A 57,671-nucleotide genomic window follows, 5' to 3' on the forward strand; every position below is an offset into this window, starting at 1 on the left:
CCTGGCGCTCGACGGTGCGCATGAGGTCACCGCCAAGGCGATCTTCGACGGCCTCGTACTGCACCTTCGCGTCGGCCTGGAGTTCACGCTTGAGGAAGTTGGTGTTCAGCGCGCCCACACCGCCAGCCTCATCGACAATCTCATCGATCGTGACGGATACCGGGTACACCGTCCGTAGGTCCTTCCACAGCGCCTCGAGGTCCCAGTCATCGGGGTTGCCAACCTGGGTGGCGGACTCCACATACTCGCCCGTCACGTTGTCGACGAATTCGAGCATCTGGTCCCGGAAGTCCTCGCCGTCGAGCACTCGGCGGCGCTCTGCGAAGATGACAGTGCGCTGTTCACTCATCACATCGTCATACTTGAGGACGTTCTTGCGTGCCTCGTGGTTACGCCCCTCGATCTGCGCCTGCGCACTACGCACGCCGCGCGTCAGCACCTTCGACTCGATCGGCATGTCGTCGGGAAGCGCACTCGAGTTCATTACCTGAGCGGCAAGGCCCGACTGGAACATGCGCATCAGGTCATCGTCGAGCGAGAGGTAGAAACGCGACTCGCCAGGGTCACCCTGGCGGCCCGCGCGTCCACGCAGCTGGTTGTCAATGCGGCGCGACTCGTGGCGTTCGGTTCCCAGCACATAGAGCCCGCCGGCGGCGAGGACCTCGTCATGCTCGGCCTCAACCGCGTGCTGCTCACGCTCGAAAACCTCGTTCCACACCCGCTCGTACTCTTCCGGGTTCTCTGCGGCGTCGATTCCACGCTTGTGCATCTCTGCCACCGCACGGAACTCCGGGTTGCCACCAAGCATGATGTCGGTACCGCGGCCAGCCATATTGGTTGCCACGGTCACAGCGCCCTTGCGTCCCGCCTCGGCGACCACGGAGGCTTCGCTCTCATGCTGCTTGGCGTTGAGAACATTGTGCTGGATGCCGCGCTGACGCAGCACTTTGGACAGTACCTCTGACTTCTCGACGGACACGGTACCCACGAGGACCGGCTGCCCGTTTTGGTTGCGCTCGACGATGTCATCAATCAGCGCATTGAACTTGGCGTCCTGGCTCTTGTAGAGGAGGTCTGCCTGGTCAATGCGCACCATGGGCTTGTTGGTGGGAATGGGGATAACTCCCAGGCCGTAGGTCGCGCTGAGCTCAGCGGCTTCGGTCTGGGCGGTACCCGTCATGCCGGACAACTTGTTGTACTGGCGGAAGTAATTCTGCAGCGTGATCGAGGCGTAGGTCTGATTCTCCGCCTTAATCTCGACGCCCTCTTTGGCCTCGATTGCTTGGTGGAGACCCTCGGAGTAGCGCCGGCCTTTGAGGAGACGGCCGGTGTGCTCGTCAACGATGTCGACCTCGCCGCCCTGCACCACGTAGTCCTTGTCGAGCTTGAAGAGCTCCTTGGCCTTGATCGCGTTATTGAGGTAACCAATCAGCGGCGTGTTCTCTGGCGAGTAGAGGTTCGCCACACCCAGCGCCTGTTCGATCTTGTCAATGCCGGGCTCGAGGATTCCGACGGTGCGCTTGGCCTCTTCCACCTCGTAGTCCTCGTCGAGCTTCATAGAACCCACGAGCCGCGCAAACTCGGTGTACCACTTGCCGTTGTCGCCCTGCGCGGGGCCCGAGATGATCAGCGGCGTCCGCGCTTCATCGATCAGGATCGAGTCGACCTCATCGACGATCGCGTAGTGGTAGCCACGGTGCACGAGCTGCGAGGGGTCCATCACCATGTTGTCGCGCAGGTGGTCGAAGCCGAACTCGTTGTTGGTGCCGTAGGTGATGTCACACGCGTACTGCACCTTGCGCTCGGGAGGGGTTTGGCCGGAGACGATGACACCGGTCTCCATGCCGAGGAAGCGGAACACCCGACCCATCAGCTCAGACTGGTACTGAGCGAGATAGTCGTTCACCGTCACCACGTGCACGCCCTTGCCATCTAGCGCGTTGAGATATGCGGGAAGGGTGGCGACTAGAGTCTTGCCCTCACCGGTCTTCATCTCGGCAATGTTTCCGTTGTGGAGCGCGGCGCCGCCCATGATCTGCACGTCGAAGTGACGCATACCGAGCGTGCGTCGCGAGGCCTCACGCACCGCTGCGAAAGCCTCAGGAAGCAGGGAATCAAGGCTCTCGCCTTCTGCCCGGCGTTCCTTGAAGGACTCAGTGAGGTCCTTTAACTCGTCGTCGGTCATCTGCTCGTAAATGGGCTCGAGCGAGTTGGTCTGCGTCACGGCTTTTTCCAAGCGACGCAGTTCGCGTCCCTCGCCGATGCGGATGATGCGATCTAAAACAGCCACGAATACTCCAGTCAGGGCGTACGGTTCCGTCAACCATCGTAGGCGCTTCTACAGGTTTCAAGGTGTCGTCTCGCTCACGGCGTACGCGTTGCCGCCTATGCCGGCCAGATAGACCGCCGGCGCACACGAAAGGGCGCATCTCCCCCGCGGGGAAGATGCGCCCTTGTCGTTACAGGAGGAACTGTCGTTAGGCGCTCTCGCGCTGGCCATCCTCGACTTTGTCACGCTCAATGGACGTGGGCTCTGCGACCGTGGATTCAAGGTGAATCACGCCGTACGTCCAGCCTCGTCGACGGTAGACCGCTGACGCGAGTCCGGACTCAATGTCGTGGAACAGGAAGAAGTCGTGTCCCACTAGCTCCATCTGGTCGATCGCGTCGGCAACCGACATCGGGGCGCCTTCATGGGTTTTTGATCGAATCACGATGGGCGTGCCATCGATCGGCACCTCGCGAGTGTTGCCCTCGGGAGCACCTTCCCATGACTCCACGCTGGCCACCTGCTCGTCGGCCTTCGGCTCCTTTGCCGGCATATCAAGTGTCGCTTCGATGTCCGCGATGGGCACGGCGTGCAGCGGCGGCGTGTTGTTGTGACGGTGCGCCTTGCGCTCGTGTTGCCTGCGTAGTCGCTCGGTCAATCGCGCAACCGCGGCGTCGAGCGCTACCAGGCGATCGTCGGCGGCGGCCTCGACGCGAACCACCCCGTGGTCGTAGAGAGTGATCTCTATTCGCTCGCGATCAGATGACAGCCGTGGGTTCCGCTCGTGCACCACGTGGACCTCGGCCCTCGTCGCCTTGGGGGCGAGAGTGTCTACCTTGTCCAACTTATCGAGAATCTTCTGGCGTACGTCTTCAGAAACCTTGGTGTGACGTCCAACAATCGCGATGTCCATGTTCGGGTACTCCTTCGTCGATATGAGCGGCTAGCGCTCAGGGCATGATGTCAGCGGCGCGTTCAGCGCCTGCTCAATCACCCCCTCTACCATCGAAGGTGTCCGACAATTCGTCGGCCTCTGACTCCCACCCTAACCCCACCGAGGGACTCTTGCCTCGCATTGGCGCCGTGGCGAGAGTGAGTCCCGCACACACCACTGCTCCGGCAGCCTCGAGTCTGTCTCGAGCCGCCGCCAGCGTCGCGCCCGTGGTCATCACGTCATCGACCAGCACCACCGCTCTGGTGCCATCTACCGGGCGGCTCAGTCGCATGGACTGCTGCGCGCCCCGCCACCGTTCACGGGCCGACAGACCCCGCGACTCCGCCCTCCGCATCGTCAAGGCGGGCACCGCCACCGCATCGGATCCTGCGGCGCGCCACCGCTGTGCGCAAGCAGTCGCGAGCATGGCGGGCAGATCCACTCCCCGTCGTCGCGTAGATGACCGTCGCGCAGGCAATGCGATCACTGCGATTCTTTTGGCCGTGGTGATCTCAGCGGCGACGCTGCCGGCTGCGCGCGCCATCGCCTCCTTGAAGAACGAGTCCAGGTCGCGCCGCTGAGAGTCCTTCCACGCCTCAATCATCAACTGCGGAGAGCCCTCCAGTTCCGCGATCGACCAGACCGCGATCGGCACCTCCCCTAGTCGATGCAGCCGCGGCGCATTCTCCTCACTGCGATACGGGTCCTCCCACCATGGCGCCTCGCATTCGTCGCACCACCGCACGTCGTCGCGGCCGCACCCGGGGCAGCACACCGGCACGATGAGGCGGGCCAGTTCCCGGGCGCCGGTCATTGCGACACTCGATGCGTTGGCGAGGAGGCGGCTCATGCTCCCACTGTGTCAGGCTGACATCGATGGCTGCCCGTCCGCACCGCTAGCCGCTGGGTGTCTGAGATGCCCCAGGGCCTGTGCACCACGGCTGGTGCGTCGGCCCAGTCTGACCGTCAGCCCGCGTACTCAAGATCCGTGACCTCGATCAGGATTTCTTCCCAGCCTGTTCCGACGCGGGTGCGCACCGAACCGTCCTCTCCCACCGTGGTGAGTGAGCTCTCTCCCTGGCGCGCCGTAACTGATTTGGCGCCCACGGTGGCGGACTCGAGTACGGTCTCGCCACCAACCGTGGCAATCCAGAGCGATGAGGGCACTTCCTCCTGCGCCTCACCCAGAATCGCAAAGCTCAGGTCATTGATCCATTGCGCGTCGACGGCGGTCGTGACATCCACTCCAACAGACAGCGGCGAACCGAGCGTCAGGGGCACGCCTCCCTCGGTCCTCACTACGGCGGCGACCTCCGCGAGTTGCTGGCCGCCTTCGCGCGACAGCACCACCACCCGCGTACCGTCGCGGGACACCGCGACCGCCTGCACGGTGCGGCCCTCGAGCCACCTCGCGTCAATGTCCGCCTGGTCTCCGCTGGGGCGCACCGCGACAAGCTGCCCCTGGTTCGCGTTTTCTGCAGTCCACACCCAGCCCTGGCGGTCGTACGACGGCCCAACGAGACGGTTACCGCTGTAAAGCGTCGTATAGTCCATCGCGTTCTCGGGGGGCGCCAGTTCGGGCGTCATCGGTTCCAGGCTCTCGACGCCACCTCGGAGTGCAGGCGATGCTGCCAGGACAGAGTTGTTCACGAGGAAGGCCGCCATGGCGCCCCCAAATGAGCGAGCCACATGGCTCGCATTGGCGGGCAGGGACCCTTCAGAGTCCGGCGCCACCCACATCTGAGTGCCGTCCCACGTTCCTAGGCGGGCGGCCACGATCACCGCCGCATCATTGTCTGGAATCGGAGCGGGGCTGAGCTCGACGCTGCCGTCCCCTCCGAGCGCGACACCACCGGCCGTGACGGTGACGGCAACGACGCCGGGCAACGTGGTGAGAGTTCGCGTCAATTGCTCCTGGGCAAGCGCGCGCTGGCCAGGGGTGCCCGCGGACTCGGTATTGAGCTGCACGGCGGCGATTCCATCCGTCACTACTACGGAGTCGAGCTCAAGCGCGGCACCCGCGGGAAAACCAGTCTTGACCGCACTCGCGAGCCATGGAGACGGCCCGGCAATCAGTTCCCGCGTCGCCCACGTTGGCCCATTGTTCTGGGGCAGCCAACGCAAGTCAGGCACGATGGTGGTCGAATCCATCGACGCGAAGGCGAGCGGTACCGGCAAGAAGAGGTGGTCAAAGTTGGCCTGCGCAATGACGGCGCCGTTGTCGAGTTCCGAGATTCGGTATTCGCCATAGGTGTTCTGAACTACTTGGAAGGTGATCGGCTCACGCGTGCCGTCGGTGGACTCGACCAGCACTCCCGCGCTGTCAACCTCGGCGGCAACAGGAACCGAGTATTGAATGGCGTTGGTGGCCTCGTCCCAGTCGGGAGTCAACGCGCCGGAGTCAAAAACCAGCACTCGCGTGGAGGGATCCCACTCGTTGCTTGCCTCCGGCGTGAGGTATTCGCGGGCCACGGAAAAATTCGAGGCGAAGCCCGCGGCCGATGCGGTGAGGAACCCGCTGACGATGGCGATCGGGCTGTCGCCCACCTGGGGCCCCTCGGCGAACGGCAAGACCGGGTTGGTATCCGGCACCTGGCCGTCGCCCTCTTCGACGGGTCCCGCATCGGGAATGGAAACGCAGCCCGCGAGCGCCAGCGTCGCCGCGGCGATTGCTGCCGCCAGGCGTCCCCAGGTGCGGCGCGGACCAAACCGGCGCGCGTCCTCAGTGGTGCGAGCGGTCATGGTTTTACCCCCTCGGCGAAATCAGTGGACAGCGGCACTCGCTCCCCCACTGTCCCAAACTCTGCCTCACGCAAGACGAGCGGCATCACGGGTTGCTGGCCGAGCCCACGTGAAGTGCGCGGCAACATCAGCCTAAAACTAGCGCCGTTGCCGGGCGAACCCCAGGCCTCGAGTTTGCCGTCGTGCAAGGTGGCGTCTTCGCGTGCGATGGAGAGCCCCAGACCGGTGCCACCCATGGTTCGCGCCCGCGCGGCATCGGCTCGCCAGAATCGATCGAAGACGCGTTCAGCTTGCTGAGGCGTGAGGCCAACGCCGTAGTCACGCACGACCAGCCCGACGCCACGCTTGCCCGCCACGACCGCTACGTCGATGGGCTTTCGCTCAGCGTGCTCGACGGCGTTGGACAGCAGGTTACGCACAATTCGGCTGACGCGAGGGCGATCCATCGAGGCCATGTGCGTCCCCGGCGACATCCATAGCCGAATCTTGACGCCATGGTCCTTGATCGCCGGCAGGATGGCCTCAATCTCCTCGCGGACTACGTCGCCAAGGTCGATGCGGTCAAACTCGAGCCTGGCAGCACCAGCGTCGATTCGCGAAATCTCCAGGAGGTCCGCGAGAAGGGTCTCGAAGCGGTCGAGCTGATTGTTAAGCAGCTCCGCGGACCGCGAGACGTCGGGCGGGAACGTGTCCCGTGCGTCGTACAGGATGTCCGATGCCATGCGGACGGTCGTGAGTGGTGTCCGCAGTTCGTGGGAGACGTCGGACACGAACCTACGCTGCAGGCGCGACAACCCCTCCATGCGGGTGATCTGGCGTTGAAGTGACTCCGCCATCTCGTTGAAGGTACGCGCGAGCGTCGCCATCTCATCGTTTCCCCGTACCGGCATGCGTTCACTGAGCCGCCCGTCCGCAAGCCGGGATGCCACACGGGCCGCCGCGCGCACCGGCCGCACCGCCTGCAGAGTCACCATAAACGCCATGAACACCACCAATGCGACCAGCGCACCTGCACCAAACGCCAGCACCTGCTGAATCAGGCTCAGTGTCTCTTGCTCGTCCTCAAGCGAGTAGACAAAATAGAGCTCGTACTCGCCTGCAGACCGGATCTCGAGCGACGAACCCACCACCACGCCAGGGACCTCGGTGCCGGGGATCTCAACGAATTGCCACGGCTGAGCAGAGCCTGCCTCGACAGCCTCGCGCATCTCGGGACTCACGACGGTAGGCGAACTCGAGGTCAGGGTATTCAGAACCAGGTTTGAACTGTTGCCCGGATCCGGCAGCAGCACTAGCCCACGGCCGTCGCCTCCGAGCACCTGGAGCGCATCGATGGTGTCGTACACCAGAAGTTGCAGTTCTCCCGGTGTCTCCGCAGTGGCGGCATTCATCTGCGCCTGCGCGGCGGTGGAGTCCCGTGCACTCTCGGCAAGAATCCGCTCCACGCGAGTGTCGACAAGTCCGTCGCGAATCTGACTTGTCAGGTATGCACCAAGCAGTGCCACTGCGCCCAAGCCCACCACGAGCGTGGTAACCACAAGCCGGAGCATCATTGACCGGCTCCACCTGCGCCACACCCTGCGGGGAGGTCCGACGATGGTCGCCCGGACCGCGCGCGCGGTGACCTTCATGGCGCGCAGCCAATCAAGAGGTGGGGCCGCCGGCCTTGTATCCCACTCCGCGGATGGTCAGCACGATCTTAGGGTTTTCCGGGTCGAGCTCGACCTTGGCGCGCAGCCGCTGAATGTGGACGTTGACGAGGCGCGTATCCGCGGCGTGGCGGTAGCCCCAGACGTCCTCGAGCAGCACCTCACGCGTGAATACCTGGCCCGGCGAACGCGCGAGGGTGACTAACACGTCGAACTCGAGCGGCGTCAGCGGGATCATCTCGCCGTCACGCGTCACGCGGTGACCGGTCACGTCGATTTCGAGGTCGCCAACCCGCACGATTCCTGGCGCCGCGTTGTCATTGCGGCGCAAGCGCGCACGCACGCGGGCTATCAACTCACGCGGCTTGAATGGCTTGGGAACGTAGTCATCGGCACCTGACTCAAGACCAAGGACCACGTCCACTGTGTCGGACTTCGCGGTGAGCATGATGATGGGCACACCCGACTCGGCCCGAATTTCGCGGCAGATGTCGATTCCGCTCTTGCCCGGCAGCATGAGGTCGAGCAGGACCACATCGGGTTCTTCGGCGCGAAAGATCCCAAGCGCCCGGTCACCGTGGTCACAAAATACCGTGTCGAAACCGTCGGCTCGCAGCACAATGCCGATCATTTCCGCGACTGCAGGGTCATCGTCGACCACTAAGATTCGAGACGTCATACAGCCATTATGCCGTCAGAATCGCGGCAGTCCACAGCCACCTGCGTGTTTGTCCCGGCGCCATGGCAAGATAGTCGACGTCAGGGAGGACGTACGAGTGGACGAAGACAACAAATCTGAACCCGAGGCATCAGGCGCACCCTCGTGGCACCAGAATGCTCCCCAGTGGGCGCCGCCAACGGTAGAAGCGCCCTCCACCACGCACGCAAAGGCGCCAGATCCGACGCCTTCAGTTGCTCCGCCGATGCCGGGGCAGCCTTCCCAGTACGCGGCGCCGCAGCAGGGGGCACCGTCGCAGGCTTACGGCCAGTATGGCGTCGCCACCGCGCCCGCCCCGCTGCCGACTTTCCGCTCGTGGCAGCCAGGAATCGTCGCGCTACGACCCCTGTCGTTCGGGGACTTCTTGTCCGCGCCGTTCAAGGCCATGCGATTCAATCGCAGCGTGGTGCTCGGCGGCCCGCTGCTATTCACGCTGCTAGCCACCGCGTTATCGGTTACCGCTTTGTGGCTACTGTTCAACGATCCTCAACTGGGCCTCACAAGCGTCACTAGCGTCGGCACTAGCATTCAGGCCTCGACGGTCATTGTCGGACTCCTCGCGATGGTTTCCACGTTGCTCGCCAGCGTTCTGTCGAGCGCCATTGTCGCGCCGGGCGTGGCGCGCGCCGTCCTGGGCGAGCGCATCACGCTTCGTACCGCATGGGATCAGGTGCGCGCTAAGTTCGGGCACATCCTGCTGCTCTACGTCGTCACCACAGTGGCGCTCGGCGTCGTGATAGTGCTCGCCGCCATCCCCCTATTTTATGGAATTGGCTCTAATGAGGCCGTGTGGATGGTGCTCGGCATTGTCCTCGTGCTGGTGATTCTGGGCCCCGCCACCTTCGTTGTCGCGATGATCATGGGCCTCGCGCAACCCATCATCGTGCTCGAGCAGATTGGCGCGTTCGCTGCGCTGGGGCGAGCGTGGCGCCTCGTCAAGGGCCGGTTCTGGTGGTCGGTTCTCATCGTGTTTGTCTCGAGCACGCTGATCTATATTGCTACTGCAATGCTGCAAGGCGGTGGACAGATGTTCGCCATGCTGGGCTTAGCAGTCGCACCAGAGGGTAGCGCCATCCAGTTGATCGTTTTCTTTGTAATCTATGGACTCGCCATTGTCGTCGCACTCGTGGTGACCTACGCGTACATGGGATCGCTATTCACGTTGCTCTACACGGACATGCGCATGCGCCACGAGGGCTTCGACCTCGACCTCGCGCGCGCTGCCGAGGCGCGGAGCCGACGCTAAGTGGTCTGGGCCTCTATCCCGGTGGATCCGGATGCCGATACTGCGCGCGAATGGGCGATCAACGAGCTCGCGAAGAGTGAATACACCCGAGCAGGCTCGAACTGGCTCGAGGCCTTCTGGCAATGGCTCATGGACCTTTTCGAGGGCGTTGGTCGCGTGGGAGGGAATATTGGCTCTCTCGGGGTACCCGGAATGCTCCTCTTCGTGGTGCTCGGAATCGCCCTAGTAGCGGTAGTCGTGTGGATCGTGGTGGGCCCGTTGCGTCGATCGCGTCGATCACGCTCGGATGCCGAAGTCTTTGGGGGTGACGAGCGTGACTCGTCAGCACTCGCGAGCGCCGCGGACGAGGCAGCCGCTGCGGGAGACTGGACCACAGCCCTGGTCCACCTCTACCGAGCGATGGTGCGCCATCTGGACGAACGCGGCAGCATCGACATTTACGCAGGCATGACCGCGCACGAGGCCGCCGTCCTGGCCAGCCGCGCCCTCCCCCGGGTCGCGGACGGGATCGCTACAGATGCCGACGCATTCGACGATGCACGCTACGGCAGGCGGGCCACCACCGAGGACGATTTCCGGCATGCCGTGAGCACCTTCGCGGCGATTCGTTCCGCGGCTAAGCGACGGGTGGTCAGCACATGAGCATCGACGCTGGACAGCGTGACTATGTGAGTGCCACGGCGGGCCCCACCATCACCGCCCGCGCCCGCCGTTCACCTCTGCTGTTTGTGGGCCTTGCGATCTTCGCAATCATCATCACCATCCTTGTCACCCAGTCGCGTCCCGCCGACAACCAGGATTTGTCGATCGACAACACCGCTCCGAACGGAGCACACGCGGTCGCTCAGATACTCCGTGATCAGGGCGTGGGCGTACGCCAGGTCAACCTGCTCAGCGACGCGCGCATCGAGGATCCGAAGCACACCACGCTCGTCATCGTCGCGAGCTCGACCTTCCTCTCCAGTGCTCAATCGGACTCAATCGCGGGTTACCCAGGTGACATCGTGTACTTGGGGCTCACCCCAGATGCGCTCGAGGCCGCTGGCCCCGACCTCTACTACGAATATGCCGAACCGGGAGCGACCGTCGTCGCTCAATGCGCGGACCCGGACGCCGTCGCGGCGGAGGAAACCAGAACCGGCGAGGACTCCATCTCCATAGGCGGATTGGCCCCTCATGATGCCGAATTGTGCTTCCCCGATGCCGAGGGCGGATATGCCTACGCACGGGTAGAGACCGACCTCGGTGCACGCATCTTCCTCGCCAATCCCCACATCGCGACCAACGACAAGCTCGACGAACTCGGCAATGCAGCGCTCACGTTGCGCGCCATGGGGCGCCACGAGTCCGTAACCTGGTACGTGGGTAGTTACGCGGATACGACCACTCTGACCTGGGGCGATGATGGGTTGGCTCCCGACAAGATCACGACAAACCCAAATTTCCTCCCGCCGGGCACCGCAGACGCGCTCTTCGCGCTCGGCCTCGCGGCGCTCATCGCGGCCTTCTGGCGAGCGCGACGGTTTGGGCCGTTGGTCACGGAGCCGCTGCCCGTCGTAGTGCGATCCTCAGAGGCGACGCGCGGCCGTGCCCGCCTGTATCGCCGAGCAAGGGCCACCGGCCGATCCACAGCCGCGATTCGTGGGCTCGTCGCGCTCAGAATCGGCCAACGATTAGGGGTACCCCGCGCAGCGGGTAAGGCCGGACTGCTCGAGGCGATCACGCGCACCACCGGGCGCAACAGCGGCGACGTGGACGCACTTCTCTACGGTCCACCGCCCGCAAATGAGACTGCCATGATGCAACTAGTTGAAAGACTCGACCAACTCGAAAGTGAGGTTCACCAACCGTGAGCGACAACCCCCAGGACACCCCCGGCACCCACGAGGAGCCATCCAACCCTGAGCCCGTTAGCGCCGAGCCATTCACCCCACACTCGCCGTCAACCGACGCGCCCGTGCACGACCCGGTGACCACTGCCGCTCCCATGCTCACGCCGACCACAGCACCGGCTCCCGAGCCCGTCGTCTCCGAAGCGCGCGAGGCACTTGCTCGTCTACGCACCGAAGTAGGGAAGTCGGTCGTCGGCCAAGATCAGGTTGTGACGGGGCTCGTCATCGCCCTGCTATGCAAGGGCCACGTGTTGATGGAGGGGGTACCCGGCGTCGCGAAGACGCTGTTGGTACGGACTCTCTCACACACCCTGGGAATGGACTTCAAGCGGGTTCAGTTCACGCCCGACCTCATGCCAGGCGACGTCACCGGGTCGCTGGTCTACGACGCCCGCACGGCGGCCTTCTCGTTCCGCGAGGGCCCGGTCTTTACCAACTTGCTGCTCGCCGACGAAATCAACCGCACTCCCCCCAAAACTCAGTCCGCACTGCTCGAAGCCATGGAGGACCGTCAGGTGACGGTCGATGGCGAGTCGCGGCCGCTGCCGGACCCATTCCTGGTCATTGCGACGCAGAATCCCGTCGAGTACGAAGGCACCTACCCGCTTCCCGAAGCTCAACTGGACCGCTTCATGCTCAAGCTCACGGTTCCCATGCCGGACCGCGACGCCGAACGTGCCGTGGTCGCTCGCCACGCGGCAGGCTTCAACCCACGGGACCTAGTCGCCGCCGGGGTCCAGAAGGTAGCCTCCATCGAGAACCTCGACCAGGGACGTGCTGAGGTGGCCAAAGTCAGCATCTCAGACGACGTCGTGAGCTACATCGTCGACATCTGCCGGGCTACCCGCGAGGCACCCTCGGTATCGCTAGGAGTGTCGCCTCGTGGCGCCACCGCCCTCATGGCAACGGCCCGCGCGTGGGCATGGATGCGTGGCCGCGACTTCGTCTCCCCGGACGACGTGAAGGCACTCGCCGGGTGGACACTCAGCCACCGCATGCAGATGCGGGCGGAGGCGGAACTCGAAGGAGTCACCACCTCCGCAGTCCTCGCCTCGGTGCTCGCGTCCGTCCCGGTCCCACGCTAAGGACTCGTATGTACATCACGGGGTGGACGGTGCTACTCGCGGCGCTCGGTGCCGTGCCCGCCATCATCACCCAGGACCGTGGAGTGACCTGGCTGTGGATGATTGCCGTGGTCGCGCTAGCGGTCATCGATGCCGGCCTGGCTCCTAAGCCATCGACACTTGGCGTACGGCGGACCGTTCCCGGCTCGGTGCGACTCACGGAGTCAACCTCGGGATCTGTCACCGTGGTCAACAACGGTCAGCGTCGCGTCCGGGGCGCCGTGCGCGATGCCTGGCAACCTTCCGCGGGTGCGAGCAACACTCGGCATCGGCTGAACTTGGCCAGCGGTGTTCGAGCGACATTCGATACCCACTTTCGTCCTACCCGACGCGGCGACAGGCACGCAGACCGCATCACGTTGCGATTGCAGGGGCCGTTGCGACTTGGCGGGCGTCAGCAGTCAGTCGTCGTGAGCGACACATTGCGCGTGCTCCCCGAATTCGCCTCCCGGCGACACCTGCCCTCGCGTCTGCAGCGCCTTCGTGAGATTGACGGTCAGAGTGCAGTTCAGTTGAAGGGCGCTGGATCAGAGTTCGATTCGCTACGTGAATACGTCATTGGTGACGACGTGCGCTCAATCGACTGGCGCGCCACCGCCCGCCGAGCCGATGTAGTGGTGCGCACGTACCGTCCCGAGCGCGACCGGCGCGTGTTCATTGCCCTCGACACTTCGCGCCTGTCAGCAGCGCGTGTGGGAGACGCGCCCCGCCTCGATGCGTCGATTGAGGCGACGCTTCTCCTGACCGCGCTGGCAACCCGCGCCGGGGACCGTGTTCAGGTCACCGCGTACGACCGAGTCGAGCGCGCTCGTGCCCTCGGCACCACGGGCGCCGGCGTCATGCCGCAGTTGGCCTCCGCGCTGGCTGGGGTTGAGCCGGAACTGCTGGAGCCCGACTGGCCTGGAGTCGTGCGACTGGTTCAGAGCCGCCTGTCTCAGCGCTCATTAGTCGTGCTGCTCACCACCATCGACACCTCTACCGCGGACAGCGGCCTACTGGAAGCGGTGGCTGCGCTCTCGCAGTCGCACGTGGTGATGGTGGCCTCCGTCAACGATCCCGAGGTGGAGCAGATGCTCAAGGGACGCGAAGACTCGCACGAGCTCTATGCCGCCGGCGCTGCAGCTCGGGGCGCTCTCGAGCGAGACACCGTCTCTACCCGACTACGCCAGCTCACTGCGGAGGTCGTGACGGCCTCTCCCGACGATCTAGCGCCCGCTGTCGCGGATCGCTACCTCGCACTCAAGGCCGCGGGCCGGCTCTAGTCAGTCGCCACCGCATCTGTCACGGGCAGTGTGGTGCCAACTTCGTCACATGTCCCGGCCATTGCCGGCCACGGCATCGGCCGCGGGTGTGCTTGTCGCTACCCGGCCACCGCTACGGTGTCGACCGCGAAGTCTCCCTCGGTGTCTCCCGTCATGCCGTGTTGGGTCGCGATCCGGCCGATCACGAAGATGTAGAGCCAGAATGCGACGAAGGCGACGGCACCGATGGCAATCTTCACTCCCCAAGGCAACGTTGATCCGGTGATGTATCCCTCGATGAGGCCGGAGACGAACAGCGTCACCGCGAGGCCGATGGCGACCGCGAAGGCCGTGCGACCCTCCTCGGCCAGCGCCTGACCGCGCGTGCGCGCACCCGGAGACAGCATCACCCAAAACAGCCGCAGACCAGTTCCCGCCGCAACAAAGACCGCGCTGAGTTCCAGTAACCCGTGCGGGATGATCAACTGGAAGAACACGTCGAGGCGGCCCGCCTCGGTCATCACCGCGGCCGCAACTCCAAGTTGGAGCACCGTGTTGTACATGAGGATCAGCGGATATATGCCGGTTAACCCGAACGCGATGCACTGGAACGCGAGGAAGCCGTTGTTGGTCCAGACGGTCGCGGCAAAGGACGTCGAGTCGTAGTCCGTGTAATAGCTCGCGAACTCGTGGTCGGCAATTTGCGCGCGATCCGCGGCAGTGCCAATGAGGGCGAGAGAGTCGGGATGCGTCACCGTCCACCAGGCGCTGAGCGCACCTAGCAGCACCACGGCCGCTGAGACGGCCACCCCCCACCAGCGCACGCGGTACATCGCCGCAGCGACACCGTAGGTGGCGAAGCGGCGCAACTCGTGGGTAGACACCTGGTGTGCGCCCGTGAGCCACACCCGCGCGCTGGCGAGCGTCATCGACAGCCGCGACACCAGCGAAGGCTCGGGTGCCGCCGAGCGAATCGCGGAGAGGTCACCGGCAGTCGACTGATACAGGCGAGTCAGCTCGTCTGCCTCGGCGCCGGTAAGACGCCGCGCGCCCGCGAGTTCCTTTAGCCGGTTCCACCGCGGCTCACGCACAGCCTGGAACGAATCAATGTCCACCCCGCTACGATGCCATATCAGGAGCGAAAAAGGGGGCAGTCGTGACAATCATCGAAGATGAGTTGCTCATTGGCGAAGGAGTAGTGCTGGACGCAGGCGCCGCTCCCGTCACAATGCGCATGCTTTCCGGAGCGATTGATGTCCTCACCTACGGCATCGGGTTTCTGGTCTCTATGGGTTTCATCCTGCGCGCATCGAGCCAGTTGAACGATGCCGCCGTACGTGCGATCGGGATCGGTTGGCTGGTCATCGTGCTCGTTTTGCTACCGGCTGGCGTCGAAACGCTCACACGGGGTAAGTCACTGGGGCGCCTGGCCGCGGGGCTGCGCATAGTCCGGGACGATGGCGGCCCCATCTCCTTCCGCTTTGCCCTTGCCCGGTCCACCGCGGCGCTGCTGGAGGAGTACCTCACGCTGGGCCTGATTGCGGTCACCACCTCGATGTTCAGCCGCCGCGGCAAGCGCATGGGCGACTACCTTGCTGGGACTTATGCGATGCGCACGCGCGGAGGCAGGAGTGCGTTACCGCCGCTGTCGATGCCTTACGGACTCGAAGGCTGGGCGACCACCGCGGACTTCCGCCGGCTTCCCGATGGCCTCGCGCTGACCTCACGCATGTTCTTAGCGCGGGCCACCAGCATGCACCAGTTGTCACGCCTACGCCTTGGACAACAGATCGCGAACCAGTTGAACGAATACGTCGCCCCTGGTCCGCCGCCGGGAACCCACCCCGAGACGTTTATCGCAGGCGTGCTGGTCGCGCGTCGCGACCGCGAGTACGGAATCGAGATGAACCGTACCCGCCGTCGCGACGCGGACTCCGCTCTGGTGCGGTCACTTCCCTTTGGTATCCCCGACGTCGAAAACTAGCGACCGCTAGTAGCGGTAGTGATCCGCCTTGAACGGTCCGCTGGCATCGATGCCTAGGTAGTCAGCCTGGTCCGTGGTCATTTCCGTCAGGCGCACACCAAGAGCGTCAAGGTGCAGGCGTGCGACCTTCTCATCAAGCACCTTGGGCAGACGGTGTACGCCAAGCGGGTACTCGGCGAGGTTAGTCCACAGTTCAATCTGTGCCATTACCTGATTGGTGAACGAGGCGCTCATCACAAAGCTAGGGTGGCCCGTCGCGTTGCCGAGGTTCAGCAGGCGGCCCTCGGACAGCACGATGATGCTGTGGCCGTCAGGGAACACCCATTCGTCGACCTGCGGCTTGATGGGGGTGTGCTTGGCGCCGGAGCGTCCCAGCCCCGCCATGTCGATCTCGTTGTCAAAGTGGCCGACGTTGCCCACGATGGCCTTGTCCTTCATCGCCGCCATGTGCTCGACGCGGACGATGTCCTTGTTGCCCGTGGTGGTGATGAAGAAGTCGGCGCGTGCCACGTAGTCCTCGAGGAGCGCGACCTCGTAGCCGTCCATCGCCGCCTGCAGCGCGCAGATAGGATCGACTTCACTGACGATCACGCGGGCGCCCTGGCCTCGAAGCGCCTCGGCGGCACCCTTGCCCACGTCGCCGTACCCGCACACGAACGCGACCTTGCCGCCCATGAGGACGTCAGTCGCGCGATTGATGCCGTCGGGCAACGAGTGACGGATGCCGTACTTGTTGTCGAACTTGGACTTGGTGACGGAGTCGTTGACGTTAATGACGGGGAACAGCAACTCGCTGCGCACGGCCATCTGCTCCATGCGGTGCACGCCTGTGGTGGTCTCCTCGGAGACGCCAACGATGCCTGCCGCCATGCGGGTAAAGCGGGTGGGGTCTGTCGCCAGGGAGCGACGGATGACCGCGCGCATGCCCTCGACCTCGGCGTTGTAGGCCGGGTCCTCCTCCTCGAGCGGAGCGGGAACCACCCCCGCCTGCTCTGCCTTGGCTCCCTCGTGCACGAGTAACGTGGCGTCTCCACCATCGTCGAGGATGATCGTGGGGCCGTCGTGCCCGTCCCATGTGAGGATCTGATCGGTGTACTCCCAGTACTCGCGGATGGTCTCGCCCTTAATGGCGAAGACCGGCACTCCGTCAGGTGACGCATAGGTGCCCTTGCCGACCACGATTGCCGCCGCGGCATCGTCCTGGGTGGAGAAGATATTGCACGAGGCCCAGCGCACGTCGGCGCCCAGTTCAGTCAGCGTCTCGATCAGCACCGCGGTTTGGGTGGTCATGTGCAGCGAGCCCGCGATACGCGCGCCAGCAAGCGGCTGGGCCGCCCCGAACTCCTCGCGCAAGGACATCAGTCCCGGCATCTCCTGCTCGGCCAGGCGGATCTGGTGGCGACCGGCTTCCGCTAGCGCGAGGTCCGCGATGACGTAGTCGTTGGGGGTGGTTGAGTCGGTTGCGCTCACGAGTACTAGTGCTCCTTAGTGGTTGCAGAATCAGTGGCGGTGCGCGCGGCCCCGCCGTCGTCTGTCAGCTCGCCGGCCGTAGTGGCGTGACGAAGATCTGGCTCAATGAAAATGAGTCGCGCGGCGGGTACCTCAGCACGGATGCGGCGCTCGGCATCGTCGACGTGCGCGGCAATGTGCTCGATGGTCGCGCCGGGACGCACACCCACCTTGCACGCCACCAGGACGTCATCAGGGCCCAGGTGCATGGTGCGTAGGTGAATGATGTCGCCAAGTTCAGATTCCGCGAAGGCGGCTCGAATACGGGCATCATCCTCCTCGGTCACAGACTCGCCCATCAACATGGACTTGGTCTCCCGTGCGAGCACGATGGCGATGATGACGAGCAGCAGTCCGATCATCGCGGTTCCCGCGGCGTCCCACAAGCCGTTGCCGGTGATCAGCGTCATCGAGACACCAAAGAGCGCGAAGAACAGGCCCAGCAGAGCACCAAAGTCCTCGAGCAAGATCACGGGCAGTTCGGGCGAGCGCGACTTGCGGATGAAGGCGAGCCAGCCAAGTTTGCCGCGCACCTTGTTGGACTCGTGGACTGCGGTGCGAAAAGAGTAGCCCTCGAGGCAGATCGCCATGACAAGCACCGCGATGGGAACCCATAGCCAGGACTCGATCGGCTCGGGATGCTGGAACTTGTGCCACGCCTCGTACAGCGCGAATAGGCCACCGAGCGAGAACAGCACGACCGCGACGAGGAAGGCGTAGTAGTACCGGTTGCGGGCGTAGCCGAAGGGGTGCTCGGCATCGGCTTCCTTGCGTGCCTGCTTGCCGCCCACCAGCAGCAGAATCTGATTGCCCGAGTCTGCGACGGAGTGGATTGCCTCGGCGAGCATCGACGATGCGCCGGTCAGGCCGAAGGCGACGAACTTGGTGACGCCGATGCCGAGGTTGGCGCTTAGCGCAGCGACAATCGCTTTGGTCGAGCCGTCAGTAGACATCTACTCACCCCTGATAGTTGAGAGGACCGCGTCCCGCACACTCACCATGGTGGCCTCCGTGCCCGCCTCCACATTCAAGCGCAGCAAAGGCTCCGTGTTGGAGGCGCGTACGTTGAACCACCACTGAAGGTCGGCAGCAGCTGTGTCGTCCCAGTGGGTGACAGTCAGCCCGTCGAACTCGTCAATCTCGGTGGTCGCGTCAACGTGGTTGGCGTGAACCCGCGCAAGCGCTTCGGATACCGAATCCACGCGTGAGTTGATCTCCCCCGATGCCGAGTAGGGCGTGTAGTCCGACAGCAGCTCGCTGAGAGTCCCGTCCTGCTCGCCAAGCGCCGCGAGCACGTGCATGGCCGCCAGCATGCCGGTGTCGGCGTAGAAGAAGTCACGGAAGTAGAAGTGCGCACTGTGCTCGCCACCAAAGACGGCGTTGTGCTGCGCCATGTCGGCTTTGACGTTGCTGTGCCCCACCTTGGCACGCACAGTGGTCGCGCCGGCCTCGCGCAACTGCTCGCTCGTCGCGCGCGAAGAGATGAGGTTGTGAATGACAGTGGGCTGCTCGCCGTGACCGAGCTCGCGCTTGGCCTCACGCAGCCCCACCAGCGTCGTAATCGCCGATGCTGGGACGACGGCACCATTCTGATCGATTGCAAAGCAGCGGTCCGCGTCCCCGTCGAAGGCGAGGCCGATGTCCGCACCGTGTGCGATGACGGCGGCCTGCAGATCCACCAGGTTCTTGGCGTCCAACGGGTTCGCCTCGTGATTGGGGAATGTGCCGTCGAGCTCGAAGTACAGCGGGATGATGTCGATCGGCAACTCTGCCAGTCCGGCCGCAGTGCCGAGCACTGCGGGAACGGTGTAACCCCCCATCGCATTCGCAGCGTCCACGACCACCTTGAGCGGGCGAATTCCGCTGAGGTCAACGAGTTTGCGCAGAAAGGCAGAGTATTCCGGGAGCATGTCGCGCACCGTCGTTACACCGCGGTGCTCCGCGACGGGGATTGCCTCACCCAAGTACTTGCTCGCGAGCGCACGGACGTCGCCGAGTCCGGTGCTTTCTCCCACCGCGCGGGCGAGGGCACGGCACATCTTCATGCCGTTGTAAGCGGCGGGATTGTGGCTGGCAGTGATCATCACGCCTGGCATATTTAGCACACCCGATGCGTGGTACAGGCCATCGGTCGAGCACATGCCGATGTCGACAGTGTCGATGCCACGGTCGTGCAGGCCCGCCCTCACTGCGGCTGCGAGGCCCGGGCTCGAGTCGCGCATGTCGTGACCCACGGCCACCTGAGGTGCCCCATCCGGCGCCACCACGGCATCGGCGAAAGCAGCGCCTATGGCGCGTGCCACCTCGTCGGTGAGCGACTCACCCACGATTCCCCGTACGTCATACGACTTGATGAGACCGGAGAGGTCGGGATACTGGGCGGCGTCGGCGTTGTCAGTCACGGCACCAGGGTACTAGGCAGGACGCCGGGCGGCGCCCGAGGCTAGATACTGCCGCCCACCACACGCAGGTGACCGCGACGCGGCTCTGATGCGACGGGGGCTGGGGGCTGAACCGCCTCCTGGCGCGGGCGACCGGCCTCGCGTACGGCGTTGGCCAAGGCTTCAAGGTCGTCCTCGGACGGGCCGTTGTCGACGTACTCCTGCTGAATGTGGACGACGTCCCAGCCACGCGGCGCAGTGAATCGTTCCGCATGGTCGACGCACAGGTCATAGCTGTGGGGCTCGGCGCTCGCGGCAAGTTGTCCGACCACCACAGTGGAGTCCACGTAAACATAGGTCAGCGTCGCTGCGGCTGAGTGCGCGCACGCTGAACGCGAACACTGACGAGTAGATCTCACGTGACGAGACGTTACCCGCACGACGGCGGTGCGCGCGCCTGCCACGCCGAGCCGCGCGATAGCCTCACCATATGGGTCGACGAGACAGGCACGGACGCGGATTGCGCGCGCCACTTCTGCCAGTCAACGCGCCGGGCTACCGATCCCCCAGTGACGCATTCGATGGCTACGTCCTAGACGTTGCGGAAGACCTCGAGCGGCGCTGGGGTCAGCGTTGGGGTCGGGTCGAGTTCGGCACCGAAAGTGTCCCCCCTTCGCATTCCACCCCTTGGGAGAACGGAGTGCCGCTGGGCCGCCTGTTCCCGTCGGACGCGGGTCAGCCAGCACGCATCGTGGTGTATCGCAGACCGCTAGAGCAGCGAGCGGACTCCGCAGATCTGCCGTTCCTGGTGCGGGACGTGCTGGTGGAGAATGTGGCCCACCTCTTGGGCCGCAGACCCGACGAGATCGACTCGCGTTACGGGACCGGCACGTAGCCATCGACGCGGACGGCCACGTCTAGGTCAGCGACTTCGCTGTCCGAGGGCGCCACCGCTGTCACGAAGCCGTCGTCAGTGCTCACTACCTGCACCCACTCCACCCCTGCCCCTACCGTCAGAACGTCGCCGGCACTTGCGTCGACCGACACTCGCTGCACGGTGCGCGCAGGAATGTCCTGTGTAGCGACAACCTCACCGTCCTGATTGGTCACGCGCAGGCTGATTTCTTCTCTGGCGTACACAGAGAGCTCCGGTGAGTCCGTCACCGCCACAAGGCTGTGCGGAGCATCGGACGCGCTCTGGCCGGCGACCCACATGGTGTCGAACGCGATCGAGCCGTCACGACCGGTCTGTGACTCGCGCGGGAGTCGGCTCACTCCTGCCGCCACCACGGGAGCATCCGAGCGCACCTCGACCGCACCCGCGCTCAGTTTGGGCACTTGGATGACCGTCACGACTCCGGGCTCCAAGTTGAGTTCGCTAGCGCCGGGCCATTCGCTGGTGCCGTCGTCAGTAACGAGCGCGAGAGACACGTTGGCACCCTCGGGTGCAAGCAGGGAGACCGAGGCGCTAGCCCCCTCGACGCTGGGGTCGGACGGACCAACAGCAGGGATGACGATGCTGGTGCCGGGGTCGGCGGCGCGCGTCACCCAGTCGGTCCCCGCGGGTTCGAATCCATCCAGGCGCGAATCCTGAACATTCGCCACGATTCCGGTGCCGTTGGACACCACATGCAGGGTGAGGGCTGGATTCTCCGGAATGGTGCCCTCGAGCAGAACTGACCGCTGGGACTCGGGACCCACCACGATCACCATCGGCTCCTCTTCTTGGCCGATGGGGCCATAGGAGACTACCTCGACCTCGACGGGCGCCTCGGCAGGGTTCGTCAACACCAGCCGCGCGCTTGCGCCGAGCGTGGTAGCGCCGCCCACGAGCCATTGATCCATGCTGGGGCGCACGCAGGTGACGGCCGCGAGGCCCGCGATGTCGCCGCCGCCCACGCGTTCAATCGACGCCGCAACTGGGCCATCGGACGCAAATCCGGAGTCGACCTTGGTATTGGATCCCGAGGTGAACGTCTCAAACTGCACGTCGTCGGAACCGGAATCAAGATCGGCGTCGCCCGAGCTGATGTCCCCCACCGGGATTTCCAAGTGTCCGGGGCACGCGACGGCCTGCTGGAGCGGGGCGATCGCCAGGTGGTCAACTGTCGCCGGTGCGGGCTCGTGGATCGGCAGTTGGTCCGCGACGACCACGGCACCCGCCAGCGCCCCCGCTGCGAGTAGGCCGGTCAGAATCTTGACGATCATCAGCGCACCGCCCTGTACCTGCGGTCATTCAACGGAATCGAGCCAAGCAGTGACCAGGCCACCACAATCGCGGCCGCCCACCACCATCGGGAGTAGTCCCCGTCGTCGTAGTCGAGGTCGATGGTGCCCGCATCAGCCTCGACGGCGAACGCGAGTCTGCCGTAATCGTCCGCGACCTGTGCGAGTGACACCCCGTCGAGCGACGCCTGCCAACGCGGATCTGCGGGGACCGCCACAACCACGCGGCCCCCCTGAGCGTTGGTGATGTCTCCGTGGCTGAGGGTGCCGTAAGTGTCGAGCATCTGCACGTCACCATCAGCGGGCTCAAACCACGCGCGCGAGACGGGCACATCGGATCCCGGCCGAGCCACCGCGTACGAGGTGCCGCGCGTGCTGACTCCCATGAGCTGCAGGTCGGTGATTTGGGCCAGGGCACCCTCAAGTCGGGGCGAGTCCGGAGCCACCGTGATCACTCCAATGCCCCACGCGGCCAGCTCCACGTCCGCGCCGGCACCGCCGCCCACGAGTGTCGCGACAGCATCACTCAAAGACTGGGGCGAGGCGAGAGGCTCGCCACCGGCCGCCAGCACCTCACCTGTTGACGATCGGGCCGGCCTGCCGGTGAGCCACACGGAGCCATCATCCGTGAGCACCGAGTAGGACACGACCGAGTCAGCGTTCATCGAGAGCGTCAGTACCCGAGGTTGCGCCGTCGCCGTTTGCTGAAGGCCCGCGACAAGCGGCAACACGTCCGCCCTCGCGGCGGATACCTCCGGCTGGGGTGCCTGGCTCGGCCAGGATGACACGCCCACCTGGCCGACGAGGACCAGTCCGGCCACCGCGAGAGCGACGGCCGATGCTGTGCGTCGTAGGGCGCGTGACTTCCCCTTTCCTGCACGCCAGGCGCCGTGCGAGGCGGCCGCTGCCGCCATCAGGAGCCCAATCAGCGCGAGTGATGACCCCGCTCCAGCCCAGCCGTTAGCGTCGGCCTGACCCGCACCATCGGCGAGCGTCACCACCGAGCGTTGTGCGGCAGCCGCAACCACGAGGCCAACAGCCGCGACCAAGAAGCCCAGCCTCACGGCGAGCGTAGCTCGGCGTGACACTAACGCGACCAACGCCGCTGCGACGACGATCGCGCCCAGGACCATGGCTACCGACCGGTCTCCGCTGTCATCAAGTCCGGGCACGTCGGTATAGAAGCCGGTGAATCCAAGGAGTAGCTCCCAGGGGCGAGTCAGGGGGGAAACGAGGCTCGGCCCGGGCTCGCGCGCCAGCACGTGCCACGCCGCCCCGTTGAACGGCCCTGCCTGCCACGCAGCAATGATCGCGGGACCTGACGCGACGAGGGCTGGAAAGGGCATCGCCCACACGCGCCAGCGGTTCCGTCCGGCAAAAGCTCCCGTTACCAAAACCAACAGGGTGAGTGGCACCAAAAGCACTGGGGTGGCCACGGCAATGACTGCCATCATCACTGCGGCACCCACTCCCGCGCTCGCTGAGCCGCGGCGGCGCTTGGGGAATTCCTCGCTATCCCCCACCAGCTCGCCACGATGCCAGCCGACCGCCCGTACTACCGCGAACACGAACCATGGCAGTGCCAGATGGGTGATCACCGCGCCGATGCGTCCGTCGCCGATTGCTTGTAGGTAGAACGGCCACACGCCGTACGCGAGTGCCACCAGCACTCGTACTGTCGCGGAGCGCGTGGCTGCACCGGCCGCGAACCAAGCAGATGCTGTGGCCAGCGCCACTGCGAAGCACAGCAGAAGGCCGATCCAGAGGCGCGTGCCACCGGGCATCGCGCCAAGGGGCGTCAGGAGCGCGGCGAATGTTCCGTCGAGCGTGGGCGCACCAAAGCCCTGGTCACTCCAGCCACTAAACGTGCGCTGCCAAAGGTCATGCCAGCCGAACTCCGTGACACCCAACGCGCGTGAGCTGAGTTGGCTGCCGGCCACGACGGACGGAATCCAGGTTCCGAACAGCACGACCGAGGCTACGATTCCCAGCGCCATCACCGCGAACAGGCCCCTGAGGCGCCGCCGCCGGGCGGCATCGAGGTCGGCGCGGACGATGTCCGTGGGGGTGGCCGCCGCCCGGGCACGCTCGTACGCACCCATCTCTCGTGCCCGGAGGGTCGCAAAGATCGCGAGTGGGCTCGCGAGGAGTGGGCGGACCACCGACCGCTTGACGCGGGACGTCGACTGCGAGGTACGCCTCGCAGCGACGAGCTGCGGGGTGCGGCCAAGAAGCCGCCATGGCACCGAGATCTCTGCGCCGACCATTCGGGGTTGATTCTGCGCAATGCGCACTGCCGCCCGGCCCAGTGAGGAGACGAACATCCACAGGACCAGCAGTGGCACCACCCACCAGCGCGCCCAGACGCACGCGTGGAACCACTCGCTCGTGCGGCGGTTGGAGTAACTGGCGTGGTGCCCGCGGGTGGACCCGGTGCGCCGTCCGTACAGCGACTCCTGCGAATGGCGGATCTTCGCGGTCGGCACGATGACGACGTCGTAACCGGCCATCCACGCACGCCTGCAGTACTGCGCGCTCTCGCCAAAACCATTGAAGCCCGCGTCAAGGCCGCCAAACTCGGCCCACACGTCGCGCCTCACCAGCGCACCCGCGAGGCTCACTGCGAGCACGTCGTCACGGGCGTCGTACTGCCCCTGATTGATGTCGTCGTTCTCCACCATCGTGACCCGGCGCCCACCAAAGCGAGAGACGGAGGTTCCCAGATTGACCAGCTTAGAAGTGTCGTCCCAGCGCACGTGCGCGCCGCCCACCACGGCCGCCTGGCGACGCTTGCGGGCCGTCGCGGACAGTGCGCTCAACGCACCGGGCAATGGGGCCGTGTCGTCGTGCAGCAACCAGAGGTATTCACGCGAGTGCGAAGGGAACGCGGCGAGGACTCCGTCAATCGCGGCAGAGTAGGTTGTCGCGTCTGATTCGATAACGTCGACGGAGAGTTCAGTGGGAATGAGCGGTGCAATCGCTCCACCCACTAGGACCACGTGGACAATGTCGGGACGGACCTCTTGCTTCGCCAGCGAGGCAAGCACCGCGGGCAACTGCCCTGCACGGCCGTCAGTCACGACGATCGCGCGCACAATCAGGCGCGCTGAATTCATCGCACGCTCCCGCAGACGGGCAGGCTAGACGGCGCGGCGCTTGAGCTTACGCCGCTCGCGCTCTGACAACCCGCCCCAGATTCCAAAGCGCTCGTCATTGGCCAACGCGTAATCGAGGCACTCGCCCCGCACGTCACAGGACGTGCAGACCTTCTTTGCCTCACGCGTCGATCCACCCTTTTCAGGAAAGAACGCCTCGGGGTCGGTTTGGGCGCACAGCGCGCGCTCTTGCCAAGCAAGCGGACCGTCATCGTCTGATCCGCCAAAGATGTCCACCACCGACGCCAATGTCGAGGCGGGCTTGCCTGCGTCCGAGGGCACTGAACCTTCGTAGATATTCCACATGAGGTTGTCCTCCGTTCGCTGCGGGAAGGAATCCCGCATGTAGGAATTACACCGTTGTAATCCCCGTGAGTCAAGTCGAAACTAACGCACTCCACGGATGAAACCCAGCCCCCACGCCACGTGCATGGTCATCAGCACTCCAGGCATGAGCGCTACGGACCTCGGCCCCGCCTGTGACCATAGCGCCACCGCAGCAACTATCACTCCTGCTAGGTACGCGATAGGCGAGGCGAAACCGAGCATCAACCACCACGTCCCGGTCGCTAGTCCGACCGCCCCAAGCGCAATCCCTGCGACGAGTGCGGCCACCACAATTGGTGGTGCAAGATATCTTGCCGATGCCGTCTGCGGGTGGGATTCAACGACCTCGCGGCGCCAGGCTCCCGAGTGGAAGAATTGACGCGCCAACGCGCGCCAGGTGGACCGCGGGTGATACGGCACCTGCATGTCGGGTACGTAGTAGACCTCGTAACCCGCCTCCCTCAATCTGAAGTTCAGTTCCCAGTCCTGAGCGCGTCGGAAGTGTTCGTCGTAGCCGCCAACCGCCGCGAGCGCGTCACGGCGAAAGGAGCCGAGGAAGACGGACTCGGTCGCACCCTCGCGTCCACCTACGCGGTGCCCCGCGCTGCCAAGCCCAAACCGTGAGCCCATGGCGACTGCGATGGCATGAGCGAGCGGCGCATCGGCTTGTGGCACCATGCGCCCCCCGACGTTGCCCGCGCCCGTGTCGGCGAGTGCGTTGACGGCGAGGGTGATGTATCCGGCCGGTAGTACGGTGTGGCCGTCGATGCGCACCACCACGTCGTCTGCGCAAATGGCGAGTGCCAGATTCAGTCCGGCTGGGGTAAAGCCGGTTGGGTTTTCGACCACGCGCACGTTCGGGTGCAGGTCGGCAAGACCCGCAGCCATAGCCGCGGTATTGTCCGTCGACGGCCCCACCGCGATCACCAAGTTCACGCCAGGCTCGAAGCCGTTGTTCAACACCGAATCGACCGCTGCGGCGAGGTGAGCCTCCTCATTGAGCACCGTCATAACGACGCTTACTGGGGCATCACGTTGGACTGGGGCGAGGGTGGGCACCGAAAGAGCGTAACCCAGACGCATGCGAGCGCCAGAGACGCCCTGCAACGCGCGCACTCTGCCTACCCTGCTCCGGCGAGTCGCCGCCTTAGAATTGGCGGCATGTCCCGCCCCCTGCTAACGAGCGCAACGTGAGCGCACCCCCGTTCGATCGCCGCCGCAACCAGTCGAGCAACGCAGCCCGTCCATGGTGGCTGTGGGCGACGATGGCGGTCGCAGCTGTCCTTGGCTTCAGCATCGTCTATGCGCAGACCCTCTCCAGCCAGATCGATCACGCGTTCGACGCTCGCAGCGTGGAGACCATCGTCACCAACCGCCCGGAGAAGCCCACCGATGGGGATGCAGGTAAGGCGCTCAACGTGCTCTTGATGGGGTCCGATGCGCGCGACGGGGACAACGGCGAGATCGGCGGCCACTTCGAAGGCATGCGCAACGACACCACCATCATCATGCACGTCGCGGCTGACCGTTCGCGGGTGGATCTGGTGTCAATACCGCGAGACACGCAAGTCACCATTTCTGATTGCACGCTCTTCGATGGCAGCACCGTGAAGGGGTGGACCGGCGACTTCAACATCGCGTTCGCCAACGGCGGTTCACATGGCGACGCCGCGGAAGCCGCTGCCTGCGTCATTAACACCGTCGAGGACCTGACCGGAATCTACATCGACCACTACGCAGTCGTGGACTTCAGCGGATTCACGCAGATGATCGACGCACTTGGCGGAGTACCCATGTGCATCCCCGCGGCGATCTCGTCCACGAAGGCCAAACTCGACATCGACGCGGGCGCGCAGGTGCTCGATGGAAAAACCGCACTCGCCTACGCACGGCTCCGGACCGCGGAGACTGGCGGCGTATCTGGTTCCGACTTACAGCGCATTACACGCCAACAGGAACTCTTGAACCAGGTTGCCGCCGCGGCGCTATCCAAGAACCTACTGACCGATGTGGGCGATCTCACGGGTTTCGTACGTGCCGGGGCCGAATCCATGACGATGGATCCTGACCTTGCGGACACCAAGTACCTGCTCGGTCTGGCATACAGCCTGAGCCACATCGAGCGCAGCAACATCCAGTTCGCTACCGTTCCATGGGAGTACACCGAGGATCGAACCAACGTTGTGCTCCTGCCGGAAGCCGAGGACACCTGGGCGCAACTTCGCGGGGACGAGCCACTGACGGCGATCGCTGAGGGCGACGCCTCGTCGGCATGGGATGACGGGCACAAGGATGCCGACGAGGCCTCCGCCGCACCGGCGCCTTCCGCGTCCACCGACGGCGCCTCTGCCTCCAGGTCCAACACCCAAGCGCTGCTGGACGATTGCGCCTCGTAGACTCCCCACGAGTTCACGCTTAAGGTGGGAACCGAAAGGTGCCGATAACCGTTATGTCCACGACAGGCGAGATCAGTCCGTCAGCACCCGCCGTGGAGCGCTGACCACGCCCGCAATGCAACGACGATCGAGAGTTCAGGACCAATGGCTTCATTCCCCGCGAGCGAACGCGCGCATGGCTAGGCGCGACAAGGGTGCCCGTCACGGCACCACCGCCCCCCGTCACCGAGTGCTGACGGGAGTCCTCTGGGGTGTGGCTGCCATCGCGGGCTTCGCAGTCGCGTACGCCGGTACGAACTTCTACCTCCTGCAGAGTTCGCTCACCACCAAGGATGTGGCGTCGCTCTACAACCCCAACCCTGATGCCACGGGCGACCCAGCGGCCGACGGGCCACCGCTGGATGGATCCGCTGGAAACGACGTCAACATCCTGCTCATGGGCTCCGACACCCGTGAGGGCGAGGAGAACGAGGAAATCGGTGGCGATGTCGCTGGCATGCGCTCCGACACCGTAATCGTGATGCACATCTCCGCTGACCGCGAGCGCATCGACTTCATGTCCATCCCCCGCGATTCGCGCGTCGCAGTCTCTGATTGCACCATGTTCGATGGCACGATCAAGCGCGGTTGGACCGGCAAGTTCAACATCGCGTTCGCCAACGGCGGCGAGAACGGCGATCCCGCCGAGGCCGCCGCCTGCACCATGCAGACCGTGACAGACCTCACTGGAATCAAGCTCGATCACTACGCGGTCGTAGACTTCGCTGGCTTCGAGCAGATGATCGACGCGATCGATGGCGTGCCCATGTGCATCCCGAACGACATTGACTCCAAGAAGGCCAAGCTGTCGCTCGAGGCTGGCCCTCAGGTGCTCGATGGCAAGACCGCCCTCGCTTTCGCACGGGCGCGCACCGGAGAGGGACTGCCCGGAGGCACGGACCTAGGGCGCATCGATCGCCAGCAGGAACTGCTCATGAATGTGCTCCGCAAGGCGCTCGGTACCAACATGCTCACCGACGTGGGTGGCATGACACAGTTCGTGAAGGCCGGCGCACAGGCGCTGACCATGGACCCGGACCTGGGCAACGTCAAGTACATCCTGGGTCTCGCGTACAGCCTGCGCGGCATCGATACCGCCAACATCACGTTTGCGACAGTTCCGTGGGCCTACCCGGGTGACAATAACGGCGACGTTGTGTGGACGCCCGATGCCGACATCATGTTCGCGCAGATTGTTGCCGACGAACCGATTACTGATCCCGAGGACGTCGACGCGACCAGCCTGTCACCTGAAGCGACGACCGACGCGGAGACCGCCACTGATACGACGACGGCTGCGGAGTCGGGCACGACCGCAGCAACGCCCGATGCGTCAGTGACCGATGCGGCCACTGAGCCCACCGTGTCTCCGTCGCCAGAGCGCGAGACGCAAGCGGAGATCCTCGCCGCCTGCGGCTAATCTGCCAGAGTCAAACGCAAATGCCCGCCCCGTCTAGCGACGAGGCGGGCATTTGTGCGTTGAAGGGTTCTAGGCCTCGCGTAGGGCCTTGCCCTTAGCGTGAGCGACGTCCCGCAGTGAATCCTGGAACTGGGCCATGCGCTGACGCAGCTCGACCGCACGCTCGCCGTCGCCCGCCGCCACCATGCGGACCGCGAGCAAGCCCGCATTTCGCGCTCCCCCGATCGACACGGTCGCAACTGGCACGCCCGCGGGCATCTGCACGATGCTGAGCAGCGAGTCCATTCCGTCGAGGTACTTCAGAGGCACAGGTACGCCAATCACCGGAAGCGTCGTCACCGCGGCGAGCATGCCAGGCAGGTGAGCCGCCCCGCCCGCGCCCGCGATAATCACTCGTAAGCCTCGCCCGGCCGCCTCGCGGCCGTAGGCGATCATCTCGTCGGGCATGCGGTGTGCGGAGACGACGTCCTTCTCGAACGGCACTTCGAACTCCTGCAGCGCAGCCGCAGCGGCCTCCATTACGGGCCAGTCGGAGTCCGACCCCATTACGATTCCCACTACGGGCTTCTCGGTCATTGCTGCGCTCCTTCGCGAACGATTCCGGCGGCCGTGACCGCCCTGTCATAGGTCTCCTGCTGGTCGGCCCCGGACACGTTGACGTGGCCCACCTTGCGGCCGGGACGAACGCCCTTGCCGTACAGGTGAATCTTGGCACCAGGGTCGCTCACGTCCGCGAGTGCGCCGGGCAGATCCTGACGCGCACCCCCCAGCACATTGGCCATGACGGTCCAGGGCGCGCGGGGCGACGTGTCACCCAACGGCAGATCCGCGACGGCACGCAGGTGCTGCTCGAACTGGCTCGTGATCGAACCGTCCATGGTCCAGTGCCCGGAGTTGTGCGGGCGCATCGCGAGCTCGTTGATCACCAGGCGCCCGTCTGCCTCAAACATCTCGACGGCGAGAACGCCGACCACGCCCAACTCCGTGGCCACTCGCTCCCCAATCTCGCGCGCCTGACGCTCCAGTGCAGGGGCTAAGTCCGGTGCGGGGGCAATCACCTCGGAGCACACGCCGGCACGCTGGATCGATTCAACTACGGGCCACACCGCGACATCGCCCGAGGGCCTGCGCGCCACCAAGACTGCGAGCTCGCGCGTGAAAGGCACCTTCTGCTCCACGAGCAGTTCGGGTCCGCCCTCTGCGCGCCCCTCCAGCCAGTCAGCGGCTTGGGCGGCGGCGGAGATCACTCGGACACCTTTGCCGTCATAGCCGCCGCGGGCGGTCTTGAGGATGGCTTCTGAACCGTGCGCGTCCAGGAAGGCCGCCACCGAAGCCTCGTCGGTCACGTGGGTCCAATCAGGGTTCGGCAATCCCAATTCGGTCATGCGTTCGCGCATCGCAATCTTGTCCTGCGCGAACACCAGCGCCTCGATACCGGTGCGCGCGGGCACCCCGGCCGCCTCCGCAGCATCGAATACAGAGGCCGGGATGTGCTCGTGTTCCCAGGTGAGAGCAACGGGGCGCGGCTCCGCAAGCAACTGCGCCACGGCATCGGCGTCGGCCGGCATCCCGACCACGAATTCGTGGGCGGGAAGCGCCGCCGCCGCCTCGGGAGATTCGACGAGGACGCGGAGGGTAAGTCCAAGTTCGGTGGCGGCTGGCGCCATCATGCGCGCAAGCTGACCGCCGCCAATAACGGCCACAATCGGTGAAGTCATGGGTACAACCTACCGGCGGCTAGGCTCGGACATCGTGAGCATTGGTACGTGGGTGCGCGGACGCGCGGGAGAACTGGCCAAATTCGGCACGGTCGGCGTGGCGGGAATCTTTGTCGACGCCGGCGTCTTCAACTTGCTCCTGCTAGGGCCACTGTCCGTCGAGAACAAAGTCATCACCGCCAAGATCATCGCGTCCGTGGTGTCGACCCTTTTCGCGTGGGCCGCACATCGCTGGTGGACGTTCAACGACCGGCGAGGTCACCGCCCGGTCAGGGAACTCATCATTTTTGCCCTCGTCAACGGGGCGGCGCTGGCTGCCCAGGCCGGCGTGCTTGCAGTCTCCCATTACTGGCTGGGCTTCACGGGCGCGCTCGCTGACAACTTCTTCGCCTACGGGATCGGTCTTCCGCTCGGCACCGTGCTGCGCTACGTGGGCTACCGCGCGTTCGTGTTCAACAACGACGACGCTTTCGCGGCCGATGCCGTGGCGGGCTTGGAAGCCGTCGAGGAAGACGTTACAAGTCCCGACGACGACGATTCTTCCGCGCCGCCCGCCCGTGCGTAACGACGTCGTCGAGGTCGCCCATGGCGGGTACTCCCTGCAGGAACACCGAGAAGGCCGCGGGCTTGCGCTGAGAGAGTTCGAGTCGGCCACCATCGGCGGTCACAAGGTCTCGCGCCAAGGCTAGTCCCAGGCCGGTACCACGACCGCTCGTCACTTCTCGCTCGAAGATGCGCGGCGCCAAGTCCTCGGGCACGCCCTCGCCCTCGTCACGCACCTCAATCACGATCGCGTGGTTGGGTCCGCTCTCGCGCGCGAGCACCATGGTGGTGCCGTCGCCGTGGTGTAGCGAGTTCTCGATCAGAGTGGCCAACACCTGCGCTAGACCGCCAGGGGTCGAGAACACCGTTGCGTCGGTGGGGGCGATGCGGAGCTTACGCCCGGCCTGGGTGAAGGTCTTCTCCCACTCGGCGCGTTGCTGGTCGAAGACGTCGGCGAGCACCACCAGTTCCGTGCCCGATCCCAGCGTGCGGCGGGTGCGCCCCAGCAGCTCGTCCACGACGCCCACGAGTCGCTCGACCTGCTCCAGGGACTTCTCAGCCTCCTCCTGCACCTCGGGCTGATTGGAGGCGAGCGTAATCTCCTCGAGCCGCATCGTGAGGGCGGTGAGCGGGGTACGCAACTGATGCGAGGCGTCGGCCGCGAACTGTCTTTCGCTCGCCAGCCTGGCGCCCATCCGGGTGGCACTGCGGTTGAGCTCGTCGGCCACGAGGTCGATTTCCTCGACCCCTGTCTTGGTGAGGTTGAGCTTGACCTGGCCAGAGCCCAGATGTTCGGCGCTCGCTGCCAGGTACACGAGCGGCTTAGACAGTCGGTTGGCCTGAACCACGGCTACCGCGATTCCCGCGAGCACCGCAATGATGCCGACCAACAGCACTAGCCCCACCGCGCGGGCGGAGGCCCAGAAGACGTCCCACCAGGACGTATACATCAGCACCACGAGCTCGCTGTCCATGACATGCGACGCGGAGAACGAGCGGGCCGGCTCGGTGCCCGACGTCAGCTCGGTGCCGTCCGGGAGAATGAGGACGATGTAGGACGCCGCCCCCGGCGCGTCACTCACGTACGAGCTGAGGTTCTCCTCAGTGATGGTCTCGCCAGTGGAATACCGCACGTCGAGCGTGCGGGCGGCGGTGGTAGCACGCTGGTCGAGGTTATCGACCGAACTGTCGCGCACCAGGGTGGCCGTCATCACGGCCAAAGGTATGCCGAGCAGCACCACCGCGACGGCAAGCGCCGAGATGGTCGCCTGGAGTACGCGACGACGCACGCGGGCGCCTAAACGTTGCTCTCGAAGCGGAAGCCCATTCCGCGGACCGTGGTGATGAACCGCGGCTGAGTAGCGTCGTCACCCAGCTTGCGGCGCAACCACGACACGTGCATGTCCAGCGTCTTCGAGGGTGCACCGGAGTCGGCGGCCCAGACCTCACGCATGAGCGTCTCACGCGAGACCACGGAGCCCGCGTTCGCCACGAGCAGGTGCAACAGATCGAACTCCTTGCCGCTGAGCTGGAGCTCGTCGCCACCGAGGTAGGCGCGGTGGCCGGCCACGTCAATGCGTACGCCGGCAACATCGAGGTCCGTGGTCGAGTCGGCACCTGTACGGCGACGAAGCAGTGCCCGCACGCGTGCCAACAGCTCTGCGAGGCGGAAGGGTTTGGTGACGTAGTCGTCGGCGCCAGCGTCGAGGCCCACCACCAGGTCAACCTCATCCGCGCGGGCTGTGAGCATCAGGATTGGGACCGCGAGGCCCTTGTCCCGGATACGTCGCGCCACGTCCACACCGTCGATGTCGGGCAGGCCGAGGTCGAGGATGACGAGGTCGGCGTCATCCGCCGCACCCACACCCCCGAGTCCGGTCCCGTGCCATTCAACGTCATAGCCTTCTCTTCCCAAAGCACGGGTCAAAGGTTCTGAAATGGTCGGGTCATCTTCGACCAAGACAATTCGAGTCATGGTGCCACGATACCCGGGCGCGACCACATTGCAATGCCTCGCGCGCAGGCCGCACTCAAGGCGAGCATCGTTTTCCCGTTTCTGTTCCCGGTAGGCTGGGCGCTCGTGACCTCCGCTACCGTCCTGCACGCGCCTGCTACTCCCTCACGTGCGCAATCTGCGCTGGTAGCGATGCCAGAACGGACAGTCCAGATATTGGTCGCCCTCGCACTTGCCGCGGGTGCCACCGTCAGCCTCGGCATTCACTATTGGTGGACGGTGCTGCCGCTCGCCGCAATTTTGGTGGCCGCGACATGGACCGCACTGGCACACCGCGCCGCCGTGACAGTCTCCGCAGCGCGCGCGGCGGCCGTCGCCGTAGGAGGCACCATCGCATGGTGCGTCGCGAACATTGCCATGGCGGCCGAGTACCTCATTGTGGTGCGCGACCCCGGCTTTCTGACGCTGTCGGGCATGTGGCTGGCCCGTCACCCCAGCACGGACATCCCCACACGTGGCTCCGTCGAGGCCGCCGAGACGCAGCTCAATATGCTGCCCGACGCCGCACAAGCCTGGAATCTCTACGGCGACGTGATCCAGCCGCAGGGAGCCAAGATGCTGCCCGCCACCCTGTCAGTTGGCGGCTGGCTCGCGGGCGAGACTGGCGTCCTTGCCGCCAACGTCGTGATCGGCGGAGTGGGGATCCTGGCCGTCTACGCGCTTGCTCGCCGATTCCTCGGCCCCTATGCGTCGCTCGCACCGGCCGGTGCCATCGCCCTCACTGTGTCCCACATTGGATTGTCACGCGCCGGCTACACCGAGCCCCTCACCCTCGTGCTCGTGGTCGCTGGTGTGCTGTGGGCCTGGCGCGGCGTCAAGGAGAAGCGGCTAGGGCTGCTGCTCGCCGCCGGCATCACCTCGGGGGCAACGACGTTTATCCGCATCGACGGCGCCTCGTTCGCGGTGGGTGCCCTCGCGGGTGTGATCATTGCGCTCGCACTGTCCGATGCGCCACGAGCGTGGCGTATGCGGGCAGGCTTTGCGTTTGCCGGCACGCAGGCCGTCGCCCTTGCGCTCGGCTACGTGTCGCTGTGGCGATGGGCGAACGAGTACCTGGTGCGACTTGAGGGACAGGCCATCGCGTTAGTCTCTGTCTACTTTGCGGCCGCGGTAGTTCTGGGGCTCTGGATGGCGACGTGGGGCCCGCAACTGCGCGGCGACCGCCTTCTGACCTCGCTGCGATCCGTCCTGGGACGCCGGGGCGCCATCGGCATCGGGATTGCCGTCAGTGGCCTGCTTGCGATCCTCGCCTCGCGGCCGTTGTGGATGATCGCGCGGCGAGGCACGGTCAAGTCAAACGAGATCTTCGCGAACGGCGTGGTCGAGTCCTTCCAGAAGGCGGCCGGTCTGCCGGTCGACGGCACCCGAACCTATGCCGAGTCGACCATGACCTGGATGAGCTACTACCTCACGTGGGTGCTGGTCGCGCTCGCCATCGTCGGATTCGGTGTGGCCGCCTACCGCATGGTGCGCCGCGACGGGACCTGGGCGGTATTTCTCGGGGCCATCCTCGCGCCCACCTTGCTGTACCTATGGAACCCCTCGATCATCCCCGACCAGATTTGGGCGATCCGTCGATTCGAGCCCGCGGCCATGCCCGGGTTTGTACTAGCCGCCGCGATCGGGGCGTGGTGGCTTGCGGGACGGCTTCGTACGGCGTCGGCGCGCGCCAGCGGACGCAAGTGGGCCGCAGCCGTCGTGCTGCTTGCGCCCCTGACGGCTTGGCTTTCAATCCAGCCGGGAGAACCCATGCCCATTAGCAGCGCGACTAACGTCACCACGCGGGAAATGCTCGGCGCCCGCGACCAGCTCAGCGACCTGTGTGAAGTCGCGGGCGACAGGCCCATCGTGCTCGCGGGAACCTCGTCCCACTTTGGCTCGCTGCGCGTGATGTGCGACCAGCCGGTGGTGCTTGCGCTGGTGGAACCCACTCCGGAGACACTCATCTCGATGACCGAGGTGTGGGGGCAGGCGCCGGTGGTGCTGACCCGCAACACCGACTGGTTCACCTGGAATGGCGGGATTCCCGCCCCCGCGGTCGACTCCACCGTGCGCACTGCGTCATACACGTTGCAGAACATCCCCCGGACCTACTCGGATCGCCAATACACCTGGTACGCGGGGATAGTGGGCGCCGATGGCACACTCGATTCCGTATCCGTCCCGGAGTCCCTCTCCGAGGCTTCGTAAGAGTTCTCCACAGAAACGACGCACGCCTAGCGCGATGCGGTGAGCGCGAGCCACTCTGGTGTCATGCGTGTGACGTGGGACAACCGTGTGGACCTGGACCTGTCGGCGGCGGCGACCTGCGCGGACATCGCGGCGTACATCACCATGACCGACTCCCCCGGCCCTCACGGTCACGGAGTCGCCGCGAGAGCTGACGCGACCGGTACGGTCGCGGTGTGGTGCGGCTCAGTGCGGCTCGATCCCGATCACCGGGCGGGAGTTCCGCCGTTGGTTCACGGCGCATCGCTGCAGCGCGGCCCTGGGGCTCCGGAGGTGCGTCTCACGGATCCCCATCTCGCCGTCACGTGCGGCCCGGACGCTGGGCGCATGGTGCCCCTCACGCGCGACGGCCTCAGCATCGGCCGTGGAGAGTCGTGTGACCTGACGCTCGCGGACAATGCGGTGAGCACCGAACATGCGCATGCGGGCTTCGGTAACTCGCCATGGGTGCGTGACGCGGGCTCGCGCAATGGCACGATGCTCCGGCGCGGCGACGGCACGCGGAAGCGATCTCGCCGGCTCAAGCCACGACCTGGCGAGCACCTCTTGGTCGGAGGGTCCGTCGTCGAGGTACGGCCGCGTCCGGGTCCAGACGCCGTCAAGACTGGGCACCGACCTCACGCTTCGGCGTCACAGCTCAGTGCGATCGGCGCCGGGGCGCTCACCGGCATCATGCTCGCGGTGATGACTGGGCGCTGGTATTTCGCGCTGCTGGCGCTGGGGTATCCGCTGATAGTAGGTATACCGATGCTCGCGCAACGGCTCCGACGGGGTGAGGATGATGAGGGGGACGTCACCGGCCCCGCGGACCCGTGCCCCACCCTCGAGCCGTCAGCGGCGCCCATGGCAGGGCCGGTGGCCGTCGTGGGTCCCGTCCCGCTCGCGGCGGCGACCGCACGCGGCCTGGTGCTCGCACAGCGGCTGCGCCCTCACGGCGACGAATGGGCTGAGCTCTGGATGCGGTGGCTGCCTCGCGCCACGCGGGAGCAAAGCGTCATGGTGATGGCGGAGGGCGCCTCCGCCCCCTCGTGGGCGGCAACGGTGGTCGAGATCCATGGGGACGAGACCCACGTGCGCACCGGCACTGCGACGAGGGTGGCGCGCCGCTGCGAGATCTCGCAGCACACAGCCGATGCCGTGGCTCGGCTGATAGCCGGCACACGAGCCGCCGAGTCGTTGCCGGACGACGTCGCATGGGCGGACTTGCCGGTGGACCAGCCGACGAGGCCCGGCCGTACGTTGTCCACTCCCATCGGCGTGGGCGCGGCCGGTGCGGTGTCCCTCGACCTGGACCTTCAAGGCCCCCACTTCCTGGTGGCGGGCACCACCGGGTCGGGCAAGTCCGCGTTGCTCGAGACGCTGGTGCTGGGCCTCGCACACCGGCACTCCCCCGCGGACCTGACCGTCGCACTCATCGACTTCAAGGGCGGCGCCGGCCTACGTCACTGTATGGACCTGCCGCACGTCGTGGGCAGTCTCACGGACCTCGACTCTCACCTCGCGGAGCGCGCGCTGGTCGCTCTCAGTGCCGAACTCGATCATCGCAAGCGCCAGGTTTCGCAGGCCGGGTACGGTTCCCTTGCCGAGTGGGAACAGGCGGGCGGGGCGCCGCCCCGGCTCCTGGTGGTCGCGGACGAGTATCAGGAGATCGCCCAGCACCACCGGGACTTCCTTCCGCACTTGGCGCGCCTCGCTGCCCAGGGGCGTTCGCTCGGCCTGCATCTGGTGCTTGCCACGCAGCGCCCGGCCGGCGCAGTGACTCCGGAGATCCGCGCCAATGTGTCCACCACGGTGGCACTGAGAGTCGCGTCTACTGGCGAGTCACAGGACCTGCTCGGGACGGCCGATGCTGCCTCCCTTCCTGCCGACAGGCCGGGTAGGGCAATCGTCGCGCACGGCTCAGACCACGTTCGCGTCCAGGTCGCGCAGCCCACGTTGCATGCCACCGCTCCCGTGCGCCCCGCCGGAGAAGTGGTCGCGGCTGCTCCCGCCGATCTCGCCCGCGCTACGGCCGAGCGTTGGCAGGGTGTCGACCTGCCAGCCCGCCTGTGGCGCGACCCGTTGCCCACCAGTGTGGCCCTGCCTCCACCGCCAGAGAACGTCGGCAGCCCGATGCTGACGCTGGGTTTGGCCGACTGGCCGGCCGAGCGACGGCAGGACCTTGTGGGCTGGCAGCCCTCAACCGGGCCTATCGCGTTCATCGGTCCACGTGGAGCGGGACGCTCTGCGGCACTCGAGTTGCTCCGCACCCAGGCTCCCCTCGCAGGACTGACCGCCGTACCGCTCCCTGCGGATGCCCGCGAGGCGGCACGAACCGTCGCCCTCGCTCACGACCGAGCGGACGTGCTTCTCCTTGTCGACGACGCGGGCAGCGCTCTAGCCATGCTCGCCGAGGTCGACCTCGGCACGCCGGCGGAGCTGCTCATGCGTCGCATGGCCCGCGGGCTACCGACCGCCATCGCGCTCGCAACTCACGACCCAGCACGGCTCGCGTCATCGGCTGGCAGTCGGGTTGTGCTGTCCGGAGCTGATGCTGCGGACGACGCCCTGTGGAACGTGCCGCGTACGCTCGCGGGTCGCCCCGCCCTCGCGGGACGCGGAAGGTTGGGCACTCAGGGGCAATGGTGCGAGGTGCAACTGTGCCTCCCCCGCGATTCCGGGGCTCCCCCGGTGCGGCTCGTGGAGCGGCTTCCCAACGCCGCCGCGGTCGCGCGCAGCTGCGAAGCTGACCCCCGACTCCTGGCGGTGGGCGGGGACGATGCCCGCCCAATTCTCGTTCCTGATGGCCCGCTCACGGTGGTGGGCCCGCCTTCGGGCGAGCGAGACGCCGTCGTTGCTCACGTCGAGCGCCTTGTCGCCACAGAAGTAACCGTGCGCGACGACCTCATCAGTTTCCCTGGCTTCACCAAGCCCACAGGCATGATCGTGTTGGTTCAGCCCACACCACGCGCGGTGCGCGACGCGTGCGGCACAGCGCACATCGGGCTGGCGGATCCGACGCCACAACCAGGGCGAGTAGTGATCGTCAGCGACGACGGCGTCGACGCCGCCCAGATCCCGGCATGAACATAGACCCCGCGACGCAAAAACTATCCTTGACCGGCCGTCGGTGGCTCCGCAGCGTCGTCCTTGCCCGCGCGCGCCATGACACAACCGGCGACTCCCAGGGCGACAACAATCAAAACAACGGCTACGACGGGTCGCGTCGAGATGATGGACAGTCCGAGCCCCGCCTGGAACACCTGCCACGTCAGCGCGATGGAGCGCGCCCACCGCCGTGACTGCCACATTCCACGCGCGCCGAAACCCACTCCCACGGCAAGTGCCAGGCAGAACACCCCGACTCCAGCAATGAAACCCACGTCGCGCGGGTCGCCAAAGATCGCGTAAAAGCCGTAAGCGAGCGCCGCAAAGGCCAGCAAAATAGCCTCAATGCCGAGCCCAACTGCTGCAAAAATCTCGAGTTTTCGGCCGCGCCTAGCACTGTCCTTGTTCATGTTCCCCAAACTACCTTGACCGATTGTGAGCGACGACACATCGTCTATCTCTTGTCACCTGTTCGTAACCATGAGAACCTTAAAGAAGTCAAACCGCAACGGCCGCGGCGATATCCCACAATTTTGTGTCCATTTCGCCGCGCCACATTGCCCAAGGAGATCCTATGGACTGGCGCGACCGCGCTGCTTGCCTCGAAGTTGACGACCCGGAGCTTTTCTTCCCGGTCGGCAACACGGGCCCTGCATTGGTACAGATCGAGAAGGCGAAGTCCGTGTGCAACGCGTGCCCCGTTCGCGAAACCTGCCTGCAGTGGGCAATGGAGCACAACCAGGACTCCGGTGTGTGGGGCGGCTTGTCGGAAGATGAGCGCCGCTCCCTCAAGCGCCGTGCCGCCCGTGCACGCCGCGCAGCCAAGTAACCGCAGTTAAGCAACCTCGGCGGCGCCTCGCGCCGCCGTGGCCGCTTAGCGTCTCGGGGACTTAACGATCCTTCACCTGCACGTGGACGTCGACCTCGCTTCCACCGGCGACGCGCTTCCACGTCAGCGACCCTCCAAGCTCGTTTTCCACTAGGGTCGTCACAATTTGCGACCCTAGCCCGGTGGGCTTGGCTGACAGTCCAACGCCGTCATCCGCGATCACTACGTCAAGGTCGGTGTCATTCCGACGCGCCGTGACCGTGATGGTGCCGTGCTCGCGACCCACAAAGCCGTGCTCCACCGCGTTCGTCACGAGTTCCGTGATGACCAGCGCGAGCGATGACGCAAACTGCGCCGGAATAAGCCCGAAGTCTCCCTCACGGACAATCTTGACCTGCACTCCCGGCGAGGCAACGTCAGCTGCCATCCGCATCGAGCGTCCCGCGAGGTCATCGAAGTTCACTAGTTCGTCTAGCGTGCCCGAGAGCGTCTCGTGAACGAGCGCGATGGTGGACACCCGGCGCATAGCTTCCGCGAGCGCCTCCTTGGCTTCGGGAGCCTCAACGCGCCGGCTCTGCAACCGCAATAGCGCAGCCACCGTCTGCAGGTTGTTCTTCACCCGGTGGTGAATCTCGCGGATTGTCGCGTCCTTGGTGATGAGCTCGCGTTCACGCCTGCGCAACTCGCTCACGTCGCGGCACAGCAGTACCGCCCCGGCGCGCGAACCATCCACGGAGACTGGTATCGCACGAAGCGACAGGCACGCGCCGTTCACTTCCAAGTCAGTACGCCAGGCAGCACGGCCCATTACCACCATGGCCAACGTTTCATCGATCAATCCACGATCGGTGACGAGTTCGCTGGTCACGCGTGGCAGCGACTTGTTCATCAACGGCCCGTGCACTCCGAGCCGATGAAAGCACGACAACGCATTAGGCGACGCATATGTCACGTGACCGACCGAGTCGAGCCGCAAGACTCCGTCACCCACGCGAGGAGCACCGCGCTTGGGCCCCGTCACCGACGTATGGACCGGGAACTCGCCCTGAGTAATCATGCGCAGCAGATCATCGGAGGCGCCCTTGTAGTTCAATTCAAGCCGCGATGACGAACGGGAAACCACCTGCGACACCTCGCGCGTCAGCACCGCGATGGCGCGACCGTTCATCACCACTGGCAGTGCATCCTCCCGCACCGCATAAGTCTCGTCCCAGCGCGGCTCGCGGGACGCAACTATGGTGCCCTCATCGAGGGCTCTGCGCAGATGAGCGACGCGAGTGGGACCCGCCATCGTCCCCACGACATCGTCTTGATGAACTGTGGGACCGGTCGAGGGGCGGCACTGGGCCACCGCGACGAACCCGTCCGGCACCTCCCGCCACATGACCAAATCAGCGAACGCAAGGTCCGCGATAATCTGCCAATCGGCGGTCAGCAATGCCAACCAGTCCGCCTCAGCATCGGTGAGGGGTCCGAACCGCTCGGCGGTCTCGCGCAAAGTTGCCACGCCTCTAGCCTAAGGGTCGCGCGCAGGCGCGGTAGCCTGGTGACACCTTGGAGGGCGTCCATGAAGATAATTCACCAGCACACGTTTCACGCGAGTCTCGACCGCGTCATAGCAATGCTCGCTGACGAGGAGTTTGCCGCAGTGCGTGCAAATGCCTCTGGAGCCGCAGACCAGGACGTCCTGGTCGATGGGGAGCCGGACCAGGCCTTTACTGTGCTGATTCGCCGCGTCGTGCCATCGGCGTCGATTCCTGCCGAGTTCCAGAGCTTTGTGAGTAAAGACCTCAAGGTGAAGTACACCGAGGCCTGGGAGCCACCCAACCCGGCCGAGTCGGACCGCGTCGGCACCTTCGCGATGGAGATCGTGGGCGCACCCGGCCATGTCTCAGGGGCAATCGGCCTGACGCCCGGCGACGGGACCGTGGAGTTTCTCGCGACCGGCGAGATATCCGTAAGCGTGCCGTTGATTGGTGCGATCATCGAACGCGCCGTGGCGCAGGCGATGGAGACCGGGTTCGTTGCCGAGCTCGCCGCAGCAGACACCTGGCTCGCCAACCGGGCATGACCCTTCCTGCACCGGTCCAGGTGTTTATCGGCGGCACCCTTGGTGGCGCCCTCCGCATCGGCCTTGACCTCCTGTTTCCCGCCGGTGCGCAGGGTGTCGCGTGGGACGTCGTCACCATCAACGTGGTCGGATCATTCGTGCTGGGCGCGGTGGCCGCGCGTAGCGAGGCCATGGGTGGACACCGCCACTTCCCCCTGATCGGACCGGGGCTGCTTGGCGGATTCACGACGTTCTCCGCCATCGCGTCCCTGCACTGGACGGCCGGCACCAGCCTGGGCCTCGCGGCCGGCGTGCTCGCCCTCAACATGGTGCTCGCGTTTGGCGCGGCGGCATGGGGATGGAGCCTGGGGGCTCGCGGCTCGCGCGCGACCGAATTCGTGGAGAATCTTGCCAATGAGCCCGACGGCGTGGTGCACGACTCTCACGTGCCGACTGAGGGCGATGCTGCAGGCGGGGAACGCGCATGAGCCCGCTGATCTATCTCGCGGCGGCCCTGGCCTGCGGTGCCGGAGCGGTAGTGCGCTTTGGGCTGTCCAAGATGAACGCGCGGTGGAAACTACCGTGGCCCACCTTTGGCGCCAACCTACTCGGCAGCTTCACCCTGGGCGTCATCGCTCACATTGCCCTCACTGCGCCGCACGCGGACCAACTCACGCTGATCGCCGGAGGCGGCTTCGCGGGCGGGCTCACGACCTTCTCGACCCTCTCGGTCGATGCCGTGGTGCTGTGGCGAGGGGGCAGACTCACCTACTCGATGAGTTACCTCGCGGCTACGTTCGTGGGCGGACTACTGGGAGCCGGCTTCGGCTGGGCCCTCGTTGGCTGGCTCTAAGGCCCCACCCACAAGGACACCCAGCCCAAGCATCGGCCGGTGCGTTCTATTCCTCGATGGTCACGCCGCGCCAGAAAGCGACGTGCTCGCGAATGTTCTCCGCGCGCGGCTTGGGGTCGTCATAGTGCCACGCGGCGTCCTTGTTGACCTCTCCGTCCACCACGACGTCCTCGTACGTCGCCGAGCCCTTCCAAGGGCAGACGCTTTCCATGTCGGACGACTGAAAATACTCCGCCTTAATGCTGTCCCTTGGGAAGTAGTGATTGCCCTCCACGATTTCGGTGTGGTCGGACTCCGCAATGACGGTGTTGTTCCAGATTGCCTTCATGATTCCTCCATCGGTAGTCAGCCGCGCAATGGATTGGTGCCAGCGGCCTCTCACCTTGGCCAACAGCGTCACGGCACCCGACATTCCTGCGGCTGCCCAAGATCCCGGAAGTTGGGCTACTCGCGGCGCTTGCGCACTACCCAACCCACCGCCGGCCAGCCGACGACCAGCGCCAGCACCACCAGCGTGGGCGCCACATCATCGGTGCTCGCGCTAAGGGCCACGCCTGCGAGGACAAGCGATGCGACCAACCCCGCAGCAGACACTTCGACTGGTACACGCAGACCCTCCGTACGGCCCGCCACTCGTTGCCTGATCGCGGCCAGGTTGGCCACCGCGTAGTACGTCAGCACCGTCGCGACGGACACCAGTAACAGGTTGGTGCCGCTCGTCCATACCAAGGCGACCGCAACCAGTGCCACGACCAACTCCGCGCGCCACGGCGCACCGGATGAGCCTTGCACAGCCAGCGTTGAAGGCAAGTCACGCTCGCGTGCCATCGCCATGGCGGTGCGACCCGCGCCCGCCATCACGGCGAGCATCGCCCCAAAAGTCGCCATGGTAGCGGCGACGGTGACGACGACGAGTGGTAGGTGGCCCACGGTCGCCAGTTGCTCCAAGGGGCCCGCAAGCGAGCCCTCGTCTACCGTCGTGCCCTGGCGGCGTGTTGCCAACCCGCCCAGTGCATCGACGCCAACATAAGTGGCCAGCGCCCAGGCAATCGCGAGATAGAGGGAGACCACCACTGCGAGCGCCACAATGATCGCCCTCGGGATGGTGCGGGCAGGATCTCGTACCTCCTCGCCAAGAGTTGCGATGCGCGCATACCCGGCAAAGGCGAAGAAGGCGGACGATGCCCCGACCAGGAACGTCGCAACCGGTCCAGATTCCTGCGCGAAGCGAAGGCCCTGCGGCACCTCCCCATGGCCCGCCACCGCTGCGCACACAATGCCCATTAGTGCCAGCGTCACCACCACTGCAATCACGGTGGCTCCGGTCGCGGTCTTGGTGATCCCGCGCGCATTGAGGGCCCACGCGAGAGCCACCGCGGCCGTGGCGATCCACTGCGCGTGCCCTGGCAGCACGTAGGCGCCGAGCACCAGCGCGCCCACGGCAACGGAGACCGTTTTGCCCACCAGAAACGCTGCGCCCGCCACGTGCCCAGGAAAAGCCCCCAACTCTGCGCGACCATACGCATAGGCTCCGCCCGCGACGGGATACCTGCTGGCTAGCTGGGCGGTGGACAGTGCGTTCGCGAGCGCGACCAACGCGGCCAGGGCGACCGCTGCGAGGTACCAGTCACCGGCGCCCAGCACGGCCGACCACATGTCTGAGAACACTCCGGCACCGAGCATCGAGCCGACCCCGATGCCGGTGGCAGCTATTACGCCGATGCGCCGGGTTGTGGAGGTCATGGCGCGCACCGAAGATAAGTCACGCGGCTAGCGTACTTGCGCGGGAACAAGAAAACCCCCTCCCGGAGGAGGGGGTTTTCTTGTATCTACTTCTGCAAGTAGCGGGGACAGGATTTGAACCTGCGACCTCCGGGTTATGAGCCCGGCGAGCTACCGAGCTGCTCCACCCCGCGTCGGTAAGCCATCACTCTACAGTGCGTTTGGTCACTGACCTAATCGCCTGATTTCCACCTGCGATCTCCTCCCTCTTTCGTTAGAGTCGGGCGCATGACCACACCTATACCTGACGATCCACACACACCGCGTCCCGGGCAGGAAGACGCCCTTTCTACACCCTCGGGGATGGCAGCGCCCACGCCTCCACCTCCCCCTCCCACACCAAGCCATGTGCCGCCACCCGGCGGATTCCAGGCGACGGGGTGGGAGCCGGAGCGCCCGCAAGGCCTCGCGATAACCACCATCGCGCTTACGGGGGTGTACACGCTCGTCCAGGTGGCCGCTGCGTTCGGCGCACAGGATGCCACCGATCGTGCCAAGGACGCCATTGAATCGGGATCCACGCAGACCGACGTCACGGGGAGCGTCACGCAGCTCCTTTCCGCGGTGATTGGAATCGCGGCGTTTGTGGTGCTCGCACTGTGGATGACGCGAATCCGCTCCAACCTCGCAAAGAGGGGCATCCGCGCTGGCGGCCCGCCGCGGGTGGAGTGGTGGGGTTGGTTCGTGCCCATCGCAAACTACATCTTGCCGTTCCTGGGCATGAAGGCCATCGCGCGCCGCAAGGTCAGTGTGGGCATCCTGCTGGGCTGGTGGATTGCCTGGTGCCTGGTCTGGCTTACGTCGGTCGGCACCTACGTGGTGTCGTTCTCCGGCATCGACTTCACCACCGGTGAGTACACGAATCCCGACGCGCTCGACGCCCTTGTGCCTCTCATATATGTAGCTACCGTGGCCACGATCGTGTCTTGGGCATTCTTAGTGGTCATCATCCGCCGCGTCACGAACCGCCACCTCGAGGACTAGCACCGCACCCACGAAGTACGCGAAGGGGCCCGGGAGAGCAGATGCTCTCCCGGGCCCCTTCGCGTGTCACTATGCGGAGTACCTGGCCTTATGCCGAGGCGCCGTCGCCAGCATCAGCGGACGCCGCAGCACTTGGCGTAGGCGACGCTACCGGCTCAGGGAGCCCCTCGACAGCACCACCATTTTCCTCCTGGATCCGTCGCTCGGCGGCTACGGCGTCCTCAAGCGCGCTTGTCAGCGCATCTTGTGAGTCACCATAGGCCGCGAAGTCGCCAGCCTTCAGCGCGATCTGGCCATCCTCGATGGCCTGCTGCGCCTTGGCGAGCGCGCTACGAAGCGCACGCTCGTTCTCCGTGTCCGTGGTCTCCCCACCGGGCTCCGTGACGTCCGGCTCTGTCGTATCTGGTTCCGTAGTATCCGGCTCCGTCGGGTCGGGCGTCGTGGCATCCGGGTTATCCGGGTCGGTATCAGTGGTTACCGCAGCGCCCTTACCGAACACCTGGTCGAGCGCGCCCTGGAGAGTATCCGCGAAGCCCACCTCGTCACCGAAGGACACGAACACCTTGCGCAGCAGTGGCACCTGCGTGCCGGCGCTGGATTGGACATACACGGGCTGCACGTACAGCAACCCGCCACCGACGGGCAGCGTCAGCAGGTTTCCGTTAATAATCTCGGTCTCACCCTGGCGCAGCAGGTTTAGCGTGGTCTGCGCGTCCGAGTTGGAGTTGAAATTATTCTGCACCTGACCTGGACCAGGGATGGTCGTGTCACGTGGCAGCTCCAGCAGTCGCAGTTGACCGTAGTCCTCGGCCACCTTGCCCGCCTCGTTACCGGTCTCTGAGTCCACCGACAGGTAGCCAGTCAGCACGTTGCGGTCCGAGTTACCACCCGGGATGAACGAGCTCGTCAACGAGAACGAAGGCTCCTCCTGTCCCGGCATCTGCAGCGTCAGATAGTAGGGCGGCTGGGGGCCACTGCTACCGGGCGTCGGGTCTGACGGGTTGCGCCAAAAGTCCTGACCCGAGTAGAACGACGATGCGTCGTCCACGTGGTAGCTCGTGAGCTGGTAGCGCTGCACCGTGAACATGTCCTGGGGGTAGCGCAAGTGGCTCATCAGCTGAGACGAGATCTCGTCCATGGGCTTCATATCGTTCGGGAAGATATTTTCCCAGGTCTTGATGATCGGGTCCTCAGGGTCCCACGCATACAGCGTGACGTGACCGTCGTAAGCATCCACCGTGGCCTTGACCGAGTTGCGCATGTAGTTCAGTCGCGCTGGCGTCAGTCGGTCCTCAGCACCTGCGAACAGGCTGTCTGACTGCAGCGCACCCGAGTAAGGGAACTGCGTGGTGGTCGTGTAGCCATCGACAATCCACACCACACGGCCATCGACCACTGCGGGGTAGGTCTGCGAGTCGAGCTCCAGATACGGGGCGACACGTGAGACGCGGTCAAGCGGCTCGCGGTGGTACATGATTTGCGACTCTTCCGTCACACGGTCGGAGAAGAAGATCTGCTCCTCACCGAACTTGATCGCATACATGAGCTTGGCAAAGGTGTTCCCGATGCTGGGGCCACCGTCGCCGGAGTACGTAGTGTTGACCTGGTTTCCGGTCACGTCTTCCGAGCTGTCCGTCGGGTAGTCAAGTTCCCACGGCGGCGTACCCTCGGGGGCGCCGACGATCGAGTACGGAGGCGTGGTCTCGCCAAAGTAGATGCGCGGCTCGTAGTCAGGAAGCTCTCCAGTAGACGGGATGCCTCCCTCGTAGAAGTCGGGCTGTCCGTCGAGTTGGGTCTTGTTTCCGTAGGCGGCAACAACGCCGAACCCGTGGGTGTAGACCGTGGTGTCGTTTACCCAGTTGCGGTTCTCGTCGCCGAGGCCGTCGAGGTTCAGCTCGCGCACTGCGATCACGGTATCGCGCAGTTCGCCGTTGATGTCGTAACGGTCAACGTTGAGGTTGGCGGCAAAGTTGTAGTACTGCTTGTTCTGCTCGAGCTGCTGGAACGCGGGCGACACCACGTTGGGGTCCAGCAGACGGATCTGCGTGGTGGTCTCCGCGTCGTCCCGCAGCGCATCGGTTTGCGCCTCGGTCTTCGCGTCGTATTGCGTGACCTCGATGTCGTCGAGGCCATACGCGTACCGGGTCGCATCAATGTTGCGCTGAATGTAGGTCGCCTCGAGCTCCTGAGCGTTCGGCTCTACCTGGAAGCGCTGCACGACGGCCGGGTAGGCCCAACCCACGACGATGGCGCTGAGCACCATGAGTGCCACGCCCATGGCGGGGATACGCCAGTCGCCGCGCCAGATCACGACGAGGAAGGAGATTCCCACCAGGATCGCAATACCCACGAGGATTCCGCGGGCCGGCAGGATCGCGTTCACGTCGGTGTAGGACGCTCCGTAGAAGCGCTCACCCTGCTTGTTCAGCAGTGCGTAGCGGTCGAGCCAGTAGTTGGCTGCGATGCCGAGCATGACCAGCAGGCCCATAATGGCGAGCTGAATTCGGGCCCCGCCCGATGCCACGAACTTGCGCCCACCGCCGCCGATTCCTCCGTACAGCAGGTGAACGAAGGCCGCGAGCACCATGCACACGATCGTGATGGCGAGATAGAAGCCCACGAAGGAGCGCAGCACGGGGAGTGTGAAGACGTAGAACGACGCGTCGAGTCCAAACTCTGGGTCCGCAACACCGAATGACTCCTGGTTGAGGAACGCCAGCACGGCCTTCCAGTTCGCAGACATCGCCGCACCCGCGATGAGGCCCACAAAGATGGGCAGCGCGACCATAACGATCTTCTCGAGCGGTTCGATCTGCTCGCGATACTGGTCGAGCGTGGATCGTTGCCCCGTCTGGGCGGGTCGCACGCGGCGCGCGATCCACAGCGACAGCCACACTGCAACCGCAGCGATGACGCCAAAGATAAGGAACAGGGAGGCGCGCGTCAGCCACTGGGTGCGCCATACGTCGGTGAAGCCAAGCTGCTGGTACCAGACCACTTCGGTCCAGATGTTGGCTGTGATGACTACCGCAATGACCAGCACGGCGACAGCCAGCAGGGCAATGAGTAGTGGGGAACGACGCTTGGGCGGTGTCGCTATGGGCTGCGGCCGGGAGGGGCGGTCGTGCTCGGAGGTCACTGAGATTTCCTTTGCTTATGAACTGATTGCTGGCGACTCGCGCTTGTGGACAAGCGTGCCACAGGGTCTAGCAGGTGGGAAGTTCGGAGGTGGTACCCGCGCCGATGCTTTCTACAGCGGCGTAGGCGTCGTCCAGGTTGTCCACACTGAAAACGCTCAAGCCCTGCGGAACGTGCCCGCGGACGTCGTCGCAGTTTTCAATGGGGGCGAGGAAGTAATTTGCGCCGGCATTGAGAGCGCCCTCCATCTTGAACTGAATGCCGCCGATGGGACCCACGTCGCCATCGGCGTCGATGGTCCCGGTTCCCGCGACATTTTCGCCGTCGAGCTCGTCCAACTCGGTGAGCTTGTCCATGATGCCAAGCGAGAACATCATGCCGGCACTGGGTCCGCCCACCTTATCGATCTGCACGGTGACGTCGATCGGAATGTCGAACGTGGGATCGATCCAGATGCCCATGACCGCAGTGCCGTCACCGGAGTCGAGCATCGCGAAGGACTCGGTCAGTTCCTCGGTGCCGCGCAAAACGGTCACGTCGATCATGTCGCCCGGATCGTGGGCGTTCACAGCATCGGACATCTGCTTGTAGGTGTCGATCTCGGTGCCGTCAATGGCCACCAACACGTCGTCAGCCTCAAGCTTGCCGAGGGCGTTCGAATCGTCCTGAACGCCCGCCACTCGGATGCTCGCCGGCACGGCGACGCCGAGCTCCTCGAGGGCGGACACGGTCGCGCTCTCCTGGGACGTGATCCAGTCCTGCTGAGCCTGCTCGTCGACCAGGTCCTCTTGGTCGGGGTCGCCGAAGACGTACTCCTCGGGGACCACATAGCGGTGGGGCGAGAAGTATCCCGCGAGCACGCTGCCCATGGTGAACATGTTCGATCCGCCGCGACTCACGGAGACCGTGGTCAGCCGCAACTCGCCGGAGGCGTCGTATGTGGGTGCGCCCTGAATCTCGACCAGCGGTGCGCCGTCTGCGTCGACTCCAAGCGTGTCGAACGTGGGCCCAGGGCCCCCGATTGCGAAGGGAGACGGCAACACTGTCAGGACTGCAATAAGAATCGAGGTCGCCAACCCGGCAGCTGACAGCACGGCACTGCGGCGCGAAGGCGGAGGCGGCGTCGGCTCCTCAGACATTGCTGGCACTGCCTCGTCACCATTGGCCAGCGAGGGGTCGAGCGGCGGAGTCGAGGGTGTGGTCACGCCCTCCATCATTGCTTATAGCGAACGATGCGCCGAATCGCGGTCGCCGAACGTTACCGTGGAGGAAGCGGGCGTCGACCTCGACTGCCCTTGCGTACTGGAGGCTCCGTGAACGACGACACCACCCCTTGGATGAAGCTGCTCCGTGAGTTGTTCGGCGACGACGCGGATGATGCCCTCGCGGAACTCGAGCGCATGGGCATGGACCCCGCCGCACTCGCGAACGCGTCGGGGATGGCCGCGTCTCCAGGAATGATGGACCACGTCCTGTCGCAGATTCGCGCTCTCATGGCTCAGAGCGAGGGCGAGGACGTCAACTGGACTCTGGCGCACGACGTCGCACGTGGAGTGGCGGCGCAGGGAGGCGATCCCACAGTGACTGCCGCGGTCGCGGACACGCACCGCGCGGCCGTCTCGCGCGCAGAGCTGTGGCTCGACGCCGTCACCGACTTCGATCCCTCGTCACTAACACCGCGAGTCTGGAGCCGTGCCGAGTGGGTCGAGGCAACGATGCCAACCTGGCGTGTCTTGGCCGGCCCCGTCGCCGTGAGCGTCTCGCACGCCCTGGGTGGCGTTTTGCGCGGCGAGGGCGACGGCGATCACACGGAACGCGACGAGGAATTGGCCGCCTTTGGGCTCGGCCCGGGCCAGGCATCGGGAATCATGAATTCCGTGAGCCCTACCGTGTGCGGGATGCACATGGGTCAGGCGGCTGGCGAGATGGCCCGCGAGGCATTCGGGGGCACCGACTTGGGGATCCCCTTGCTGACCGACTCGCGCGTCGCGCTGGTCCCGCACGCGATCGCCGACTTTGCCGAGGGTCTTGAGATTGACGACGATGAGGTGCGCACGTTTGTGGCACTGCGCGAGGCGGCCCACGTGCGTCTCTTCGCCGCCGCGCCGTGGCTCCCTGGCCAGCTTCACAGCGCCATCGAGCGCTATGCCAGCGCCATCACGATTGACCCAGAGGCGCTCGACTCGGCCGTTCGGGATGCTGGGGCCGGCGATCCCGCCAAGCTTCAGAAGGCGCTCAGCCGCGGAATCTTCGCACCTGAGCACTCCGAGGCGCAGGCGGCGACGCTCGAATCTATCGAGACCATGCTCGCGCTCATCGAGGGCTGGGTCGACGACGTCACTACCCGTGCGGCCGCCCCCCACTTGCCTCACATCGGACAGTTGCGCGAGATGATGCGACGCCGCCGCGCATCGGGCGGGCCCGCAGAAGACGTCTTCGCGTCACTGCTCGGACTGGAACTGCGCCCGCGTCGCTTGCGCGACGCATCGTCCCTTTGGGCGGCACTGTCCGTGCGCCTAGGCTCCGACGCCCGCGACGAACTCTGGTCGCACCCAGACCTCCTGCCGGATGCCGATGCACTTGGCGACTGGGAAGCCTGGGTCGGGAAGTACGTCAGTGGCGACGATTCAGCCGACGACATGGACAGGGACCTCGAGAAGCTCCTCAGCGGTGGCTACGCGTCATCCGGCGAGACCAGCACGGATGGGCCACTCTCCGGGGAAGAGAGTTCAGACGGAGATGCAGAGAAGGGCCCAAACGGGGACTCCGACCAGACCTGATCGCGACACTTCCGACACGACGGGCACGAATTGAACGTTTTTGTGCGTAAATCCGTCTACGCTTATCGGGAACGGGCCCCCGGGGCCACGGATGTGCGGCCTTACCGGCCGCGCCATTAGCAAAGGAGACCCTCATGGGCGAAAAGTATTCAGGTGAGTTCTACTGCGTGAAGTGCAAGGAAAAGCGCACCACCGAGGGTGACGTCGTCATCTCCGAGAACGGCCGCCGTATGGCGAAGGGCGTTTGCCCCGAGTGCGGAACCAAGCTGAACCGCATCCTCGGCAAGGCGTAATACTTCGCGTCTTTGACGCATCGCGAAGCGGGCTGACCCATGCGGGTCGGCCCGTTTTGTGTTTTCTAGGACGTTGATGAACCGGGCATGACTGGTTCACTCCAGCCTGTGGATAGCGCGCCACGCGATCCCCGCGGTGCGAGGCTCTATCAATGGACGACTCCCGGCATCTGCCCTCCCCACTCGCACTTGCTCCCACTAGCCCACGGCTTCGCGACGGTCTTGCGGTATTCGCGCTCGATGGCAACCGCGTCCGCGTAGGACTGTCCGAGCCGGTGGTGCTCGATGGCTTGACTTCCGAAGAAGCGAAGTTTGTGGCGCAACTCGAGGGAACGCTCTCCCGCAAGGTGGCGGATACGACTGCCTACCCGCACGTGGTCGACAGACTCACCCGACTCGGGCTGATGCAGACGCGCCCTCCGCGAAAGGTCACGCCACGTGGCGACTCGCACTCGAGCGTGTGCGTCATGAGTGCCGATGCGCTGGGCGCGCACATCGGCTTATGCCTTGCTCAGGCGGGAGTGAACCGCATCATTTTTGACGACGACGCGCCCCTGCCCGCCCACGACCTGCAATCGTTGACGCTCAGTCGCAGCCGAGGTGAGGCCGCCGTACGCGCGGTCAACGCTTGGGTTCCTCATTCGGCCTGCCTGGCACCCCATCCGGGGGACGCTACGGCGGGCGACGTCGTAGTCGTGGTGGCGTATGGTGCCCCGACAGTCTCGCTGGTCCACGACTTGATGGCCACCGACCGGCCACACCTGCCCGTCATGACCGACGAGTACGGCGTCACGGTGGGGCCCCTGGTGGTTCCCGGTCAAGGGCCGTGCGTCACGTGCCTGGGGATCGCGCGAACAGAGCAGGACCCCGATTGGCCGATGGTGGCGTTGCAATGCAATGGCGAGCGTAGTCCACAAGTTTCGGTGGCGGGACGCGCCATTGCCGCCGGCGTCGCGTGTGATGCGGTGATGCGGTTCCTGAAAGACGGGATCGCGGACCCGCGCCAATGGCGCGTCGACTGCGTGGAGCGAGGCGGCCGAGTAGCGGCGGGGCGGGTGGCTACCTCGCTCCGCGGCGGCCTGCTACTCAGCGAGACGGTAGTCTCCGCGCATCCCGATTGCCGATGTCACGACTCGTCAGTGCTGAGCCACGACCTCGAGAATCAAGAGTCCATACTTTTCTAACTTGGAGGCGCCGATGCCGTTGACTTGCGCAAGCTCGCGCAGGGTGCCGGGTCGCATGGTCGCGATCTGAACCAGGCTGGAGTCGACCAGAACGGTAAAGGCGGGCTTGCTGTCCGCCTTGGCGATCTCCAACCGCCAGGCCTTCAGCGACTCGAACAGCCGCAGCTGATCCACGTCGAGTTCCGCGAGCTTGGACGACGTATCTGGGCGCCTCGTGGGCGCCTGGCGGACATCGGGCCACCACTTCTCGAGGAAGCGCGTGCGCTTTCGGTGACTGCGCCCGCCCTCCTTGCGCGACATCGCATAACTCATTGTCAGGTGCTCGCGGGCACGGGTGATCGCCACGTAGAGAAGTCGGCGTTCCTCGCTCACCGCTTCCTCCGTCTCCGCCATCTTGATGGGCACCAGTCCCTCGGAGAGCCCCACGACAAACACGGCGTCCCACTCCAGGCCCTTGGCCGCGTGCATCGTGGTCAGTGTGACGCCCTCGACCGATGGGGCGTGCTGCGCGGACGCTCGGTCCACCAGGTGCTCCACGAACTCGCGCAAGGTGACCGTGTTCTCGCCCTCGACCGCGGCATCGGCCGCGAAGTCATCGGCCAGTTGCGCGAGCGCCTGCAGCGAGTCCCAGCGCTCGCGGACCGCTCCTCGGTCCGCGGGCGGCTCCTCGCTCCAACCCGCATCCATGATCGCCTCGCGCACGCGTTCCCCGAGTGGCGCGTCCGAGGCGGCGACGGCTGCGCCGCGCAGCAGCACCATGGCCTTGCGCACCTCCTCGCGATCGAAGAAGCGCTGCCCGCCACGCACCAGATAGCCGATCCCGCGCTTGCTGAGCGCATCCTCGAGATCCTCCGACTGGCTGTTGATGCGATACAGCACTGCGATCTCGCGAGTCGGCACGCCGGCCTCGATCAACGCGCCGATGGCGCTCGCGGTGCGCGTCGCCTCTTCAGCATCGTCTGCGTGCGTGATGTAGGCAACCTCGGGGCCGGAAGGTCGCTGAGCCACCAGCTCGACGCCGGTCTGTGCCGTACCTCGCTGCTTCATGAGTCCGTTGGCGAGGTTCACGACCTGCGGTGTGGACCGGTAGTCGCGCACCAGGCGCACCAGCGTCGCCTCGGGGAAGCGCTGCGGAAACTCGAGCAGATGCTGCGGGGATGCGCCGGCAAATGAGTAGATGGTCTGTGCGGGGTCGCCCACCACGCACAACTCCTCGCGTCCGCCTAGCCACTGGTCCAGCAGGAACTGCTGCAGCGCGGAAACGTCCTGGTATTCATCCACCACAAAGTGGCGATACTGACGCCGAATCTGGTCGCCCACCTCGGGATGACGGCCAATCATGTCGGAAAGCAGCAGCAGGATGTCCTCGAAGTCGAGCACCACCGCCTCCGTCTTGACATCCTCATAGGCGCGCATCACGTCGGTCACCTGCGCCGGGGTGACGCCGGCGGGAGTGGGCCTCCCGAGATCCGCGATCACCTGCGGATAGTCGGATGGGTCGACCAGCGACACCTTGGCCCACTCGATCTCGCTCGCGAGGTCGCGCACCGCAAGCCGATCAACGCTGAGGCGCGCCTGGCGTGCGGCGCGGCCTACCAACTGAGCCTTCTGCGCGACGATCTGAGGGATCTGGCCACCCACGACTTGTGGCCAGAAGTAACTCAGCTGACGCAGCGCCGCCGCGTGAAACGTGCGGGCTTGGACGCCGGTGGCGCCGAGCGCGCGCAGTCGCTGGCGCATCTCCCCCGCGGCCCGCGCGGTGAACGTCACCGCCAGCACCGTCTGCGGGTTGTACGCGTTCACGCGCACGCCATAGGCGATGCGGTGCGTGATGGCACGGGTCTTACCCGTCCCTGCTCCTGCGAGCACGCGTACGGGACCGTGCAGCGCGGTGGCGACCTCGCGCTGCTCGGGGTCTAGGGCTTCAAGGATCTCGTCGGCTGAGGACACTCACGCATTGTGTCAGGCGCGAGTGACAACTGACACCGTCTCCACAGCCTGCACAGGGGCCAGCGGTTCTGCACAGGCTCCGCCCCACCCTGCGCACGCCCGACTAGACGACCGGGCCGCCGTACCAGTCGTCCATCATGCGGCGCGCGATCGACCCCTTGGGCGCCACGATCATTGACCCGTCGGCCACGTGGGCGGCGAGTTGAGCACGCGTGACAAAGTGCGCTTCGGTGATCTCGTCGTCGTCAAGCGAGAAGTTCGGGTCGTCGACGCGCGCGGTGAACCCCACCATGATTGACGCGGGGAACGGCCAGGGCTGCGAGCCGACGTAGACGAGGTCGTGGACCTTCAGCGATGCCTCTTCGTACACCTCGCGATGCACGGCCTGCTCGAAGGACTCCCCCGGCTCGACGTAGCCCGCGAGGTGCGAGAACCGTCCGGGCGACCAATACGACGCGTGAGCCATGAGCAGGCGGTCCTCGGCGTCGGTGATCGCCACAATGATCGCGGCGTCGGTGCGCGGATAATGGTCGCGCTCGTCGTTGTCGCAACGGCGGACCCAACCACCAGTCGTCACCCGCGTCGGTTCGCCGCACTTTGCGCACCGCGGGTGATTGGTGTGCCACGTCGTGATGGCCACCGCCGTCGCGGCCAGTTCGTGCTCCCGCTCCCCCGCCTCGCCCGCGCCGGCAAACAGGTGAATCGCGTCACGCAACCCCACCATTTCCTCGCCGTCGCCCACCCAGGCGGCCGATGCCTCGGCCGGCTTGGGCGCGATCGCGTCGGCATGCTCGCGGCTGGCATTCATGCCGGTGCGGGCGGCCCATTCGTCGTCGGGAACCAACGCGACAAGGTCTTTGTCACCGTCTCGGCCCAGGTAGACCGTGAAAGCGGCGTCAGGATGATTGCCGGGCTCGCGCTCCACGAGGCGACCGTCGCGCACCAGCAGGGCGCCGTCACGCACCACGATGGCGTGGCACGTGGCAGGGTCGATCTTGTTGCGGAGCTGCGCCGAGCGATCGATGCGTAGCGGGTCCATGAGCGGGTGTTGTGAGGGCACACCCTCACGCTACGCCACCGCGCGCAAGCAACCCCGCAGCGCCGCCGCGCGAACACCTCGGCATACAGGCGGCGTGGACTGTGGCATTTGGTGCCAAATGGCCTTACCGTGAGCACGTGCCACGTTCACCGCTCGCGCTCGCCGCTTTGGCCTCCGTTGCCGTGCCCGGACTCGATGTCTACGACGTCCTCCGTAGCCCGCACTCCGACAGCGATTTTGACGTGGTGATCGTGAAGGACGCGACGGGCAAGCGCTGGGTGGTGCGAGCTCCTAAGCGGGCGACTGCCGGCGCTGCTCTCGAGGCGGAGAAGGGGCTGCTCATCGCGCTCGCTCGCGCTAAGGATGCCGGCCTCGTCGACTTTGACGTGCCGCAGCCCACGGGAGCAGCTCCCCTGACCGAGGGCGGCCGCGCGGTGGTCTACACCGAGGTCCCGGGCGCTCCCCTCGTACTCGCCAGCCTTCAGCCCGGCCCTGGGCTCACCGCCGCACTGGGCAAGACAATCGCCCAGATTCACGAATTACCCACCTCTTTGGTCGAGGACCAAGGGCTGGCCGCATACAGCGCGGAGAGCTACCGCGAGCGCCGCCTGGCGGAGCTCGATGCGGGAGTCCAGACCGGCAAGGTGCCGCCACGCCTCGCTGACCGCTGGGAGCGTCAGTTAGAGAACGTCTCGTGGTGGCGCTTCGAGACCACCGTGGTGCACGGCGACATGGGCGAGCATCAGCTAATGGTCTCCGACGGTCACGTGAGCGGCGTCGTCGACTGGATGGACGCTCGGGTTGCAGACCCGGCGGACGATCTGGCGTGGCTCGTCGCATCGGCACCATCGGATGTACTCGACACCATTACCGAGTCGTACACCGCGGCGCGACGTGAGGTGCGCGACCCGCATCTACTTGACCGGGCCCGCCTCGCCTCCGAAATGGCGCTGCTGCGTTGGCTCATGTATGGAGTTCGTACCGAGAACTCGGACGTGGTGAGCGACGGCGTGGGCATGCTCCTGGACCTCGAGGCGCTGCTCTTCGACGACGAGGACTAGCCCTCGCTACTGAGGCGTGACCTCTCCCTCTCCGCGTAGCAACGCGATGATTTGGTCCTCGTCCAGGAGTCGCTCAGGGGTCACCGTCTGGTCCGCACCGACGTAGTAGAACGCGGCGTCCACGTCTTCCAGCGGGATCTGCTTCCAGCGCGACCACGCTAATCGGTACACCGCGAGTTGCACCTCGCGCGCCTCCTGCTCCGCCGCGTCACGAGTGGGGGAGCCTGACTTCCAGTCCACCACCGTGACCTTGTGAAGCCCGCCTCCTGGCTGGAAGACGGCGTCGATGCGGGAGCGGACGGTGACGTTCCCGAGTGGGATCTCTACGTCCACCTCAATGTCGGACGGCGAACGGCTGGCCCACGGCGAAGCAAGGAAAGTCGCCTTGAGTCGTTCGAGGTCCATTTCCGGGGTGACATCGTCCCACTCGTCAGCCTCGAACAAGGGCACGTGGCCGTACTGCGTTTCGATCCATGCGTGCATCGCACTACCGCGCTGAGCCGCATCGGTGGGAGGCGCCGGGACGGGCCTTCGCAATTGCACCGCGAAGGCCTCCCTGTCGCGGCGCATCGCCACCAGCGCGGACGTGGAGAGGTGGGCGGGCGTCTGCACGGTCTCGACGCGGTTACGGCGGGCGTCACGCTCGGCCAGCATCGCGGCAATCTCAGTCGCCAGGGGCAACGCCTCGTCCCACGGCCGAGATGCCGAGCCCGGCTCGCTCATCTGTCCGGCAACCTCGGCGGCGAGTTCCCGACGGCGCACCTGTACCTCAGTCGCAGGAGTGGGCCAAGGCGCGCGCACCACCGCTGCATCCTCCGCTGGCGAGTCCGGATCGGGTGCCTCTGCCCAGTCCTGGTCGGAGACCAGCCCCGCGGCGACAAGTTC

Annotated in this window: 49 protein-coding genes and 1 tRNA gene (2 of these 50 cut by a window edge); 21 read left to right on the forward strand and 29 right to left on the reverse strand. The window is 65.4% G+C overall.

The annotated features are described in order from the left end of the window. The 6 genes from secA to mtrA form a co-directional block, all read right to left on the reverse strand. A protein-coding gene (secA, locus tag AOP77_RS09715; protein ID WP_062213023.1) for a preprotein translocase subunit SecA crosses the window boundary here: on the reverse strand, positions 1-2,290 show its 5' portion. Its footprint begins 560 nt before the window's first position; 2,290 of the gene's 2,850 nt are visible here — the first part of the coding sequence; its start codon is at positions 2,288-2,290; the stop codon falls past the left edge of the window. Between the two features lie 187 nt (positions 2,291-2,477). Then, on the reverse strand, positions 2,478-3,182 hold the full coding sequence (locus AOP77_RS09720) for a ribosome hibernation promotion factor (protein ID WP_062213025.1): 705 nt from the start codon (positions 3,180-3,182) through the stop codon (positions 2,478-2,480). A 73-nt stretch (positions 3,183-3,255) separates the two neighbouring features. Beyond that, positions 3,256-4,053, reverse strand: coding sequence for a ComF family protein (locus AOP77_RS09725; protein ID WP_062213028.1), 798 nt, complete (start codon positions 4,051-4,053; stop codon positions 3,256-3,258). 116 nt (positions 4,054-4,169) lie between these two features. After that, complete coding sequence (locus AOP77_RS09730; RefSeq protein WP_062213031.1) at positions 4,170-5,945, reverse strand: LpqB family beta-propeller domain-containing protein; 1,776 nt, start codon at positions 5,943-5,945, stop codon at positions 4,170-4,172. Then, positions 5,942-7,498: an MtrAB system histidine kinase MtrB gene (mtrB, locus tag AOP77_RS09735; RefSeq protein ID WP_062213034.1), complete on the reverse strand. Its 1,557-nt coding sequence runs from the start codon at positions 7,496-7,498 to the stop codon at positions 5,942-5,944. Before mtrB ends, AOP77_RS09730 begins: the two co-directional genes overlap by 4 nt. 91 nt (positions 7,499-7,589) lie before the next feature. Then, positions 7,590-8,273, reverse strand: a complete 684-nt coding sequence (gene mtrA / locus AOP77_RS09740) for an MtrAB system response regulator MtrA (protein WP_062213038.1) — start codon at positions 8,271-8,273, stop codon at positions 7,590-7,592. 244 nt (positions 8,274-8,517) lie between these two features. Here mtrA and AOP77_RS09745 point away from each other — a divergent pair, with 244 nt between their 5' ends. The 5 genes from AOP77_RS09745 (at position 8,518) to AOP77_RS09765 (ending at position 13,836) form a co-directional block, all read left to right on the forward strand. Beyond that, positions 8,518-9,558 carry a hypothetical protein gene (locus AOP77_RS09745; RefSeq protein WP_062213041.1) on the forward strand — a complete coding sequence of 347 codons (1,041 nt, stop codon included), beginning with the start codon at positions 8,518-8,520 and terminating at the stop codon, positions 9,556-9,558. Continuing rightward, positions 9,559-10,200, forward strand: coding sequence for a DUF4129 domain-containing protein (locus tag AOP77_RS09750; protein ID WP_062213044.1), 642 nt, complete (start codon positions 9,559-9,561; stop codon positions 10,198-10,200). Then, positions 10,197-11,411 (forward strand): DUF4350 domain-containing protein, encoded by a 1,215-nt coding sequence (locus tag AOP77_RS09755; RefSeq protein ID WP_062213046.1) that lies wholly within the window; start codon positions 10,197-10,199, stop codon positions 11,409-11,411. The genes AOP77_RS09750 and AOP77_RS09755 overlap by 4 nt, the downstream gene beginning before the upstream one ends. 134 nt (positions 11,412-11,545) lie before the next feature. Then, on the forward strand, positions 11,546-12,535 hold the full coding sequence (locus tag AOP77_RS09760) for an AAA family ATPase (RefSeq protein WP_062213465.1): 990 nt from the start codon (positions 11,546-11,548) through the stop codon (positions 12,533-12,535). Positions 12,536-12,543: 8 nt separating this feature from the next. Then, positions 12,544-13,836: a DUF58 domain-containing protein gene (locus AOP77_RS09765; RefSeq protein ID WP_062213048.1), complete on the forward strand. Its 1,293-nt coding sequence runs from the start codon at positions 12,544-12,546 to the stop codon at positions 13,834-13,836. A gap of 98 nt (positions 13,837-13,934) precedes the next feature. Here AOP77_RS09765 and AOP77_RS09770 read toward each other — a convergent pair whose 3' ends face one another. Further along, complete coding sequence (locus tag AOP77_RS09770) at positions 13,935-14,930, reverse strand: stage II sporulation protein M (protein ID WP_062213051.1); 996 nt, start codon at positions 14,928-14,930, stop codon at positions 13,935-13,937. Positions 14,931-14,971: 41 nt separating this feature from the next. On the opposite strand from AOP77_RS09770, the gene AOP77_RS09775 reads away from it, so the two are divergent. Further along, positions 14,972-15,799 (forward strand): RDD family protein, encoded by an 828-nt coding sequence (locus AOP77_RS09775; protein ID WP_062213052.1) that lies wholly within the window; start codon positions 14,972-14,974, stop codon positions 15,797-15,799. A gap of 6 nt (positions 15,800-15,805) precedes the next feature. Here the strand turns inward: AOP77_RS09775 and ahcY are convergent, their stop codons facing one another. Genes ahcY through AOP77_RS09795 form a run of 4 tightly spaced genes read right to left on the reverse strand, consistent with a single transcriptional unit; the run spans position 15,806 to position 20,153 of the window. Further along, positions 15,806-17,269, reverse strand: coding sequence for an adenosylhomocysteinase (ahcY, locus tag AOP77_RS09780; protein ID WP_062213053.1), 1,464 nt, complete (start codon positions 17,267-17,269; stop codon positions 15,806-15,808). Between the two features lie 5 nt (positions 17,270-17,274). After that, positions 17,275-18,261: a cation diffusion facilitator family transporter gene (locus AOP77_RS09785; RefSeq protein WP_062213054.1), complete on the reverse strand. Its 987-nt coding sequence runs from the start codon at positions 18,259-18,261 to the stop codon at positions 17,275-17,277. Next, a complete protein-coding gene (locus AOP77_RS09790) occupies positions 18,262-19,710 on the reverse strand; it encodes a phosphomannomutase/phosphoglucomutase (RefSeq protein WP_062213056.1) in 1,449 nt (482 codons plus the stop codon). A gap of 41 nt (positions 19,711-19,751) precedes the next feature. Then, entirely contained in the window at positions 19,752-20,153 is a 402-nt protein-coding gene (locus tag AOP77_RS09795) for a DUF3499 domain-containing protein (RefSeq protein ID WP_439644705.1), read from the reverse strand. Between the two features lie 26 nt (positions 20,154-20,179). On the opposite strand from AOP77_RS09795, the gene AOP77_RS09800 reads away from it, so the two are divergent. Continuing rightward, positions 20,180-20,584, forward strand: coding sequence for a metallopeptidase family protein (locus tag AOP77_RS09800; protein WP_084622525.1), 405 nt, complete (start codon positions 20,180-20,182; stop codon positions 20,582-20,584). On the opposite strand, the gene AOP77_RS09805 is transcribed toward AOP77_RS09800, so the two are convergent. From AOP77_RS09805 to AOP77_RS09820, 4 genes are all read right to left on the reverse strand, one after another. After that, positions 20,566-21,897 (reverse strand): DUF5719 family protein, encoded by a 1,332-nt coding sequence (locus AOP77_RS09805; RefSeq protein ID WP_062213058.1) that lies wholly within the window; start codon positions 21,895-21,897, stop codon positions 20,566-20,568. The genes AOP77_RS09800 and AOP77_RS09805 overlap by 19 nt on opposite strands. Beyond that, on the reverse strand, positions 21,897-25,031 hold the full coding sequence (locus AOP77_RS09810) for a glycosyltransferase family 2 protein (protein WP_062213059.1): 3,135 nt from the start codon (positions 25,029-25,031) through the stop codon (positions 21,897-21,899). Before AOP77_RS09810 ends, AOP77_RS09805 begins: the two co-directional genes overlap by 1 nt. Before the next feature lie 24 nt (positions 25,032-25,055). Then, entirely contained in the window at positions 25,056-25,376 is a 321-nt protein-coding gene (locus AOP77_RS09815; protein ID WP_061962799.1) for a WhiB family transcriptional regulator, read from the reverse strand. Positions 25,377-25,457: 81 nt separating this feature from the next. Then, entirely contained in the window at positions 25,458-26,456 is a 999-nt protein-coding gene (locus AOP77_RS09820) for a glycosyltransferase family 2 protein (protein ID WP_236685811.1), read from the reverse strand. A 131-nt stretch (positions 26,457-26,587) separates the two neighbouring features. Between AOP77_RS09820 and AOP77_RS09825 the strand changes: the two genes are divergently transcribed. Together AOP77_RS09825 and AOP77_RS09830 are read left to right on the forward strand one after the other, a co-directional pair. After that, the gene (locus AOP77_RS09825) at positions 26,588-27,793 is read left to right on the forward strand and encodes an LCP family protein (RefSeq protein WP_062213063.1); all 1,206 of its coding nucleotides are present in this window, start codon (positions 26,588-26,590) and stop codon (positions 27,791-27,793) included. A 175-nt stretch (positions 27,794-27,968) separates the two neighbouring features. Further along, a complete protein-coding gene (locus tag AOP77_RS09830; RefSeq protein ID WP_062213065.1) occupies positions 27,969-29,252 on the forward strand; it encodes an LCP family protein in 1,284 nt (427 codons plus the stop codon). Between the two features lie 69 nt (positions 29,253-29,321). Here AOP77_RS09830 and purE read toward each other — a convergent pair whose 3' ends face one another. Both purE and AOP77_RS09840 read right to left on the reverse strand, forming a co-directional pair. After that, positions 29,322-29,828: a 5-(carboxyamino)imidazole ribonucleotide mutase gene (gene purE / locus AOP77_RS09835; protein WP_062213068.1), complete on the reverse strand. Its 507-nt coding sequence runs from the start codon at positions 29,826-29,828 to the stop codon at positions 29,322-29,324. After that, on the reverse strand, positions 29,825-30,970 hold the full coding sequence (locus tag AOP77_RS09840; protein ID WP_062213071.1) for a 5-(carboxyamino)imidazole ribonucleotide synthase: 1,146 nt from the start codon (positions 30,968-30,970) through the stop codon (positions 29,825-29,827). The genes purE and AOP77_RS09840 overlap by 4 nt, the downstream gene beginning before the upstream one ends. Between AOP77_RS09840 and AOP77_RS09845 the strand changes: the two genes are divergently transcribed. After that, complete coding sequence (locus tag AOP77_RS09845; protein WP_084622527.1) at positions 30,969-31,535, forward strand: GtrA family protein; 567 nt, start codon at positions 30,969-30,971, stop codon at positions 31,533-31,535. The genes AOP77_RS09840 and AOP77_RS09845 overlap by 2 nt on opposite strands. Here the strand turns inward: AOP77_RS09845 and AOP77_RS09850 are convergent. Together AOP77_RS09850 and AOP77_RS09855 are read right to left on the reverse strand one after the other, a co-directional pair. Next, complete coding sequence (locus AOP77_RS09850; protein WP_062213074.1) at positions 31,486-32,802, reverse strand: ATP-binding protein; 1,317 nt, start codon at positions 32,800-32,802, stop codon at positions 31,486-31,488. The two genes, AOP77_RS09845 and AOP77_RS09850, sit on opposite strands and share 50 nt — an antisense overlap. An 8-nt stretch (positions 32,803-32,810) precedes the next feature. After that, positions 32,811-33,488, reverse strand: coding sequence for a response regulator transcription factor (locus AOP77_RS09855; RefSeq protein ID WP_061964716.1), 678 nt, complete (start codon positions 33,486-33,488; stop codon positions 32,811-32,813). 33 nt (positions 33,489-33,521) lie between these two features. On the opposite strand from AOP77_RS09855, the gene AOP77_RS09860 reads away from it, so the two are divergent. Next, entirely contained in the window at positions 33,522-35,717 is a 2,196-nt protein-coding gene (locus AOP77_RS09860; protein ID WP_062213077.1) for a hypothetical protein, read from the forward strand. Between the two features lie 63 nt (positions 35,718-35,780). Further along, positions 35,781-38,822, forward strand: a complete 3,042-nt coding sequence (locus tag AOP77_RS09865; protein ID WP_062213080.1) for an FtsK/SpoIIIE domain-containing protein — start codon at positions 35,781-35,783, stop codon at positions 38,820-38,822. 23 nt (positions 38,823-38,845) lie between these two features. Here the strand turns inward: AOP77_RS09865 and AOP77_RS09870 are convergent, their stop codons facing one another. Further along, on the reverse strand, positions 38,846-39,253 hold the full coding sequence (locus tag AOP77_RS09870) for a hypothetical protein (protein ID WP_062213083.1): 408 nt from the start codon (positions 39,251-39,253) through the stop codon (positions 38,846-38,848). Between the two features lie 164 nt (positions 39,254-39,417). Between AOP77_RS09870 and AOP77_RS09875 the strand changes: the two genes are divergently transcribed. Then, entirely contained in the window at positions 39,418-39,672 is a 255-nt protein-coding gene (locus AOP77_RS09875; RefSeq protein ID WP_062213086.1) for a WhiB family transcriptional regulator, read from the forward strand. Positions 39,673-39,733: 61 nt separating this feature from the next. On the opposite strand, the gene AOP77_RS09880 is transcribed toward AOP77_RS09875, so the two are convergent. Continuing rightward, positions 39,734-41,179, reverse strand: coding sequence for a sensor histidine kinase (locus tag AOP77_RS09880; protein WP_062213089.1), 1,446 nt, complete (start codon positions 41,177-41,179; stop codon positions 39,734-39,736). 60 nt (positions 41,180-41,239) lie between these two features. Between AOP77_RS09880 and AOP77_RS09885 the strand changes: the two genes are divergently transcribed. The 3 genes from AOP77_RS09885 to AOP77_RS09895 are packed head-to-tail and all read left to right on the forward strand — an operon-like array spanning position 41,240 to position 42,575. Beyond that, positions 41,240-41,743 (forward strand): DUF2505 domain-containing protein, encoded by a 504-nt coding sequence (locus AOP77_RS09885; RefSeq protein ID WP_062213092.1) that lies wholly within the window; start codon positions 41,240-41,242, stop codon positions 41,741-41,743. After that, positions 41,740-42,210: a fluoride efflux transporter FluC gene (locus AOP77_RS09890; RefSeq protein ID WP_062213095.1), complete on the forward strand. Its 471-nt coding sequence runs from the start codon at positions 41,740-41,742 to the stop codon at positions 42,208-42,210. The genes AOP77_RS09885 and AOP77_RS09890 overlap by 4 nt, the downstream gene beginning before the upstream one ends. Continuing rightward, on the forward strand, positions 42,207-42,575 hold the full coding sequence (locus tag AOP77_RS09895) for a fluoride efflux transporter FluC (protein ID WP_062213098.1): 369 nt from the start codon (positions 42,207-42,209) through the stop codon (positions 42,573-42,575). The genes AOP77_RS09890 and AOP77_RS09895 overlap by 4 nt, the downstream gene beginning before the upstream one ends. Before the next feature lie 46 nt (positions 42,576-42,621). On the opposite strand, the gene AOP77_RS09900 is transcribed toward AOP77_RS09895, so the two are convergent. The 3 genes from AOP77_RS09900 to AOP77_RS09910 all read right to left on the reverse strand — a co-directional run bounded on the left by AOP77_RS09900 (position 42,622) and on the right by AOP77_RS09910 (position 44,491). After that, positions 42,622-42,903, reverse strand: a complete 282-nt coding sequence (locus AOP77_RS09900) for a DUF427 domain-containing protein (protein ID WP_236685812.1) — start codon at positions 42,901-42,903, stop codon at positions 42,622-42,624. A gap of 116 nt (positions 42,904-43,019) precedes the next feature. Further along, positions 43,020-44,318 (reverse strand): APC family permease, encoded by a 1,299-nt coding sequence (locus tag AOP77_RS09905; RefSeq protein WP_062213101.1) that lies wholly within the window; start codon positions 44,316-44,318, stop codon positions 43,020-43,022. A 99-nt stretch (positions 44,319-44,417) separates the two neighbouring features. Then, positions 44,418-44,491: transfer RNA gene (locus tag AOP77_RS09910), tRNA-Met, on the reverse strand. Positions 44,492-44,585: 94 nt separating this feature from the next. Between AOP77_RS09910 and AOP77_RS09915 the strand changes: the two genes are divergently transcribed. Further along, positions 44,586-45,341: a DUF4328 domain-containing protein gene (locus tag AOP77_RS09915; protein ID WP_084622528.1), complete on the forward strand. Its 756-nt coding sequence runs from the start codon at positions 44,586-44,588 to the stop codon at positions 45,339-45,341. An 88-nt stretch (positions 45,342-45,429) separates the two neighbouring features. Here the strand turns inward: AOP77_RS09915 and AOP77_RS09920 are convergent, their stop codons facing one another. Beyond that, positions 45,430-48,480, reverse strand: coding sequence for a UPF0182 family membrane protein (locus tag AOP77_RS09920; RefSeq protein ID WP_236685813.1), 3,051 nt, complete (start codon positions 48,478-48,480; stop codon positions 45,430-45,432). Positions 48,481-48,547: 67 nt separating this feature from the next. Next, complete coding sequence (locus AOP77_RS09925) at positions 48,548-49,684, reverse strand: YlbL family protein (RefSeq protein ID WP_062213106.1); 1,137 nt, start codon at positions 49,682-49,684, stop codon at positions 48,548-48,550. Between the two features lie 108 nt (positions 49,685-49,792). Between AOP77_RS09925 and AOP77_RS09930 the strand changes: the two genes are divergently transcribed. The 3 genes from AOP77_RS09930 (at position 49,793) to AOP77_RS09935 (ending at position 52,736) form a co-directional block, all read left to right on the forward strand. After that, complete coding sequence (locus tag AOP77_RS09930; protein WP_062213109.1) at positions 49,793-51,259, forward strand: zinc-dependent metalloprotease; 1,467 nt, start codon at positions 49,793-49,795, stop codon at positions 51,257-51,259. Between the two features lie 134 nt (positions 51,260-51,393). After that, entirely contained in the window at positions 51,394-51,552 is a 159-nt protein-coding gene (locus AOP77_RS12425; RefSeq protein WP_169746285.1) for a DUF5679 domain-containing protein, read from the forward strand. A 152-nt stretch (positions 51,553-51,704) separates the two neighbouring features. Beyond that, positions 51,705-52,736, forward strand: coding sequence for a hypothetical protein (locus tag AOP77_RS09935; RefSeq protein WP_062213112.1), 1,032 nt, complete (start codon positions 51,705-51,707; stop codon positions 52,734-52,736). Here the strand turns inward: AOP77_RS09935 and AOP77_RS09940 are convergent. Both AOP77_RS09940 and nudC read right to left on the reverse strand, forming a co-directional pair. Next, the gene (locus AOP77_RS09940; RefSeq protein ID WP_062213115.1) at positions 52,689-54,686 is read right to left on the reverse strand and encodes an ATP-dependent helicase; all 1,998 of its coding nucleotides are present in this window, start codon (positions 54,684-54,686) and stop codon (positions 52,689-52,691) included. The genes AOP77_RS09935 and AOP77_RS09940 overlap by 48 nt on opposite strands. 103 nt (positions 54,687-54,789) lie before the next feature. Next, on the reverse strand, positions 54,790-55,746 hold the full coding sequence (gene nudC, locus AOP77_RS09945; RefSeq protein ID WP_152649857.1) for an NAD(+) diphosphatase: 957 nt from the start codon (positions 55,744-55,746) through the stop codon (positions 54,790-54,792). A gap of 116 nt (positions 55,747-55,862) precedes the next feature. Here nudC and AOP77_RS09950 point away from each other — a divergent pair, with 116 nt between their 5' ends. Continuing rightward, complete coding sequence (locus AOP77_RS09950) at positions 55,863-56,786, forward strand: macrolide 2'-phosphotransferase (protein WP_062213478.1); 924 nt, start codon at positions 55,863-55,865, stop codon at positions 56,784-56,786. Between the two features lie 6 nt (positions 56,787-56,792). On the opposite strand, the gene AOP77_RS09955 is transcribed toward AOP77_RS09950, so the two are convergent. Next, positions 56,793-57,671: the final stretch of an ATP-dependent helicase gene (locus AOP77_RS09955; RefSeq protein WP_062213121.1), read on the reverse strand. 2,397 nt of this gene lie beyond the right edge of the window; 879 of the gene's 3,276 nt are visible here — the last part of the coding sequence; the start codon falls outside the window, past its right edge; the stop codon is at positions 56,793-56,795.

The organism is Demequina oxidasica (assembly GCF_000975115.1).
Classification (GTDB): Bacteria; Actinomycetota; Actinomycetes; order Actinomycetales; family Demequinaceae; genus Demequina; species Demequina oxidasica.

Bases quoted from the DNA above. Each gene is read 5' to 3' on its own strand.
- AOP77_RS09720 (WP_062213025.1), bottom strand. From the start codon at position 3,182: ATGGACATCGCGATTGTTGGACGTCACACCAAGGTTTCTGAAGACGTA.
- AOP77_RS09725 (WP_062213028.1), bottom strand. From the start codon at position 4,053: ATGAGCCGCCTCCTCGCCAACGCATCGAGTGTCGCAATGACCGGCGCC.
- AOP77_RS09730 (WP_062213031.1), bottom strand. From the start codon at position 5,945: ATGACCGCTCGCACCACTGAGGACGCGCGCCGGTTTGGTCCGCGCCGC.
- mtrB (WP_062213034.1), bottom strand. From the start codon at position 7,498: ATGATGCTCCGGCTTGTGGTTACCACGCTCGTGGTGGGCTTGGGCGCA.
- mtrA (WP_062213038.1), bottom strand. From the start codon at position 8,273: ATGACGTCTCGAATCTTAGTGGTCGACGATGACCCTGCAGTCGCGGAA.
- AOP77_RS09745 (WP_062213041.1), top strand. From the start codon at position 8,518: ATGCCGGGGCAGCCTTCCCAGTACGCGGCGCCGCAGCAGGGGGCACCG.
- AOP77_RS09755 (WP_062213046.1), top strand. From the start codon at position 10,197: ATGAGCATCGACGCTGGACAGCGTGACTATGTGAGTGCCACGGCGGGC.
- AOP77_RS09760 (WP_062213465.1), top strand. From the start codon at position 11,546: ATGCTCACGCCGACCACAGCACCGGCTCCCGAGCCCGTCGTCTCCGAA.
- AOP77_RS09765 (WP_062213048.1), top strand. From the start codon at position 12,544: ATGTACATCACGGGGTGGACGGTGCTACTCGCGGCGCTCGGTGCCGTG.
- AOP77_RS09785 (WP_062213054.1), bottom strand. From the start codon at position 18,261: ATGTCTACTGACGGCTCGACCAAAGCGATTGTCGCTGCGCTAAGCGCC.
- AOP77_RS09800 (WP_084622525.1), top strand. From the start codon at position 20,180: ATGGGTCGACGAGACAGGCACGGACGCGGATTGCGCGCGCCACTTCTG.
- AOP77_RS09805 (WP_062213058.1), bottom strand. From the start codon at position 21,897: ATGATCGTCAAGATTCTGACCGGCCTACTCGCAGCGGGGGCGCTGGCG.
- AOP77_RS09810 (WP_062213059.1), bottom strand. From the start codon at position 25,031: ATGAATTCAGCGCGCCTGATTGTGCGCGCGATCGTCGTGACTGACGGC.
- AOP77_RS09815 (WP_061962799.1), bottom strand. From the start codon at position 25,376: ATGTGGAATATCTACGAAGGTTCAGTGCCCTCGGACGCAGGCAAGCCC.
- AOP77_RS09830 (WP_062213065.1), top strand. From the start codon at position 27,969: ATGGCTAGGCGCGACAAGGGTGCCCGTCACGGCACCACCGCCCCCCGT.
- purE (WP_062213068.1), bottom strand. From the start codon at position 29,828: ATGACCGAGAAGCCCGTAGTGGGAATCGTAATGGGGTCGGACTCCGAC.
- AOP77_RS09845 (WP_084622527.1), top strand. From the start codon at position 30,969: ATGGGTACAACCTACCGGCGGCTAGGCTCGGACATCGTGAGCATTGGT.
- AOP77_RS09840 (WP_062213071.1), bottom strand. From the start codon at position 30,970: ATGACTTCACCGATTGTGGCCGTTATTGGCGGCGGTCAGCTTGCGCGC.
- AOP77_RS09855 (WP_061964716.1), bottom strand. From the start codon at position 33,488: ATGACTCGAATTGTCTTGGTCGAAGATGACCCGACCATTTCAGAACCT.
- AOP77_RS09860 (WP_062213077.1), top strand. From the start codon at position 33,522: ATGCCTCGCGCGCAGGCCGCACTCAAGGCGAGCATCGTTTTCCCGTTT.
- AOP77_RS09865 (WP_062213080.1), top strand. From the start codon at position 35,781: ATGCGTGTGACGTGGGACAACCGTGTGGACCTGGACCTGTCGGCGGCG.
- AOP77_RS09870 (WP_062213083.1), bottom strand. From the start codon at position 39,253: ATGAACAAGGACAGTGCTAGGCGCGGCCGAAAACTCGAGATTTTTGCA.
- AOP77_RS09875 (WP_062213086.1), top strand. From the start codon at position 39,418: ATGGACTGGCGCGACCGCGCTGCTTGCCTCGAAGTTGACGACCCGGAG.
- AOP77_RS09885 (WP_062213092.1), top strand. From the start codon at position 41,240: ATGAAGATAATTCACCAGCACACGTTTCACGCGAGTCTCGACCGCGTC.
- AOP77_RS09890 (WP_062213095.1), top strand. From the start codon at position 41,740: ATGACCCTTCCTGCACCGGTCCAGGTGTTTATCGGCGGCACCCTTGGT.
- AOP77_RS09895 (WP_062213098.1), top strand. From the start codon at position 42,207: ATGAGCCCGCTGATCTATCTCGCGGCGGCCCTGGCCTGCGGTGCCGGA.
- AOP77_RS09900 (WP_236685812.1), bottom strand. From the start codon at position 42,903: ATGAAGGCAATCTGGAACAACACCGTCATTGCGGAGTCCGACCACACC.
- AOP77_RS09905 (WP_062213101.1), bottom strand. From the start codon at position 44,318: ATGACCTCCACAACCCGGCGCATCGGCGTAATAGCTGCCACCGGCATC.
- AOP77_RS09915 (WP_084622528.1), top strand. From the start codon at position 44,586: ATGACCACACCTATACCTGACGATCCACACACACCGCGTCCCGGGCAG.
- AOP77_RS12425 (WP_169746285.1), top strand. From the start codon at position 51,394: ATGGGCGAAAAGTATTCAGGTGAGTTCTACTGCGTGAAGTGCAAGGAA.
- AOP77_RS09935 (WP_062213112.1), top strand. From the start codon at position 51,705: ATGGACGACTCCCGGCATCTGCCCTCCCCACTCGCACTTGCTCCCACT.